Genomic DNA, 57,671 nt, shown 5'->3' on the forward strand with positions numbered 1-57,671 from the left:
CTATCGTTTCTGTATAAAAAGCCTTGTTGATTGGCTTTTTAGCCCGGCTGGTCTAAATTAGACAAAGATAAAGGCTTACGGCATAAAAGCTGGGATAGAATATATTCCTGGTATGATATAATTTATACATGGATGGCTTTAAGAGATAATCACTAGAGCTATCGGGGGTGAAGAGCGTTGCCTCTACTCAGGGAATTACGGCTATCTGCAGCTCAGAAACAAGCGCTTTCCCGGTTAAAAAAAGAATTGACAGAACGCTATCCGGTCACCAAAACCATGATTTTCGGATCAGTGGCCAGGGGAACAGCAGAAAAAGAATCCGACCTGGATGTCCTGGTTCTCACGAAGCGGCCTATGCGGCACAGGGAAAAGCACGAAATTTACGCTGTAGTCACAAAGATTAACCTGGCTTATGACTGCAATATCAGCGCCCTGATTGTTGATGAGCGTTCCTGGGAAACCGGCCTTTATTCCCTTTTACCTATAAAGGAAGAAGTGAACCGGGATGGGGTGGCGTTCTAGATGCAGGAAAACCGGGAAACACTGGCCAAATACTGGATGGATAAAGCCAGGCGCAGTTTAAATACGGCCCGGCGCGAGTTCGAAGAGAAAAATTATGATTTTTGCGCCAACCGTTTGTACTACGCCGCCTTTTATGCAGTAAGCGCTGTATTAATGCTGCAGGGCAAGTATTATAAAAAACACAGCGGCGTTAGGGCGGCGCTTCACCGTGATCTGGTTAAACCCGGGATCATACCCGAAGAATATGGCACGTTATACGACGCTTTGCTCCGGGACCGTGAAGAGATAGATTACATAGCTTTCGTTGAGCCTGACCCGGAGGTAATAAAAGAAGAAATCACTAAGGTTGAGGAATTACTAAACATCCTTGCCGATATTATGGTAACTATAAAGGGCAAGGATCAATAAAGCAAATGAGTGATAAAAAGAGCGTCTTTATATAGCAGGGTGACGTGCCAGGGATATATAGCTATATATAGCTTTTATGGCCAGGCCTATCTCCTTAAACGCTCTAGTTCTTCCCGGCCACGGGATGTTATTTCCCATATACCACGTGGTGAATCAGAGGCCAATAACCCCTCTTCTTTCATTTTATATCGACACCAGTTGGCATTTTTATGCCAGCGGATGTCTTTACCACTGGGAATGGGTTCGAGATCACTTGCCAAAAGTTGATCTTTGACCTTTTCATATACTAATTCGAGCACCTTTTTTCCGGGAGCTTCCCCACCCAGTTCGACTAGCGCTTCGAGAATTGGCAGACGATAAAATGCCTCCGGGGTCGTTTCTGCCCCTCTTTCCCCTGCTGGGAAAGGTGGGGGTAATTCTGGCGTATGAGGTGAAATATTAGCCCCGGCGACTTTTTTACTAAAAAGTACATCCCATTCCTGCCGTAATTTTTGGGCCGTTTTAAGGAAACCGCTGACCCTAATAATTTGCTCTCTTATTTCTTCAACTACTTTATAATCGCCAACATAGGCAGCTTGTCCCAATTTCCTGGGAAGAATATCCAGAATAAGTACATTAATATAGTTTTCTATTTCCTCGAGGAGAAGCTTTACATTAGACATAACATTATTATACTGTTCATCATTATGATACTGTTCCTCAGACACCGGGCATGCCTCCATTTATCTAACCTTTGATGCACTTTATGTCTGGTATGTTTTCCTGGTATTCCTGGTCCATTATATGAAGCTGTTTCCTGATAATGGCACGCATTTTGCAGGCAGGTTTCAGACAGTATTCTTCAAAATCGCTGGTTTCGACCTCTTTTAATAAAAGCACATGAGGGAATAAAAGCTTTAAAAAACCGGTAGCCAGCCTTTTTATAGCCTCACTATCCCTGGTATCAGCCCCTTTGGGTACTTCCAATAAATCATCAACTACGGCGCGGTACCGAATATCATCCCGCAAAGCATGAAGTATCTCTGAAAAGTATTCAACATTAAGCCCCCACCCCTCGGCTTTCATATTTTCGCGCATACGAGGGATATGCCAGCCTTTGATAAAGCCATGGAAACGGTCAATTAACGCAGATTCCTGAAATACTTGCGGCAGCTCGCGGAACATATTTTTATTTTCGTTCATAATTCCCTCGCTAATATTCCCCAGTAAAATGACACCAGCATCTCCTACATCACGGTGATCGCCGACCCTGTATTCACCGCTTTCTAAATATCCTTTCAATGCACCTCGTACTTCTTCCTCATCAGGAAAGCTAATACTCTGGATTTCATCTAAGGCGACATAATCATAGCGACTGACCAGGCCTACAGTACGACGGCTAATATCATAAAATAACCGCGCCCGACTTATGCTACCACCGCTTACCAGCCAGCCATATTTACTTATTTGAGAGAAAAGATAAGATTTACCTGTCCCCTTGGGAGCTAGCTCGATCAGATTTACCCTTTTTTCTACAAAAGGGAGTAACCGGCTGAGCATAATAAGTTTCTCCTGGAAATTAAGAAAACCTAAAGGGTTATAATCAATGGCCATTAGTATCAAATCTATCCACTCAGTAATATCAAATTCCTTCCTTGCTTCCTGGTAAAATTCAAGATCGACTTTGTAAGGCCGGAAAGGTTTAAAATCAACCATAAATACCCTGCCTTCTTCACCTCGCCCGGCTAATCCTTCCCGCCTCCATTCCAGTTCCACAATGCCCCATGTTTCCGTTGATGATAAAAGTGACTCCTTTTCTTCCCTTAAGACTCGATCGGTAATGATTGCTTCATATTTTCTGCTGGGAAATCCAAAATCTGGAAAACTGAATAATCCTTCGCCGGTTTTTACATCAAGCTCTACCCTAACCTTGGCCAAAAACCGAACCCTGCTGCCATCTTTAATCATGTCATTCTTTAATAATTCCCATTGATCACGGCGAGGTAAATACTGCTTTATATATTCATTAACTTCATCCATGTTTACATTTCCTTCTGAATCAGCAAAACGCATTACCAGCCAATCACGTAAAAAAGAAGGTATACCCAGCGATAAAAAGAACTTATTCCTCTGGGCACTTTTATACACCACTATATCACTGAATATGTCCTTTAACTTTTTGACAAAGTTATTATTAATATCTTCTACCAATGTTCAGTTCACCTCACAATCCCATATTTTCGTCTAGCATCAGGCCCTTGATGACCTTAAACCTTATCTCACCCAGGACACCATCCTCATATTCCAAAGCAGCCCTGTGTTCTCCTGTTTTTAAATTCTTGATGGAAATTGACCAGTTACCCGTCACTGTCTGGTTTCCCAAGAAATACATACCTGCAACTTTCAATTTTAAAATTCTAATTGGTTCTGATACCGTAACGATCATTTGTCCCTCACCATAGACATTAAGTTTTATAACCGGAGTCACCAGCTCAAACCCTGGTAATTGTGAAGTTTCTTTAGCTTTCCATATTCTAATTAACGGCACCAGGCATTCTTCCAGGGTGGCTCCCCCGTGTACTTCGCCTATAGCACCCCTGCCACCCTTAAATTTTTCATGAACAGCAGTAATAAGATTGCCATTTTCTACAATCGTAGTGCTGGGGTATTCAGTATCAGTATTACTACTATCTTTTAATTCCGCATAGCGGCCCCACCTATGTACTCTGGCGTCCTCCGGTATCTGAGAGCTGCCACCATAATAAGCAAACCTGGTAAGACCATGATCCGCAGTAATAATAACTTCTGTATACTGCCTTAAAAGCTGTACTGCCCTTTCGACCATGTTCTTAATTATATCTATTTCTTCGCTTAAAAAGCGCGGGAAACGATAGTTATATTTATGGGCGAGATCATCAAGTCGCCGTTCTACATCTTCTTCTTTTTCCCATCCTTTATTTAATTCTGTTGTAGTAGGAAGATAGGCCCTGGAAATGAAAACCTCTATTTTTACATTATCATAACGGTTATTTATTAAACCCCTGATCAGCCCGCACCATTCCAGGCCCATGCCGTCAACCCAGATCGTCTTTATGTCATCTTTACTGTATTTTTCCAGTAGACTACCCTGGGTGGCAAGAGACCATATTTTTTTCTCTTCAGCTGCCTTCCTTGCCATGTCCAAAAGCTCCGCCAGTGGTTTATCAAGTACTCGCGAAGTTACATAATGCCGGAAATAGGTGCTGATAAAATCGTCTTCAAACTGGCAGGGTGTCAGATAATAAGATAGCTCCGGATATGCGATCTCCAGGAAAGGCCACCAGGACTCTTTTGCTATGCCCTTTTGTATTAAATCCTGTACGACCAGAATTACATTTTCCTTTTCCTGCGTAGTTAATCCTGTTAAGGCTTTTATTTTTTCCAGGGGATCATTTAATGCATGGAAAGCCAGCCAGAAAGAGGAGGGCATTTCTTTTAATCTTAATCCTTCCAGGAGTGCCTTCCGTTCTTTGAGCAAATTTTCCTCTAATTTATATTTGAACACGCCGTTGGCAATGTTTTCTTCTATATGGCTGACACTGGTACTATCCTTTAAGGCCAGGTGCAAATATGTTCCTGGCGGTGCTTCAAGTTTGCTCCATAACCACAAAAGCCACTTTTCATTAGCCTCGAAGGTTTCCCAACGAGAATACAACTGCCAGGGATCAAATTTATTAACATTAAAAATACTGGCTGCAAGTTTACTAAATTCCTCTTGCTCTTCCCTTTCCTCGATCAGCCATCGCCACTGATTGTCCTCCCCCCACTCTAGGCAAGCATCTGTTATACCCGACAAATTTCCCCTGGCAAACTCGAAAGCGTTTTTATAAATCCTAACTTCAAAATTGCCTATTATACTGTTTAAATACGGGGCAAGCTGAGAAACCAGGTAGATATCGTCCCGACCACCTTTCTCCCAAACCTGCAAATATCTTTTGATGCCGGCAACAATCTTTCCGGCCTCACTCTTTAAACGAAAGGGAGCCGCCCGAACTTTAACCGCGCCTTCCCCCTTTAATACCCAGGCCGCCGGCAATAAACCCTGGCGGTAACGATCGATTTTTTCCATTTCATTGACGAAGATATCTTCAATCTCTAACAGGGGGATATAAACCCTGCTTTGACCAACATTTTCCAGGACTGCCAGCTCCCTTAAGATGGAACTTGAAGATGGTATTAAACGCAAACATTCAGACAAGGGTAAAATAAGGATTTTCTTTTTACCATTATCCTTTAGCTCTCTGATTAAAGAAGGTAAATAAGGAAACACATCCTGATCCTTGCAGAAAAAAGATAGCTCCAGGGTGGCATCTACTTCCAGCTTTAACCTGTCGATAATATCTTTCCAGGCGCTTAAACCTTTAACCAAGATAAAACGTACCGGGAAACGGGCTGGTTCCCGGACCTCATAACGTAAAACCCTGATGAGATCATCAACATTAGTAAACACAGCCATATTCTCACCCCTTTTTTGAATACTTTATGGCTGTAGTAAAAGATTGCCTACCAGGGGATCCTGAGCCAATTTTTTTAGCAACCCTTTAACCCGCTCCTCAGGCATAGCCTCAATCTTTGTCAGAACATATCTATAAGCCTTATGCTGGTAATAATTCTCCATCCAATTCCTGACAGCATTCTTAACCTCAGGAATACGGTGAGGCCAGGATAATACCTCCTGCCCAAGGGTGCTAAACAGGTGATTCTTTAACTCCTCCACAACGCCGTCTTCTTTAAGCAATTCGTTATACTCCCCGGCTACAGCGGCTATGAATTTCCTCTTTATGAACTGGTGATCTTTTAAAACTGTCAGCCCCTCAGCATGAACTTGCAGGAATTCCAAGGCTTGCTGCAATTCTGCTACGGGTTTTGTTTCCGCCCGATGCACCAGTTCCAGCAAGCGTCTGTAATTCTGGTCATTTAGGACCCAATAAATAGGTATTTTATTTTTCTTACTCCAGGCATCCGGCGATTCACACCCGGTTATTTCTTCCCATTTAGCTTTCAATTCCCGGTATAGTTTACGCCTGCCCAGGGAATCAAGCTGGCTCCGGACGGTACTAAGTATAACGTCGAGATTAGCCTGCTGCCTTAAATCCGGTAAACCATTGTAGATTTCTTCTGCCTCTTGCGGGGTTATTTCCTGGCTGGGACTACTACGTTTAATCCAGGTCATCAGAGCTTCCTTTTGGCAATTGATAGCCTGCCGTACCTCTTCTTTTGTATCTTTAAGCTGTCGAGCCAGCTCCAGCTTGGAGTGATAACCCTTACCACGGCAGGATACCAGTTCTTTTAACTCATGAATAATTCTTTTTGCCGGTTCCGGCGCAGCTTCCTCAATAATACTCAGCGGTAATTTACCGGCTTTTTTTAACCACTCCTGGGAAAAATAATCAACAGCCTCCTCCAGTTGTTTACTCTGAGCGGCACAAAGTTGATTTAAGGCATTAACAAGTTCCAGCTCCGCATATAATTCCGGCAGGCGTTCTTCTACTTTAGCTTTATCCCAGAGCCAGATTTCTTCGTTCATCATGAGTTTGAGCCTGTGCATCAGGGAAGGGAAATCCATCTTTAATTCTTCCATGACTCTTGGCAGGTCAGGTATTTTAGCGGCAATAAAATTATTCATCCCGGCGACAAATTTGCCTTTTTGCAGCATTTCTTTTAAAATCTGTCTCGCCTTGGTTAGGGCTCCCACCACTGCTTTCAATTGTTCCCCGCTTAAATCAGGCGTTCCTGCTGTGGAAACACTTAGGATGGCCTGCAATTCACTTATGGCGTCATTGATAGCACTATCGTTATCTGGAACGGGTGCAGGTATATATAAGAGTGACCAGATGGGGTAACCCATTTTAGTGAAATAATTGCACAGGGCTTTCCTGGCTTCTTCAGGATAGCTGGCCATTTCAGGAAGCAGGTTAAATATTTCTTGAAGGAGTTGACAGAACTGCTCCCCTTCGGGAGAAACCCTGCGAATTTCATATTCCTGGCTGCTTTTCTTCTCTTTCATTGTGTTTTCGATCAGTTCAGCCATTTTATTGGGGTTTAAAGAAAAACAGTTGGGACCGTCGTACCAGTAATACCCCTGTACATAGTCGCGGAGTAATACCCCCATCAGGGTGATAGCGATAGGAGAAGGTAGCAGGCCGTAGGGCGGCGCCTGCAGGCGCTGCCAGATCTCACTCATGTTTACACTCTCTTTCTGCGTGAAGAAATTATCGACTTCCTGCTTAGCCCGGCTTAAAGGGTGTTCTGGGTATCTCTGAAATCCGTCGCCGCTCCAGAAACCCTGTTTCTTAAGTTCATTTACTAGCGAAGTATAAGGTTCATAAGGAGTTTTTATGCCCAAACCGACCTCAGCGCCGACCTTGCCAAACCTTTCATCATAGAGGGTATTGACTACAGATAATTGTTCGGGACCACAGGGATATATCCTTTCCACCAGCATCCTAAAATAGTCTTCGTAACTCGACTGAGCAGTTATCTCCATTACTTGCCCGCCAAAATAGGCCTTATGTTTTACCAGCGTTACAATAGATAACCATCTCTGGACTAAACCCTCGAGCTGCTGGCTGTAAAATTTGGCGTTCTCCATATCGCGCATATCCAGGCAGTACCTCTGGCGGGCTTTCTTATCAATCCAATCCTCCCATCTTTTTAACATAAAGGGGGCCTGGATAACTATATAAGCTGTGCGTTCTGTTTCCTTTGCCAGGGTGGCACTCAGGGTTTCAGCTTCCTGCATCTGTTCTTCTTCCTGGACCACCACCAGCACATTGCCTATTTCATAGGGTTTAAGATCCGGCTGTACCCTCGCCCGTTTGAATTTCAAATCCTTTACAGAAACGATATTCAGTACCTGCCTGCGACGGGCCGCTCCGTGAAGGGTAAAGATCTTCAATAGCTGGCTGCCTATCTCGCCATTGTTGCCAATAACCCTTTCAAAGGGTGAAGTTACCAGAACCTGTTTTTTGAAATCATCCAGTTTCCTTTCGTCAATATTTACCAGAGGAAGGGTATATTCTTCTTCCGAGCCGCTGAACAGGGAATGGATTAACTCCTTAACCCGGAGTTTATGGACAATTTCGTTAAGCCTCTCAGCCACCGGAGTAGCAGTGAAAGTAATTTCTAAATTTGTGCGCAGGGGCCGCAATAACCGACTTCCTTCCGGCATTTGCCGCCATAAAGCGATTAGAAGCATTAACACCTTGAAAACTCTTTGTTCATCTTCATTTTCTATTTGTTCACAGCGGGAACGATAATAGCCGATAATGTCCCGGATACGCTCCGTCAGTTCCGGGTTGTCGTCCCGAAAGAAATAATCCCACAGGATGTCGGCGGTAAACCAGTACCATTCATGCCGGGGATAATTCTTGAGAAAGCAGTTAAACGAGTACTCGTCCTCTTCCTTTAAGAACTTGAAAAGAGTGCGCTGGCTGGAGCTAAACTGCCGGGTGATTGTGGCCAGCAAATATGCAGCATAAGGATGCACGGGAATTAGTCCCTTGAAATCATCCTTACGACCTTCATCACCCAGGAGACGGATGGTTGTTTTTTCTACCCGGCTCCACAGGCTTTCCTTCCTGATGTCCCATTGCCCTTGCACATCCTTTTTTACATCAATAGCATTGGCCATTAACTGGTAAGCGGTCACCGGCGCCATTTCCAAATGAAAGTTATGGAAGCGTTCTAAAAGCTTCTTGCGCGTCTGCTCATCTAGACGCTGAAAATGTTCTGGCGAGCGGTGGGTAATAAGGAAGAGATAAAAAGGAAATTCTCCTGTAGCCTGGGCCAGTTCCTGCAGGGAGGTTACCGCGACATTATGGATAAAGAAATCGGTAAATTCATCCCACATGAAGATAATGCCCGCCAGGTTGTTCTGCTGGATGACCTCTTTTATCCAGTCTTTGACCTTCTGCGGGTTATCCATGACAGTAAAGCCCTCTTCTTCCAGAACCCGGGCCACCCTCTCTATGAGTTCGACGTCGACATTGCCGCCTGCCTGCAGCCTGGCTACAACTTCCTCCGGGGAAGCAAAATCCAGGAATCTTCCCCTGTGTTTGGCGAAAGCCTTGGGCCAGACAAAGGTACTTTGCGGGTCGGACAGTTTTTGTAAAATGGCTTCCTTTATGGTGAAGCCAGCTAACTTCGTATATCCCTTTTGCCTGAGGCTATCTTTAATCGCCTCCTGAATTTAACTTTGCCCCCAGGGGCATCATCCTATTACCTTCCAGGATTTCCGCCTCCCGCAGCCACACCCGCATGGCCTCAAACTGCCGGTTGCCCAGGGTATGCGATTGCCACCAGTTTCCCGGGTCGCGGAAATACTCCTCCAGCCATGCCTTCCTCATGCCAAAATGCTGGTACCTGTTCAAGCCCTTCACGCCGTTACCTCCTCTGCTGATGCTCAGGGAGCGGGCCGCCAGGCAGCCCTTTCCGGTAAAGGAAAGGCAGTTCCCGCAGTGGCTGCATTTTCCAGCGTCGATACGGACAGCATCGGCTATCTGCAGGGCACCGGCGGGGCACTCCACTTCGCACCCCCGGCAGTGGTTACAGCAGGCCGCTTTATTGGCCACGGCCCGCAGGCGGCTCAGGAAAAAGCGGTCCGCCCGGTGGATGCCCTCGATCCTAACGGCCACACCTTTACCGTTTCGCTCCAGCCGGAAAGGGTAGTCAATACCGTTCGCGGCCAGCCGGCCCCGGTCGGGCCCCTCCCGGATTACGGCCCCCAGGGCCTGGGCCCACTCCAGCCATTCTTCCCGCGGCTGGCGGAGGAAAAAGGTTATCCCCCTGTCCTCAATGTTTTCCAGCACCCCGGTGCCACCGTTTTCCAGGCCGCGGCCGCCGGCGCGCCCCTTCCAGCCGCCCTCAGCAACGAATTTTTCCATCTCTCTGGGGCTGATATTCTTTTGGCTGGCATAATCACTGATAATTTTTATAAATTTATCTACATCATTTCGATAAGTTAAATATGATATTGAATCCCACCACCTAGAAGCCATAGGGCAGACGGCACAACCCACCCGGGCCAGGCCGTAACGGTAGGCTTTATTGAAAAAAATATTCCTCTTAAAAAGGTAAAGAAATACTTCCGCCGCGTTCCATTGGACGAGGGGGCTGGCGTTGATCTGGGTGTTATGCTTGCTCCCCTCCGACACGATGTCATAGCGGGAACGGATCTGGCTTTCTTCCCACCTGACGCCGTCAAAGACCAGCACCCGCAGGGAACTCCTGCCAGCCAGCTCCCGCAGCAGCAAGAGGGTAGGGGCTGATTTATGGACGGTACAGCACCAGCGGTGGATGCGGCTGGGCGGGCCAAATTCCCGCCAGGTAGTCCGGGCGTCTTTAGCCGCGCGGGCCGTATAAAAAACAAGGTGGGGCCAGCGCTGCCGGGCCCGCGCCACAGATTCATAAGTGGCGCTTATCTCCATGGTGGTATCGCTAAATACTACCACAAATTCATCGGGCGAGAGAGCCCTCTGCACCAGGTCCAGAAGGACCAGGGAATCCTTGCCACCACTAAAAGCGACAGTTATAGCATCTACCCGGTTCCGGTACTTCTCCAGGGTTGAGCGGATAAACACAATTGCCCGGTGTTCCATCCCCCGCAGCAGGGTACTATTCCTGGCCAGCATCTCTTGAATCGCTACCGGTTCCAGGTGTAAATCTTTTACGTAGAACTCTATTTGCGGGGGTTGGAAAAAACCGCCTCCTTTCGCCTCGCCCACCAGTTCACCCCGGTAAAAGTAACGCCGGCCCGGAGTGGCCCAGAGCAGGGGTTCTTCCTGGCGGGGATAGGACCAATAACGGTCGAATCCCAGCAGATCAAGTTCTTCAAAAAAAACAGGGCGCACTTCCCCCCGCAGGCCGTCCATACTGGGTTCGGTAAGTAAAATGCCGCCCGTTTCTTTATCCCATAAGATGTCATACATGGTTTCCACTCCAACCGGAGTCTCTTCTCTCCCAATTTTGCTATATTTAGTATCCTAACTGGTATTATAGCACATTTTACAATACAGGTACCAAGTTTTAACCCTTCAGCCGCCGTACCGCCGCAGCGATGTCCTTTGCCGTCAGGCCGTATTTGGCCATCAGCTCGTCGGGTTTGCCGGACTCGCCGAAGGTGTCGCGGATGCCGACCATGGCCATGGGGACGGGTTTTTCCGTGGCCAGGACCCCGGCCACGGCGCTGCCCAGGCCGCCGGTGACCGTATGTTCTTCGGCCGTCACCACCGCTCCCGTCCCCGCCGCTTTAAGTACCGCCTCCCGGTCCAGGGGCTTGATGGTGCTCATATTGACGATCATGACGTCTATTCCTTCCGCCGCTAGCTCTTCCGCTGCCTTCAAGGCTTCGTGGACCATGACGCCGCAGGCGATGACGGCCGCATCTTTTCCTTCCTTCAGGATATGGGCGCGGCCGATCTGGAATTGGTAATCTTCACCGTATATCACCGGTACGGCCGGCCGGCCGAGGCGCAGGTATACCGGCCCCTCATGCTCGGCGGCGGCAAAAACGGCCTGCCGGGCTTCCGTAGCGTCGGCCGGGACGATGACCGTCATATTGGGTATGATGCGCATGAGGGCGATGTCTTCGATGGCCTGGTGGGAAGCCCCGTCTTCGCCTACCGTGAGGCCGGCGTGGGTGGCGGCAATCTTAACATTTACCCTGGGGTAGGCTATGCCGTTGCGCACCTGGTCGAAGGCCCGGCCGGTGGCAAAGACGGCAAAGGTGCTGGCGAAGGGAATCTTGCCGCTCAAAGCCAGCCCTGCGGCCGTGCCCATAAGGCTTTGTTCGGCAATGCCCATGTTGAAGAAACGCGTGGGAAATTCTTTGGCGAAGTAGGCCGTCATGGTGGACTTGGACAGGTCGGCGTCTAAAACCACCACCTGTTCGTACTGCCGCCCCAGCTCCACCAGGGCCCTGCCGTAGGCTTCCCGCGTCGCAATCTTGGTCATATATATCTTCCTCCGTAAAATGCTATAAAATAGCGTTCCCTGGTTGATTTGTACTTTGTTCTTTGGGGCTGGAGGATGCAGGCTCCGGGGGGTCTCGGCTGGCAAACTTAGCGCTCTACCTTGCCCGGCGGCGGGGTGGCTAAACGCTGAGTCTCTGAAGCCTCGAACCAAGTCGCCCTCCACCTGTATCCTCCAGCGCTTTGTTCAGCCTGCATTTTCATAGTTCGCCGGCAAGTATTAGCACTGGGGGCAGCGTTATGCCAGCTCGGCCAGGGCTTTTTCTACTTCGTCGGGCTTGGGGGCCTTGCCGTGCCATCCGGCCTCGTTTTCCATGAAGCTAACCCCTTTACCCTTGATGGTTTCGGCGATAATTACCGCCGGTTTGCCCTTCACTTCCCGCGCCCATTCAAAAGCGGCCAGGATCTGGCCGAAATCGTGACCGTCAATGGTCTTTGTTTCCCAGCCAAAGGCGCGGAACTTGTCGCCCACTGGTTCCGGGGACATCACGTCTTCAACGCGGCCGTCGATTTGCAGGTGATTGTGATCGACTATAGCCGTCAGGTTATCCAGGTGATAGTGGGCGGCGGCCATAGCCCCTTCCCAGACCATGCCTTCTTGCAGCTCGCCGTCGCCCAGGAGGACGTAGACGTGGTAATCCCGCCGGTCCAGGCGACCGGCCAGGGCCATGCCGTTGGCTACGGCCAGTCCCTGTCCCAGGGAGCCGGTGGAAACCTCCACACCCGGCAGGGACTTGCGGTCCGGGTGGCCCTGCAGGGGGCTTCCCAGCCGGCGCAGGGTTAAGAGCATGTCTACCGGGAAAAACCCCCTTTCCGCCAGGGCAGCGTAAAGGACCGGGGCGGCATGGCCCTTGGAAAGGACAAACCGGTCCCGCTCCGGCCAGTCCGGCCGGGCCGGGTCCAGGCGCATGACTTTAAAATAGAGGGCCGTCACGATTTCTACCGCCGATAAAGATCCTCCCGGGTGGCCGGAACCGGCGGCGCCTACCATCCTGATAATGTGCTGTCGCAGCCGCCGCGCCGTTGATGTCAACTCCTGATAATCATTAAGCAAAGGCTTTTATCCCTCCTGCGTAGATTGAGGACAGGGAATAACCGGCGGGAAGCGCCAACCGCCGGTTATTCCTGCGGCGCCGTTACCCGCGCCACTGGCGAAATCCTTCCCCCAGGACTTCATGGACATTGCTGACTATGACAAAGGCCTGGGGGTCTATGGCCGCTACCAGGTTTTTCAAGCGGCTGACCTCGGAGCGCTGCACCACTACCAGCAAAACCTCCCGCTCCTTGCCCGTATAAAGGCCGCGGCCAGCAAGCCCGGTTACGCCGCGGTCCAGCTCCTCCATTACCTGCCGGGCTATGGTTTCGGCATGATCGGAAATAATAATCGCCGCCCTGGCATAACCGCCGCCCTCCTGGATGGCATCAATGGCCCGGCTGGTTAAAATCAAAGCCAGGAGGGCATAAAGGGCCAGCTCGACATTAAAGGTGAGGCCCGCCAGGCTGATTACCAGGGCGTCTACCAGGAGCAGCCCCACCCCCGAACTTATATGCAGAAAATGCTTAAAGAGCAGGGCTGCCAGGTCGGTACCGCCGGTGCTCCCGCCGGAGCGAAAAACAATTCCTAGTCCCACACCGCCCATAAGGCCGCCGTAAATGGAGGCCAGCAGGGCATTGGCCGTGGGCGCATGCAGCCGCAGGGCAAGGGCGTCGGTAAAAACAGAAAGCATAATGGTACCGTAGAGGGTCTTGAGGCCGAAGTTCCAGCCCAGGACTTTTAGCCCTGCCAGGAAAAGGGGAATATTGAGACCCAGCATGGTCAGCCCCACGGGCCAGCCAATGACATAATGGAGAACTGTAGCCAGGCCGCTGACGCCGCCGGCGGCAATTTTATTGGGAACCAGGAAAAGCACCAGTCCCAGGGCGGTAATTAAAGCACCAATGGTAATGCCGAGATAGTCAAGCCATTCCTTGCGCCGCAATGGAATTTACCCCCTGGAACGTTATTACTTTTCGCCAGGAAAAGCCATTTTCCTCCCCGGCAACAGCAAATTCGCCTCAACTTACCCCTCTTTGTTTAATCCTCCCAGGTTATAGCCCCGGCCGGGCAGACCTCCTGGCAGCAGCCGCAAAGATCACAGTCAGCTGTTATCCGGAAAAAAGCGGCCGGATCTTCCACGGAACCTTTCACAGCCCCGCCGGCATCCCTTTCCCGGGGACCACTGGTGCTATTATCACGGGGCAGTCCATCTTCCACAATGGCCTGCCGGGGACAAACGACCGTGCAGTCGCCGCAGGCAATGCAGGCATTGGTTATCCTGTAAGGCATGGCAATACCCCCGCTTTTTACCTCCATTGTTCACCTTTATAAAAGACATTATTCAATCACGGCTGTTCTTATATATGGCAATCGGGAGCTATGTATTACCCCACTTTATTTAAAAAGCCCGGGCTGTTACAGCTCCGGGCTTAACTTTTAACCGGCCCGTTCCAGGGCTTCATGGAGAAAGTCTACCAGTAGTTTATGCTCGCCGCCGGTTAAATTTTCGATTTGCTCCTGGAGGTAGCTCAAATAACCGGCCAGCTGCCCGGCCAGTTTCCCCTGGGGCAGCATATTGGCGGCCAGGCCCCAGCCCGTACCCGTTGCCAGGAGCAGGCCGGCTTCCGGTCGCGGCGCTTTCGTAAGGGCGTTACGGACCAGCTGCAGGGCCTTTTCCCCCAGGGATTTCAAATACACCAGCAGGATAGTCAAGATATAAGCGCTGGTAATTACCGGATGGGCCTTGCCGGGCATCTCTTCCAATAATTCCCGCGCTACCCGACCGGCCTCCCGGGGTAAAATGTTGCTTAAGGTTTCCAGCAGCCTGGAACGGACCTGCTGCCAGTCGAGGGCAAAGGTAGGATGAATTTCGGCCAGGTCAGTAGGTACAAACATAATCATGGAACGACCCGGTGTTTTTTCATTGCTATTAACGACATACTGCCGTTCCAGGAAACCTTCCTTCTCCAGCTCCAGCAGGACGTCATAAGCCGTCCATTTGCTGACCTGCAGGTCTTCGGCAACGGTAATATAATGAACTGGCTCCCCGGTTTCCTGGTAGATGGCCTTTATCCTTTCCAGGAACTGGGACCTACGTCTGGTAAGCATAGGCGTCCCTCTCCCATCACTTGCTACCCCCAGCATATCCTTTTATTTACCGGCTGTCAATTCTTTTTCTTCTTCCATCGGATGGCGCTCCCGCCATATTTTATCGGCTACTGCGGCCCAGCGGGCGGCATTGGCGTCCAGGAAGGCGCCTATGGGCCCGCTCAAGACCGTTTCCGCTCCCCGGTGGGTGGGCCTGGCCCCTGTGGTGGCAACGATTTCCCTCAAAGCTCCGGGAACGTCAATTAAGGGGCAGGGGCGCAGTAAATTATCGCTGAAGGGCTGGCGCTGCTGGTAGGCCCGGAAGAGGGGCGACTGGAGCACCTCCATAAAACTCTTCTCTTTGATGTTATCCAGGGAGAAATGGATGAAGGCGCAGGGTTCTACGTCCCCGCTGGCTGTAATGTGGAAGTAGCGGCGGCCGCCGGCGATGCAGCCCAGTGTCAGTTCGCCGTCATTCCAGAAATCGGCCAGCTGCAGGCCTTTGTGATTGCGAATATAGGCCACGCGCTCCACCAGGTAGGCCCGCTGCTCGGGGGTGATCATTAACCCGGGATTGGGTTCCCGGCCGATGGGAATATAATGGAAACTCCAGCCGTAAACAACACCCTTCTCCAGCAGGAAGTCGATAAAGGCATCGCTGGTCACTTCTTCAACGTTTTCCCGGGTAATAGTCAGGGAAACGCCGAAAACCAGGCCCCGTTCCCTTAAGGCGTCCATGGCCTTCATAACCCGGTCAAAGACGCCTCTTCCCCTACGGGCGTCGGTGCGTTCCCGCCAGCCTTCCAGGCTGATGGCCGGCGTGATGTTGCCAACTTCCACCAGGCGATCGGCGACAGCCTCATCAATCAGGGTGCCGTTGGTGTAAAGCATGAAGGCCATATCCGGGTGCCTTGCTGCCAGTTCAAAGAGGTGGGGCCAGCGGAATGGTTCGCCGCCGGACATGGCCATCCAGTAGATGCCCACTTCTTTGCCTTCCCGGCAGAGGCGGTCCACCAGGTCCAGTTCCAGGCTGTCATGGTGGGCATATTCTCCGGCCCAGCAGCCGTGGCAGCGCAGGTTACAGTCGCTGGTAGGATCCAGGAGGATAAAGTTGGGAATATGGACCCCCGTCTCCTTTTCTACCTGCTGCTGGCGGGGGATACCCAGGAGCATAGCGTTGACGAACCAGTTGTAAATGAGGCGCTCCTTGACGTTGGGGTGCAGGTTGAAAAGGCGGTTCACATAGGCATGAATGCTGGGATTTTGCCGGTAAGCCTCCAGGACTTTGGCGATCTGCTGCTTATGTACCTCTTTCCGGGCCAGCATCCGGGCCACCTGCAACAGACGGGGGAAGTTCTCTTCTGGATTTTTTTCCATATAACCAAACGCTTCCCGTAAAACCTTCTCGGCCACATATCTCTTGGCCAGTTCCAGGTTGGCACGCACGGCAGCCATTTTGCAACCTCTCTCCTTTCCTGATATGATTTCCTATAGCAGTACCCAAAAACCTAATTATTATACCCAAAAGACCCAAATTACCCAACTTCATCTTACACCAGGCCTGCCGTGGTGTCAAGGTAAAAGCCCGGCTGCCAAGGCCGGGCTTTTACCTTTTCTGGTGTCGCTGCCAGTGTAAATAAGCGTGGATAAAAGGATCGATCTGGCCATCCATAACCGCCTGGATGTTGCCTGTTTCCACCTCGGTACGGTGATCCTTGACCAGGCTGTAAGGGTGGAAGACGTAGGAACGAATCTGGTTTCCCCAGGCTATCTCCCGCTGTTCACCCCGGATCCGGGCCAGCTCCTCTTCCTGTTCCTGGCGTTTTAGCGCCGCCAGCTTGGCCTGGAGAATTTTCATGGCGCTCAAGCGGTTGGCGTGCTGGGAACGTTCATTCTGGCAGGTAACAACTATGCCTGTGGGCAGGTGGGTAATGCGCACCGCTGAGTCCGTCTTGTTGACGTACTGGCCACCGGCCCCCTGCGAGCGAAAGGTATCGATCTTTAAATCGTCGGGATTAATGATTACTTCCTCATCGGCCGTCACCTCGGGGATAACGTCCACGGAAGCAAAGGAAGTATGCCGGCGGCCGGCGGCGTCAAAGGGGGAAATGCGCACCAGGCGGTGGACGCCCTTTTCAGCCTGGAGGTAGCCATAGGCATACTCGCCTTTAATGAGGATGGTGGCGTTTTTAATCCCGGCCTCTTCTCCTTCCAGGTAATCCAGGAGTTCTACCTGGTAACCGTGATCTTCGGCCCAACGGCTGTACATCCTGAGGAGCATGGCGGCCCAGTCCTGGGATTCGGTGCCCCCGGCACCGGGATGCAGGGAGAGGATGGCATTGTGGCTGTCATAGCGGCCGTTCAAAAGGGTGGCCAGGAGTTCCTTTTCCACCTGGCTTTCTACGGCCGCCACTTCCCCGGCGATCTCTTCCTCCAGGGAAGTATCTTCTTCGGCTACAGCCAGCTGCCAGAGTTCAAGGGCGTCCATATATTTCCTTTCCAGTTCCTGAAACCGGGCCAATTTTTCTTTAAGGAAATTAAGGCGTTTCCCTACGGCCTCGGCCCGTCCCCGGTCTTCCCAGAAGCCGGGGCTGAGCATCTCTTTTTCCAGGCGCTCTATTTCTATCGTTGCTGCTTCCAGGTCAAAGGGAAACCCTCAATTCTTCCAGCCGCCCGGCTAAATCCTCCAGGCGGCCTTTATAGTCCTGTAGCATGGCTGATCACCTCTAGAAAACTATTTTTTGACGGTCTGGCTTTAATTTGGAGCGAGCGACTTGGCCCGAGTGGTAAAGCGGTCGCAGGCTGTACCGGAGAGCGAGGGCGGGGCCGAGGACAGGATGTCCGAGGCCGGCCTCTGAGGCAAGGATGCCGAATAGGCCGGGAACCCCGCCCGAGCCGGAGGCTAAGCCTTAGGCCGCTCCACAAGGGCCACGGAGCGAGCGAAAAAAAGCCAGCCCCTCACTTTCCCGCCCCGCAGCATTTCTTGTACTTTTTGCCGCTGCCGCAGGGGCAGGGGTCGTTGCGCCCCACCTTTTGCTCCCGGCGTACCGGCTGCCGCGGCCCCCCTTCTTCCCCGGTATAGCGGTTTTCCACCACCCGGCGGGGACGTTCGGCTTCCTGCTGGACGACCTTGACCCGGTAGAGATAGCGCACGACGTCTTCCTGGATGGCAGCAATCATGTCGTTAAACATCTGGTAGGCCTCAAACTTGTAGGCTACCAGCGGGTCCTGCTGGCCGTAGGCCCTGAGACCGATGCCGTGGCGCAGCTGGTCCATGGCGTCCAGGTGGTCCATCCACTTGATATCCACTACCCTTAAGAGCACCAGACGCTCGATGGCGCGCAAATTTTCCGGGCCCAGTTCCGCTTCCCGCTGCCGGTAGGCCTCCAGTGCCTTTTCCCTTAAAAAGCCGTAAACTTCTTCCCTGTCCATTTCCCGGATGGCCTGGATTAGGGCTTCCCGGTCGCAGGTGGGTAAAAAGAGCTGCTCGGCGTAGTCCAGCATGCCGGCCAGGTCCCACTCTTCGGGATACTTGCTCTCCCCGGCATAGCGGTCGACGGTACCGTCAACGACGGTGTTAATCATATCTTCAATGGCCGGGCGCAGGTCCGCGCCGGTCAAAACTTCCCGCCGCTGGCGGTAGATAATCTCCCGCTGCTTATTGATGACGTCGTCATACTCCAGGACGTGCTTGCGGATGTCAAAGTTATGGGCCTCCACCTTTTTCTGGGCCTGTTCCAGGGACCGGGACACCAGGGGATGATCAATGGGCGTGGTGTCATCCATCCCCAGCCGGTCGAGAATCCCGGTTAAACTTTCAGAGCCGAAGAGGCGCATCAGGTCGTCTTCCAGGGAAACGTAGAAACGGCTGGAACCGGGATCGCCCTGGCGGCCGGCGCGGCCGCGTAGCTGGTTGTCAATGCGCCGGCTTTCATGGCGCTCGGTACCGATTATATGCAGTCCTCCCAGGGCCACTACCTTTTCTCGCTCGGCTTCCGTCTCCTCCTGGGCCCGGGCCAGGAATTCCCGGTAGGCCCGGCGGGCTTCCTCTACCTCCGGGTTTTCTCCATCCACTTTAAACCAGCTTGCCGCGGCAATCAGTTCCGGGCTGAAACCTGCCTGCCGCATTCTTTCTTTAGCCAGGGCCTCCGGGTTGCCCCCCAGGATAATATCGGTACCGCGGCCGGCCATGTTGGTGGCAATGGTCACCGCGCCCAGCCGGCCGGCCTGGGCTATAATCTCGGCTTCCTTTTCATGGTACTTGGCGTTCAGTACCTGGTGGGGTACACCCCGCTTTTTCAGCATCTCGCTCAGGCGTTCCGATTTTTCGATGGAAATGGTGCCCACCAGCACGGGCTGCCCCTTGGCGTGCCGCTCACAGACCTCGTTTACCACTGCTTCGAATTTGCCCTTCTCCGTGCGGTAAATAACGTCGGGGTAATCCTTGCGGATCATGGGCTTATTGGTGGGGATGACCACCACATCCAGGTTGTAGATCTTCCGGAACTCTTCTTCCTCCGTGGCCGCCGTGCCCGTCATGCCTGCAAGTTTCCGGTACATCCGGAAATAATTCTGGAAGGTAATGGTGGCCAGGGTCTGGGACTCCCGTTCAATTTTGACGCCTTCCTTGGCCTCGATGGCCTGGTGCAGGCCCTCGCTGTAGCGCCGACCGAACATGAGGCGCCCGGTAAACTCGTCGACGATGATAACCTGGCCGTCCTTGACCACGTAGTCCCGGTCCCTCTTCATCAGGGTGTGGGCTTTGAGGGCCTGGTTGACGTGGTGGGAAAGCTCGATGTTGGCGTCGTCGTAGAGGTTGTCTACCCCCAGCATCTCTTCCACCCTGGCCACCCCGGCTTCCGTCAGGGTGGCTACCTTCGCCTTTTCATCCACAGTATAATCTATCCCCGGCCTCAGGCGGGGGATAATCCGGGCCACGGTGTAATACATTTCCGTAGGCTTTTCGGCCATACCAGAAATAATCAGGGGCGTCCGGGCCTCGTCGATTAAAATACTGTCAACCTCATCGACAATGGCATAATTGAGTTCCCGCTGGACCATCTCCTCCGGGTGGAGGGCCATATTATCCCGCAGGTAGTCAAAACCAAACTCGTTGTTGGTGCCGTAAGTTATGTCGGCACCGTAGGCTTCCCGCCTGGCGGCGGCGTCCAGGCCGTGGACAATCAGGCCTACCTTCAGCCCCAGGAAGCGGTAAATACGGCCCATCCATTCGCTGTCCCGGCGGGCCAGGTAGTCGTTAACGGTAACAATATGCACCCCTTGTCCCGTAAGGGCGTTAAGATAGGCGGGCAGGGTGGCCACCAGGGTCTTACCTTCGCCGGTCTTCATCTCGGCAATGCGGCCCTGGTGCAGGACAATTCCTCCCATGAGCTGGACATCAAAATGGCGCTGTCCCAGGACCCGCCGCGAGGCTTCCCTGACCACGGCAAAGGCCTCCGGCAGCAGTTCATCCAGGCCGGCGCCGTTGTCCAGGCGGCGGCGAAACTCGGCCGTTTTGGCCCGCAGGTCGTCGTCCGCCAGGGCCTGGATTTCCGGTTCCAGGGCATTTATGGCCTCAACCTGGCGGCTTAATTTTTTAATATCCCGGGCATTATCGTCAAGCAAATTACGCAATATTCCCAGCATTGCTGAAGTCACCTCAATATAAAAGGAACCATGCCGGTTCCTTTCCGTAAAGGATAAACCTTATCGTTTATATTGTAACACGAATCGTTGCCCGGGGCAATTAAGGTTTACCCCGGGCATGGTAATTTTTATCTTTCTTGCCAGTGTTCAAAGGTAAAGTATTTGATGGCCTTCAGGACGGCCTCGGCGGCGGCCCGGCGTTCATCCCCTTTAATCAGGGATACACCGGCCAGATATTCATATCCTTCCCGTCTAACTAAAACAATAACACACACGGCGGCCCGGCGGTGGGCCACTTCCACCAGCGCCAGGTCCTCCAGGGCCAGTCGCCACTTGCCGAGGCTCGCCTTTTCAACGGCATTCAGGGTGGCTTCTGCCACCAGCCGGAGATGGTGCGACGGGAAGTTGGGGCCGCTGGCAAACCCCTGGTAAACATCTCCATCGGGCCTGCCGCCCAGTTCTACTGTTACCTCTGCTTCCAACCCCCTGGTAAACAAATTTATGCTCACAACGCGCAGGGATATACCTGCGGCCCGGTAGGGGAGCCTTTCTTCAGCCACTTCTCCCGGCATTTCCCGCTCATCTACCTGGACTACACTTATTTTTTTGTGGTCTACGGTAACCCCCAGCTGGATAAGCAGGGCCGACTCCACGTCGCGGACGATTTGCTTGGGGCTACGATTGCTGCCAGCCATAATATGTATTTCACCGATGCTGCCATCGGGAGCCGTTACCAGCCGCGCCCCCAGTACGTCTTTAATCTGGCAAATTACCCTTTCATAAGCAGCAACCTCCGTTACCTGTTTCTCCTCCGCCAAATCACTCACCTGTTCCTGTAATTTCTGGATCTATATTCGCCAGAGAAATAAAATTTCCTGCTAAAAAAGGTAAAAAAAGAGAGATATTGTTCGATTTCGCCCAAAATCTCCCATAATCTCCAGGTTTCTTTTATTATTGTATTAATATTCCGGCTCAATTAGGCCGTAGTTACCATCGCGGCGACGGTAAAGGACGTTAACTTCCTCTGTTTCCGCATTGGAAAAGACAAAAAAGTTATGCCCCAGTAAATTCATTTGCAGGATGGCTTCTTCCACAGCCATGGGTTTGATGGGAAAGCGCTTGGTCCTTATTAATCTCGGTTCGGGAATGGCTTCTTCCGCGTTTTCGGCCGGCATTTCCTTTAAGGTGCCGTTCTTCAATTTCCTGGCCAGTTTTGTTTTATATTTTTCAATCTGCTTTTCCAGCTTTTCTACTACCAGGTCGACAGACCCGTACATGTCACCGGTGACCTCTTCTCCCCGCAGCAGGTAACCGTTTAGGGGAATAGTTACTTCGACAACATGGGCGTCCCTGTTCACCGATAAATTAACCTGGACCTCATCCACTCCTTCCAGGTACCGCTCTATTTTGCCCAGTCTCTTTTCGATATACTGTTTTAAGGAGTCGGTTACCGGGAAATTTTTGCCGCGGATAATGATTTCCATCCTCTACCAAACGCTCCTTTCTATACTTATACATATTATTCCCTTCAGGAAAATAAATTCCTGCATCTGCCCTTAAAATACCAGCAAGGCCCCGGTACAAACCGGGGCCTGGTAGGCTACAGTTTAATCACATTGGCTGCCTGGGGACCACGGGGGCCTTCGACAATGTCAAATTCCACCGTCTCTCCTTCAGCCAGGGTCTTAAAACCTTCACCCTGGATGGCGGAGAAGTGTACGAAGACGTCCTTGCCGTCTTCCTTTTCAATAAAACCGTAACCTTTCTCCGGGCTAAACCACTTAACCTTGCCCAACATCCTTTCAACATTCCTCCTAAAATATTCTCCCTTGAGGCCGGGAGCACCCTCAAGCAATTTCATCTTAACATGGTTATTGTTGACTGTCAAATTATCCTTGACCGCGTTTGCCAATTTTTGGTTGTCGAAAACAGTTTTCGTAAGCCCTTCTGCCGGGCTCTGAAGCTGTGGATAAAGTGGATAACCTTGTTAATAAGTTGTAATCCCTGCCCTGCAACTGTGGATGGAAATGTGGAAGTCCTAAAATTTTGTCGATACCGGTATCCGCAATGGCTATTTTTGGTGAAAATCAGGATAAATTTTCGATCCCCGTTGCCAGGGTAACTACGGCAACGCTGGCAGCACCGGCAGCCATCAGGGCGATGGTACAGGCGGCGGCCGTGGCCCCCGTGGTCAGTACATCATCTACCAGGAGCAGGTTGCGCCCTGTTATTTTAGCCGGCGCCGTTACCCGGAAAGCGCCGGCCAAATTGCGCCACCGCGACCTCCGGGTTAGGTTGACCTGGGGAGCTGTTTCCCGGATTCTGGCCATTACATCTCCATCTACCGGGAGATCCAGTTCCCGTCCCAGGGACAGGGCCAGGAGCCCTGCCTGGTTAAAGGCGCGGGCCCGCAGGCGGGCTCCGGTAAGGGGCACCGGGAGCACCAGGTCGGGACGTACCGGGCCCAGTTCCCTGACGACCACCCCGGCTAAAAGGCGACCCAAAGGTGCGGCCAGGGAACGGCGGCCCTGGTACTTGAAGGCCCAGATCATTTCTTTCATGATTCCGTGGTAGGGGCCCACCGCCCGGGCCTTCCGGAAAGGAGGCAATTCCTCCCGGCAGTGGCGGCAGATGACCTCCTTTGCCAGCAGCAGGAGGCGGCCGCAATAATGACAGGGATGGTATCGCTGCCGCCAGGCCTGGAGCTGGTCCCTGCAGGCGGTGCAAAAGTCACCGCCGGGAGACGGCCGGCCGCACCAGGCACAGGACCGTGGTTTGGGAAAAAGCCAGGAAAAAAGCACAAAGCGCCTCCTATCATGTAGCCTAGACCGACAGGTATCCCCTCCGGCGGGCCAGGTTGTTAAACTCCTGGATCTGGTGGCAAGCCGCAACCATGGCCGGGCTAACCCGCCTGGCCAGAAACCAGACCTGGCCGGCGGGATGGTCCGGTGAACGACCGGCACGGCCGGCCATCTGGACCAGGGTATTGGTGGTAAAAACCATTTCTTCATCGGCGTACAAGACCAGGACATTAAGGCGCGGGATGGTAATTCCCCGCTCCATCACAGTAGTCGCCACCAGCACGGGAAACTCCCCCCGGCGAAAGGCGGCAATTATTTCATCCCGCCGGGGATGGGCGGCATAACAGCCCTGAATCCAGGGCCTTTCAGGGGCCGGTCCCGGCCGCTCCTTTAAGAGCCAGGCGACAACTTCTTCTACCAGTTTAACTGCGGGAACAAAAATAATCATCCGGCTATTTCCCGCCAGGGTCAGGTCCAGGCAACCGGCCAGGCGGCGGGGAAGGGGCCCGGTTCCGGGACGGCTTAAAACCGGTTCCCGTATGATTTCCGGTACCGGCAGGGGATGGCCGTGGGGCCGGGCCGGCAGATAAATTACCTTTACCTGCCTGCGTTTCACCCGGGTAACCAGCCCTGGTGGCGGGGTAGCCGTTAAAAATAACACCTGTCCGCCTTCCCGGCGGGCCCGCGTTACAGCATAATAAAGCATGGGGTCTTCAGAAAGGGGATAAGCATCTACTTCGTCGAGGATTACCAGGTCAAAGCGACGATAAAAGCGCAAGGCTTGATGGGTAGTAGCCAGGATAATGTCGGCCTCGCCGAATTTTCCCGGGCTCCCGCCATAAAGGGCAAGAATACGCAACTCCGGCCAGATGGCCGCAAGGCGTTTCTCTAATTCCCTGATGATCTCCCGGCGAGGACAGGCATAAAGGACGGTCTTCCCAAGGCTCAGGGCAGCAGTAATAGTCCCGCAGGCCACCTCCGTCTTACCGGCACCGCAGGCGGCCCAGAGTAGACACTCTTTTCCCGCACCCTGGAAAACAAATTCTTCTGCTTCCCTGTAGGCATCCGCCTGGGCCCTGGTGAGGGTAAACTGGAGCCGGGGACGGACTTCCCGGCCGGGCTTTATCCCCGGCCACTGCGACGACCAGGAACTGGCATACAGGGGACGGCAGCGGCGGGCCTGGCCCATGGCAAGACAATTTTCGCAGATAAGGCAGTCCCCGCTTCCGCAGGTATTACAGGCAACCTTTAACAACCTGGAGGACTGGCCGCAGCGCCGGCAGCGGGGCTCGCCGTTGGGATCATAACCGACCCCCGGCATGATACTTACCTCCCCCTCCAGGAAAAGCCAGTGTAACAGGTTCTCCAGGGGAGCAGTTACGCCCCTCTTATTTCCCGCCATGGCCAGCTCTATTTCTTCCCGCCAGAGAATGCGGCCGGCCAGGCTTTTTTGTACCAGGGCCAGCTCTGCTTGTGCCGGCGCCGGCAGGGGGGCGGGTAAATAATTAACCGGGATTGACCACGGGGGAAGGCCCAGCTTCAAACGCGCCCTGTTTATCCGGGCTGTAACCTCACGCCACCGGGGTTCCCCTTCTATATGTAGATATCGTTGCAACCATTCCCATAAAAAAGCCGCCGTACCCAGGGGTAGTGGCGGTGTAAGTAAGGTAAAGTGATGGTAGCCGTGCTGCTGCCAGAAAGTACGATCCAGGCCGGGGTTGTGGCTGAGCCCCAACCGCCCCGAGCGGGCGTTCCAGGTCGCGTATACATAACCACGCCAGCAAAAAATGGGGTTATAACTTGCTTCCAACGTTATCTGACCTCCAGGTAATAACCCGAAGCGATTTTTTTAATAAACCCGTCGTAGCCCTTAAAAAATGCCGGTTATAACCTGGCCTCATTTACCCCGCCTTCGTCTTTAAGGAGCTGGTACGAGTACACGCTGTTGCGCCCCCCGGTTTTTGCCTGGTAGAGGGCCAGGTCGGCCCGGGCAACCAGCTCTTCCTTATTAAGCCCGTCTTCAGGCCAAACGGCTATACCGGTACTTACCGTCAGGCGTACAGGTGCCCCTTCTTTCGCCCCTTCTTTATTGAAGCTGTGCCCGGCTATGGCCTGGCGTATCCTTTCCGCTACCTGAAGGGCACCCCGGTATTCGGTGCCGGGCAAGATAATGGCGAATTCTTCGCCGCCAAAACGGGTGACAATGTCCTGTTCCCGGGTATGTTCTTTTAAGATTCCCGCCAGTTCCACCAGCACCTGGTTACCAATCATATGGCCGAAAGAATCATTAATTTCTTTGAAATAATCGATGTCGATCATTAAAATAGCCAGGTGCCGCATCTGGTACTGGGGACTTAACATGCTCTCAAGGTTCTGCTCAAAATAGCGATAATTAAAAAGCCCGGTCAGGTCGTCGGTGACGGCCATAAGTTCAGCTGCCGCCAGCTGGGTGAGGGAGTTTTTATATTCCCGCTGCCAGTGAGCCACCTCGGCCTGCAGGAAAGAAACCTTAAGGGCTTCAGCAAGCGTTTTAAGCCAGGTAAAAAAGCAAAAAGCTATTACCGCAAGCAAGCCGCCCAAGAAGGCCAGGTGACGATCGCTTAATGGCATCTCCTCCTTAATATACCAGTAAACTGCCAGAAAGAAGCCTGCCGCCAGTCCGGAGACGGCAACCTCCTTCTGGCCCAAGTAAAGGGGTACCAGGAGGGGTAAAAGCAATAAAAAAGGGAAATAAAGATCCCATGGCATGTTCCATGTAAACTGCCAGTTGCTTACCAGGAGAAGGTTAACACCTAAGAAAAAGAACTGCTCCCTGCGGTTTCTTAAAAAGTTTCCGGTTACAAGGACCAGGCTGTTGATTATACTCCAGCTTAAGCCCCACCAGACAGCCGGGCCGGGTAGACCTGCAAGGGTTAGAAGCAAACCTCCCGCCATCAGGGTTAAACCCGCCAGCCACCCCTCCCGGCTGTGCCCTTCGCCCATGAACCCGCTCTCCTTAAACTTAACTTAAATTGTATATTTCGCCAAAAGGTTAATTTTTCCTTCCGTGTAATTTATTTTTTTAAGACACGGCAAATCTTTTCCCAAGTAAAGCTAAAATCTTTTTCCCGGCGAATATCTAATAGATAAACCTGCCGGCCGTCGTCTCCAGCCGGAAACCGCCCTACCTCCATGACTTCCTCGTGGCTAAAAATCACCGGAAAAGAGGGATAGGGATAAAAAAATTGGTGCAAGATAGCAACGGAGGCCCGTGCCCGGACGTCGATAATTATTACCAGCTTCCAGGGCACACCGTACCAGAAGCACCACCACCAGAAACGGCGCAAGATACCTTCGAGAAAATTTTCCTGGTTACCCACCAGGAGGGCCAGGGTGGAATAGGTAAAGGTTAATTCTTTTTGCCGCCACCAGAACAAACTGTAGACTAAGACCAGCAACACGACTGTTGCCAGCAAGATTATCGGTGCCTGGTAACCCACGTCGCTCACCCCTGCTCTATTTTATGCGGCAGGGGCAGCCTGGGGTGAAAAGGAGGTGAACTTAATGCCGGCCGCCAGCGACGCCTGCCTGCGCTGCGGCGCTTCTTTAAGCTTAATGGAGCGCTTCGGCCTGGAAAATGCCGTAGAAGTTCCCGGTAAAGGGGCTTTATGTCCCACCTGTTACCGGGAACTTTCGGTCGAGGAATATGACAGGTACTTTAAAGCTTAAGGGCGGAAATTATATCTTCCTGGAGGAGACGGAGGCGCTCGTCAGCGGGTGCCTCCACATATAAACGCAGGAGGGGTTCTGTACCTGAAGGCCTAAGTAAAACCCAGCTGCCGTCGGCCAGGATAAATTTAACACCGTCAACTGCCAGGCAACCCGTCACCGGCACGCCGGCAATCCTGGCCGGGGTAAAATGCGGCAGTTGCCTTAAAACCCGTGCTTTGACATCCGGGGCGACTTCGATGTCCACCCGCCGGCTTACCAGGCGGCCATGGCGCTCTTGTAAATCCGCCAGGATTTTGTTAAGGCTGCGCCCCTGGACGGCCCGCAGCTCGGCGACCAGGGCCGTGGCCAGGATGCCGTCTTTTTCCGGGATGTGGCCGCGGATGCTTAATCCCCCGCTCTCCTCGCCTCCCAGGATACAATCGTGCTGCCTCAGGGCCTCGCCGATATATTTAAATCCCACCGGTGTTTCTATGACTTGCAGGCCTTCGGCCGCGGCCAGGCGGTCCAGGTTGTGGGTGGTAGCAACCGTCCTGGCCACCGCTCCCCGGGACTGCCGGTGGAAAATGAGGTGGGCCAGGACCAGGTAAAGGACTTCATTGGCCGTCAGGTAAGTACCGTCCCCATCGACAACACCGAAACGATCGGCATCACCGTCAAGGGCCAGCCCCAGGTCGGCCCCCGTTGCGCGCACCTGCCATACCAGATCACTTAAACCGCGGCCGCTGGGATCAGGCAGGGAACCGCCGAAAAGGGGGTCCCGGTAGTTATGGATGGTATGTACCTGACAGCCGGCCTGTTGCAGAAATTCATCGAGGTAATCGATCCCCGCACCATACAGGGGGTCAACGACAACTTTTAACCTGGCCTGCTTGATAGCTTCTACATCAACTAAACCCCGGAGGTATTCCAGGTAGTCCTCCCGCGGCTCCAGTTTCTTTACCATACCCCTTTGCCTTGCCTCCGCCAGTTCCATGTGCTTAATCGATCCTCCGGACGTTACAGCCGCTATTTCTTTTTCAATGGCTTCGGTAATCGCCGGTACAGCCGGACCCGCATAATCGGGTATAAACTTGAGGCCGGCATAAGCGGGGGGATTATGGCTGGCCGTAAGCATTAATGCCCCTAAAGTCTCGTATTTCTTGATGGCCCAGGCCGTTACCGGCGTTGGTACGGCCCGGGAAGGCAGGTAAACGGTAAAGCCGTTACCTGTAAGTACTTCGGCTACCGCGGCAGCAAATTCCGGGGCCAGGAAGCGGTTATCATAACCGATTACAACTTCCCCCGGCCCTTGCGTGGCCTGCAGGTAATTGGCGACGGCCTGGGTAACCAGGCGCACATTGGCAAAGGTAAATTCCCCGGCAATAATGGCCCGCCATCCGTCGGTGCCAAATTTGATCACCATTACAACCACCTCCAAAAAACTTTTCCCAGGACGGCCCTGGCCGGCTGGCGCCAGTACTCAGTATAACGTTCGGGATCAATAGGGCCTGTCCTGCTCCTCTTTTTCTTTTTTCACCGGGCTTTCCGGGGCGTCGGTGATGTCTACTGGGCTGACAATGTCGTCTTCTTTTAAATTGACATACAGGGAGCCGTCGCTCCTCAAAACGGCATAGTCAACCTGGCTGATATCCCTGACCCCCTGGGCCTGGAGCTGCCGGATGAGCCATTTTTCATCCAGTTTATTTTGCTCCAGGTTCTGGAACAGGATTTCCCCATCCATTACCAGTTCCGTTGGAATCCCCTCATAACTGGTCGGCAACTGGAGATCGGCCGGCGTCAGGGGGCGTTTCTGGGATTTCAGCAAAACGCTCAGGTCGCCGTCAGGCTCCAGAATAGCAAATTCAACGTCGGCAATATCAAAAACATTTTTTTGTCGCAGCTGCATGGCCAGTTCATCAAAATTATACCGCATTTTTTTCATATTTCCTTCCAGGATTTTGCCGTTATGCACCACTACAGTGGGCTCACCGGAAATAAGCTTGCGGGCCGGGCGGCTGATGAGGGCCACATAACCGGCCAACCATGTCAGGAAGGCAAAAAGGGTGAGGCCCACGAAATGAATCCCCGTCCGGTTGGGATCTATATCGGTAGCCAGCACGGCAGCTATACTGCCAAAGGTGATGCCGTTAATGTATTCAAAAAATGTCAGCTGGCCAATCTGCTGTTTGCCGAGAATCCGGGTGTAGATAAAGATGGCCGCAAAGGCAAGTATAGTCTGGAGAAATACCTCAAGGTACTCCAAGAATTTTCCCCCCAGAACAAGTTAATTTAAAGTAATTCCCGCTTATGGAGATAAAAAAGGAGACCGACGCCGGCAACGATAAAGGCCAGGATTAAAAGCGCCTCAATGAGCAAGTCGTTCATCTATTTTCCCCCATTACTGCAAGACTTCATTTCCGTATTATTTCCCAATAGCCTCCATAAATGCAAAAAAGCCGCGAGTTAAAACTCGCGACCCTTTCGATACCGTTCTTGTGCCCTGCGGCACCGGATCATAGTATATGCAAAGAATTATGCCGGGTCTTAACCCCGGGAAGATGCCCTTTACCAAACACACCCAATTTATTACATCCCACCAGGATTATCACGGCCAGGCCTACCAGGATGAGCATACCCTGGTCCGTAGTCAACCTGGTAAGGAGCACAGCACTGCCCCCCAGGCAGGCATTCACCAGATAGATGATGCTGACGGCCTGGCGCTGGGTTAAACCCTGGGCCAGCAGGCAGTGGTGCAGGTGGCCTTTATCCGGGGCGAAAATAGGCCGGTGGTTGAGATAGCGCCGGATAATGGCCAGGACGGTGTCCAGGATAGGTAAACCCAGGATGACTACCGGGACTAAAAGGGAAACTACCGTCGCGCTCTTGGTCAGGCCAACGACGGCCAGGGCCGCCAGGTTGAAACCCAAAAACATGGAGCCGCTGTCCCCCATAAAAATCCGTGCCGGGTGAAAGTTAAAAGGCAAAAATCCCAGTACACTGGCTGCCAGGGCCAGGGAAAGAAGGGCAACTACCCCTTCCCCGTTAAACCAGGCCACCACGGCAATGGTGACAGCGGCAATAAAGGATGTTCCGGCGGCCAGGCCATCCAGGCCGTCCACCAGGTTCAAGGCATTGGTAACACCTACGAGCCAAAAAATAGTAACGGGTATGGCCAGCTTGCCTAAAATTAAAAGACCGTCAAAGGGGTTGGTGAGAAATTCCACCCGCACGCCGAAGGCTACCACGATGGCCGCGGCAATAATTTGCCCCATCAATTTCAACCTGGGACTTATATTTTTAAGGTCATCGACCAGCCCCACCAGCATGATAAAGGTGCCGCCCAGCAGGAGCCCCAGGTATTTATCCCCGTGGTAACCGAGGAGGGCAAAGGCCCCTAGGAAACCGGCATAGATGGCCACTCCCCCCAGGCGGGGCGTGGGAGTATGGTGAACTTTACGGGCATCGGGTTTATCAACTGCCCCCAAGCGGGGTGCCACCCGGCATAAAAATGGTGTAACTATAAAGCTAATTGCCCCGGCTAGAACTAGGGCCAGGATATTCACCTCAGGTTCCTCCTCTGGAATTAATTCTATTGCGGGCCGGCGTCGTCTCCCGCGCTTCAGGCCCCCGCAATAGAACCTTATTCAATCTTTTCTCCAACAGCAAATAGGAGTTCGCCTTCGGCCGCCAGTTCTTCCCCCACCCAGGCGCGGCCGTAACCTTTACCTACCCTTCCTTTGAGCTTGATAATCTCCGTCTCCAGCCTTAAAACGTCGCCCGGAACCACCTGGCGGCGGAAACGAACCCCGTCCATACCGCCAAAAAGAACAACCCTCCCCTGGAATTCGGGGAGACTTAACAGGGCCACCGCTCCGACCTGGGCCAGGGCTTCCATGATTAACACGCCGGGCATTACCGGCTGCCCGGGAAAATGGCCGCTGAAATACCATTCGTTGCCGCTGACATTTTTTTGTCCCAGCGCCCGTTGTCCTGCCTCCACTGCCAGGATACGGTCAACCAGCAGGAAGGGGTAACGGTGGGGTAATACTTTCTGGATTGCCGCCAGGTCCATAACGTCACTTCGCCTTCAGGTCTATTGATTTAGACGACCTTGATGATCGTATTCGCCGTTTCTCCCTTTATTCCTGCTTATGAATGTGCCCTTTGCAGCCGGCGGCGCAACATAGCGGTGATGATATTAACTTCTTCAATCCTTACCAGAAGTGCCAGGCGCCAGAAGATGAACACCCCGGCGACTATTAATACGGTTATCCGGGCAAATAATCCCGGCAGAGGCAGGGAACCGGCAAAAACATCAAGGCACCTGCCCGCCAGCCAGACAAGCAGTCCCATTATTACCGCAGCCAGGACCGTACGCAGGGCAGAACCCAGAAGGGCAAACACCTTCAGCTCCGGCAGGCGGCGGTGCAATGCCAGGTAAAGCATTAGGGCATAGCAACTGCCGGCCAGGGAATTGGCCAGGGCCAGGCCACCATGTCCCAGGTTAGGCGCCAGCAAGGAACTAAAAATAATATTAATGATTACAGAGCAAAGACCTGTTGTTACCGGGACGGTTACATCCTGGAGGGCATAAAAGGCCCGGGTCAAGATGGGATGCATGGCCTGGGCCAGGAGCCCCAGGGAATAAAATAAAACCGCCACTGCCGTCATGGTGGTTGCCCGGGGATCAAAAGCCCCCCGCTCAAAAACCAGTCGCACCAGGGGCTCCCGGAGGACAATAAGCCCGGCGGCGGCCGGCAAAATGGTAAGGATCACCAGTCCCAGGCCGCGATCAACCAGGCGGGCCATTTCCCGGCGGTCATGACGGGCCGCCTGCTCGGCCAGGGATGGAAAAACGGCTGTGGTAACGCTGGCCACAAAGATACCCAGGGGGAGAGTTACCAGTCTATTGCCAAAGTCCAGGGCCGTAATACTACCCGCTACCAGGTGGGAGGCAAAAAAGCGATTGGTGGCCAGGTATAACTGGCCCACCGCCAGGCTCAAAGATACGGGCAGCAGGTGGCGGCCAATCTGGCGTACTGCCGGGTGATGGGCCAGCAGGTGCCCGGTAAAACGAAAGTCCAGGCGCGGTAAATCGGGAAGCTGGACTGCCATATAGGCGATAAAGCTTAAAACTGTACCTGCCGCCAGTCCGGTGATGCCATAGGCTTGCCCGGCAAGGATTACGGTGGCAATAATCACCACATTGCTCACCGCCGGTGCCAGGGCGGGCGAGGTAAAGATATAACCGGCGTTTAAAATACCGCTGATAAGCATTCCTGTTCCCATAAAAGGTAAAGAGATGAACATGATGCGGGTGAGTTTCACCGCCAGATCATAAACTGGCACCGTAAATCCGGGGGCCAGGACCTGGACCAACCAGGGAGCCAGGACGGTGCCTGCAGCTGCCAGCAGGGTCATGATTAAAAAGGTCCAGTTGCCGACGGCGCTGGCTATTGCCCAGGCCTGGTCGCGGTCGTCCCGGACCAGGTAAGTGGTAATTACAGGCACCATCACCGTGACAAAGGCCATCCCCAGGATGGTCTGGAGAAAGAAAGGAATGGTATAGGCTACCAGGTAGGCGTCGGTAGCCGGGCCGGCACCAAAACGTGCGGCAATACTGGCATCCCGTACAAAACCCAGTACCCGGCTCAGCAGGTTCAATAGCAGGACAAGACTTGCCGCCCTGGCCATGCGAGCCACCGGCGTTCCTGCCGGTGCCCGGGCATATTTGCCGTTGTTATTTGCTGCCATTTTTCTGGCCGTCAGCCACTTGTGGCTCCTTTCTTCAAGTACTCTGCAACCAGGCGGGCGCTATCAAGGGCCCGGGGCCGCAGTTCGGCCGCTGCCGCCCTTAATCTCCGGCCGTATTCTTCCCGGCAAGCCATGGCTTCTTGCACCGCCTCCGTAAGTCCCTGGCAGGTTAACCCGGCCAGCAAACCCGCTGCCGGTTGTTCCACCAGCCGGGCAAAGGCAAGCACCTTAGGATCATAGGGCAGGGCCAGGAAAGGAACCCCCATAACCGCCGCCAGAATCAGGGCGTGGAGCCGCATGCCGATTAAAAATTGCATCCGGCCCATCAAGCCCATAATAGTCGCCAGGTCTAAATTTTCCCTTAAAACAACCGCCGGCTGATGCATCAGGCGTGAAACCTGGCGACAGGCGTCAACATCGGCAGGAAAGTGGAAGGGTAAAAATAAAACCCGCCACCCGGCGGCCACCAGGTCATCGGCCGCCCTGGCCAGGGCCGGCCAGCATTTGCCGGCCCCCGGCCAGGAGCGGACAGAAATACCAACGACAGGAGCAGCCAGGCCCAACTCCTGCCATTTTTCCTGCCCGGGGCGCAAATCCAGGTTCTCTGGCTCCAGGCCCAGCACCGGGTCGGCGGTAACATAGACCGGCGGCCGCCTCACCCCCAGCTCCTCCAGGAGTTGCCGTGACTCGCTATCCCGCAAGGATATAAGCTGGACGTTATTTAAAATCCTCCCGGCCAGCCAGCGGCTAAAGGGCCGCTTTAACGGCCCCAGCCCCTGGGCATAAACAAACACCGGCTTGCGCAATAGCCGGGCCAGAACTACCACTCCCAGGTAGTAAAGGAGGCTGTTCCAGCCCGTCACGTCCTGGAAGAGGCTACCGCCACCGCTTATAACCAGGTCGGCCCGGCGCAAGGCATCGGCTACCGCCGCCAGCTGCCAGCGGTTTACCGCATCAACTTTATAACTCGCTGCTGTTTGCTCCGGGCGGCGGGACAGGACGGTAATTTCCAGGCCGGGCACAAAGGAGCGCAGGGCCTGGACCATGCTATAAAGGACGGCCTCATCCCCGGCATTTTGAAAACCATAATAGCCGGAAATAACTACCCTGGCCACAACCCGTCCCTCCTTAAAGCTGCCCTTCCCAGCTTTACGATTGCAACCAGCAGCACACCAATCAGGAGCCCCAGCCACAGGCCGTTAAAGGTCCGCAATAAGGAAATAAGGAATGGAATGTGAATATGGGAGAAGGTATTAACAAGGGAAATCTGCCCTACCAGGCCCAGAAGCCAGAAAAGAAGATAACGGTGCTGGTAACCCAGACTCAAGCTCAATAGTAAGAAAGGGTAACCGATGAGAAATTCTTTGGTTCGCGGGCGGGCAAGCAGCAAGTTTTCAAGGAACGAGCGCGCCTGCCCTTCAAAGGGTAACAGGCCGACACTTTCATTACCGCTGCGGCTCAGGTAAAGAAACCCGGCGGCAGCCACCGCCACAGCCAGGAGTACCAGCTTTACGGTGAGACCGGCCTCAAGCCATTCCCGCACGGAAGCAACAGACCGCCGCCCCTCCCGGCGGACAATCACGGCCGCTGAAAATAATAGCAGCGGGGCTACAAAGGCAATTTTAACGCCGCTGAACTCATTAATCTTTAAGATAAAGGAATTATCGGCCAAAATGGCAGCAATAAGTAACGCTCCTAAAAAGGAGAGCAGGGCAGTGCGCAAGGTAACACCGACCCCGGCCTTTAGCCCGCGCGGCAGCGGGGACCACGCCGTAAGAACGGCCAAAATAGGGAAAATAACGGCAGCTCCCAGGGCCATTACCTTGCGGGCCAGAAGTACCTGGTAATCCAGCCCTAAGGCCCCCGTCCAGGCTATAAGGCCCAGGATACCTAAAGCTAATCCCGGACGTGGCAAACCAAACTGTGTCATTAAAAGAACCCCGGCGGCCAGGACACCCAGGCCGGTAACGTACAGCCACAGGCGTGAAAAAGGAAAAGGTAAAAAGGGCTTCGCCCGGCCTATAATCAAACCGGCGTCCAGGATTGCTTTTCTCAATTTGCCCACGAAATGAAGGTTATCCTCCAGCCAGTTTGCCGATCCCGGCGCAAATTTTAAGCGGGCAATAAGCAGGCGATTATTCCTTTCCCGGGCGGCCAGTTCCAGGCGCTCTACGGCTGCGGCCGGGGTCAACCCTTTCATTTCATCGGCACTAATGCTGTGTACCCGCAGGGCCTTTTTATCCAGAAGCATGGCCAGCTGGCCGAGACCTTGTTGCGGGAAAAATTCGATCAAGCCCACAGGTACCTGGAGCTGCTCAATCTGGGCAGCCAGGTCGGACAGGTAGGCGGGATAACCGGGGAGATTCCTATCGTTGAAAAGCAGGGCCGCTATACTGTCCTGGTAGGCAAAGAGGGGCCTTAAAGTGGCCGCCAGGGAAGCGGCGTTGGCGCCGTACCACCATTTAACCTGGGGCACGAGCATCAGGCCCAGGTCCCGCGCCATGGCCATTTCCCCTTCCGGGAACCCCAGGCCCAGATCCTCTAAGTCAGTCATAGTGAGGGGAATGCCCAGGGCTATGAAGCCGCTGCCGGCCAGCACCTGCACCCCGCCGCGTATTTTATTTCTTAACTGTAGCTCCAGGCGCTGCGCCAGTTGCCTGTCACCAGTAAAAAGATAGGTATATTCCCGATGAACTTTTTCTCGTTCTGAAGCCGGGAAGGACAAGATAGCCTCCGTACCTGGCCGGACCCAGACCTGCTGCTGGAGAACCTCTATAGTCTGCTCTTTGAATAGTACGGCGTTGACTCCCTGCTGCTGCAAACGGGCGAGGGTTTCCCTGGTAGTCAAACCATTCCACCGGGCTAATTCCTGCACCTGCTGGAAATCAACCGCCAGGGTAACCGTCCGGTTGGCCTCTTCGAGGCGTACGCGGTTTGTAATTATAACCCCAGCGGCCAGGGTGGCGACAATTAGCACCGTCCAGAGGATTGGCTGGTAACGCCAGCGCAACAAAAAAATCCCCTCTTCTCATAAGGCTACAAAATGGATCTATTCGCCACCCGGTGACCGAATCCTCCTTGAGCAACCCGGTAACTTGTGGTTGCAGGAAACTTCAACCCGCCTGTAAGGCGGGTTGAAAAAGCCGTCCCGGTAGGACCCTGCGGCAAAGAAATTTACGCCATAGAACTATCGATAAGGGGCTTTGCAGGCACTAAATACCTGCTGCTTCTTTCCAGGACGGCCAGGATTTCTTTAATCTGCCCTTGTGTTAAGGTGGTGTAACGGCTGTTTTCTTCGCTGGTATCACTATTTTCCACTATCAGCATCCTGGTGCCGGCTGCGGTAAGGACCCAGTGCCACACGCCCTGCCTGACATTATATACCTTCCCCGGTTCCATCCAGGTACAGTAAACCTCCTCCGGTGCCCCGTCGCCTCCGGCAACGATAAGCAGCCCTTCCCCTGCCAGGAGCACAAAGACTTCATCGGTAGATAAGTGCTTTTCGATTTTTCCCAGTTTCTCCGGGCGGAATTCCGGGGCGTCATTCAATAAGGCCACCCGCCAGGTGCCGAAATCGATTACCGGATGGTAGCCCTCCCCCCTCCAGCCTGCTACTTGCAAAAATTTTTCCGGTACAATCATGCCCGTTCCCCTCCCTATGCTTCGCCGGAGCCTTCCAGCGGGTCTTTTATAAAGCCTTGCCACTCTGCCGGTCGAAGAAATGGGCGCGGTTGAGGTTGAAAACTAGGGGCAAGATTTGGCCCGGCCGGGGTAAACTCCCGCCCGCCAGCCTGGACGTCAGCACCTGATCGCCCAGGGTAAAATATACCAGTCCCTCCGCTCCCAGGGGTTCCACAACGTCCGCCCTTACCTGGAGCACCCAGCCCGGGTATTTTTCCCTGAGTACCGGGTCCAGGCTGATATCTTCCGGCCGCAGGCCCATGACCAGCTCACCGTTTGCCGCCTTAAGGTTTTGTGGCAGCAAATCTTCTAACGAAAAATTAAATCCTGTGCCCCGGACTATACCCCGGCCGTTCTCTGCCACCAGGTCCACCGGCAGGAAATTCATTGGTGGCGATCCTATAAAGCCGGCCACAAACATATTAGCCGGATGCTCGTAAAGGCCCATAGGGGTGTCAATCTGCTGGACGATACCCTCGTTCATAACTACAATGCGGTGACCCATGGTCATGGCTTCCGTCTGGTCATGGGTAACATAAATGGTGGTAACGCCCAGGCGTTGCTGTAGCCGCGCCAGTTCCATGCGCATTTGTACGCGCAATTTGGCATCCAGGTTTGACAGGGGCTCATCCATGAGGAAAACCTGGGGTTCCCGGACGATGGCCCGGCCCAGGGCCACGCGCTGGCGCTGGCCGCCGGAAAGGGCCCGGGGCTTGCGTTTTAGCAGGGGTTCTATCCCCAGCATGCCGGCAACCTCCGTCACCCGGCGCCTGATTTCTTCCCGGGGCACGCGCCGCATTTTGAGGCCGAAGGCCAGGTTGTCGTAGACATTCATATGGGGATAAAGGGCGTAGTTCTGGAACACCATGGCTATATCCCGGTCTTTGGCCGGTACATTGTTCACCAGCCGTTCGCCGATATAGATCTCACCTTCGCTGATCTCTTCCAAACCTGCTACCATACGCAGGGTGGTGGACTTGCCGCATCCCGACGGCCCTACCAGGACTATAAACTCACCGTCATTTATCTCCAGGTTAAAATTTTTAACTGCCACCACCTGGCCGTATTTTTTCCACACATTTTTTAACAGCATGCGGGCCATGTCCCGCCCCCCTTTACCACACTGTGAAGCTTTTCCGCGGCAGCCCGGTCCAGGACCACTGTAACGCCGGGATGGAGTTGCAGGAGGGAAGCCGGAACCATGGTAGTCACCGGGCCCTCCAGGGCTGCGGCTACGGCTGCAGCTTTATCCCGGCCACTGGCCAGGAGCAGGATGCGTCTTGCCTTCATAATACTGCCCATACCCATGGATATAGCCTGGCGCGGTACAGCATCAATACTGGCAAAAAAACGGGCATTGGCAAGGATGGTTTCCGGAGCCAGGTCAATCAAATGCGTCCTGGCGTTGAGGGCTGCCCCCGGTTCATTAAAGCCAATATGGCCGTTGCGACCGATCCCTAAGATCTGGAGATCAATCCCCCCTGCCGCCGCAATGGCCGCCTCATAGGCTGCACAGGCCGCCGCCACATCCCCGGGCTGGCCTGGTGGCAGGTGAATATTTTCCCGCCGTATGTTTATATGCCGGAAAAAGTTCTCTTCCATATAGTAATGATAACTATGGGGATCGCTGGATGAAAGACCGTAGTACTCGTCAAGGTTAAAGGTAGTTACCCGGCTAAAATCCAGGCGACCTTCCTGATATAGCTTTACGAGTTCCCGGTAAAGGCCCAGGGGGGTAGCTCCCGTGGCCAGGCCCAGCACTAAATTGGGCTTGCCCTTAAGGACCGCAGTTACCACGCAGGCGCCCAGGCGGCTCATATGCTGGTAATCCCGGGCTACCAGGATCTTCATGGCTGCCACTCCTCCCTAGCGCGCACCAGGGCGGCAAAATTGGCTTCGGGTGTCTGGCGCGGGACCTCACAGCCGGGGCTCAAGAGATAGCCTCGGCCCCCGATCGCCATGCACCGGCGGGCGGCAGCCGCTACCTCTTCAGGAGTGCCCTGGAGTAACACGGCCGATGGATCGATATTGCCCTTTACACATTTATCCCGGAAAACCTTCCGGGCCTCCGCCAGGTCCACCCTCGCATCAATATTGATAATATCAAAATCCATCTCCCCTATGGCTTCAAGGAGATGCTGCGAAGCACCGCAAATATGGTATTTAACCTTGACGCCGGTAGCCTTAAGACCCTGCACCACCCTCTGGGTGCAGGGCAACACCCATTGCCTGTACATGGATAACGAGACCAGGGAAGCTATGGCATCTCCCATTCCTATAATATCGGCCCCGGCCTCTACCTGGGCCCGGCCGAAGGCCACGGCCAGTCCGGCAGTGAAATCCAGGAGCTCCGCTACAAAATCCGGGGCATCGTACAGGTCCATCATGAAGTTGTTCAGGCCCCTTAAGATTGCGGCGCTCTGGAAGGGGGCTTCCACCCAGCCTAGAACAGGAATTTGGCCTCCCGTCTGCTTTTTTAATTCTTGCACGCCGGCGATCTTATCGGCCAGGCGCTCGGCTTTATAAACATCGGGAAGGGCCAGCCCGGCCAGGTCTTTTCTTTCAGGTAAGGCCGGCTTCTTTTCTACCGGAAGATCGTCTGCGGGAAATTCCAGTTCGGCCCCGCAGGCCTGGGCTTCCCGGTAGGCATCGGTATCAGCAGTAACAATGTCATAGCCGAAGTGCTCCACGCAGGCCACCTGGGCCCTGGCCATGGCCCGGTAATCGGTGCAATACCGGCCGTAGGGTACGCCGGCAAACCGGGCGGCAAAGGCCATGACGAAGGGACAGGCGGGCACCTTATCTACCGGCTGAAAAGCAATAGCCGCCATTACGCGCTGGTATGCATTCATCTAACTTAACCTCCCTCTCGGCTAGGAAAGCCTTTACCTCCGCGGCGGTCGGGGCGGCAGCCGCTCCACCCCACCTGGTGGCCGCCAGGGCCCCGCAGGCGCTAGCCCACAGGGCGCATTTTTCCAGCTCCCATCCCCGGGAATAAGCGTTTAAGAAGCCGGCGGCAAAAACATCGCCAGAGCCCACCGCATCTACACTCCTGACGTCGAAGGCCGGCAGGCAGAAAAATTTAGAACCGCTCTGGACAGCCACGCCCTGCCCTCCCCGGGTAATAATGGCCACTTTAACCCTGCTTGCCAGCACGCCGAGGGCTTCCTGCCAGGTTTTCCTGCCCGTAAGGGCGCAGGCTTCGGCCTCATTGGGAAAGAAAAGATCAATTAAGGTTAAAAGCTCCAAAACGCCAGGCCTTAAATGGTCGAAATCAAACCATCCCGTATCCAGGGAGGTGCTCAGCCCGGCCGCCCTGGCCTCCTGCAGTAAAACAAAATAAGCCTTGAGGTTCTCTTCCCAGTTAAAAGCTGATAGATGTAGATGGGTAAATGTTGCCAGTTGCTCTCCTACCGGCGGCAGGGGACGGTAGGCAGCGTTGCTGCCCTGGTAGCTTATGAAAGAACGGTCCGCCTGGGAAGTAATGGCTATACTTAGTCCTGTCCTGGCACCGGGTACGACTTGCAGCAACGACGTATCCACGCCCGCTTCATGCAAGGCCTGGTAAAGGTACTGGCTCAAATAATCATCGCCCCCGTGGCCGTGGAGGCTGACCTGCTCCCCCAGCCTGGCCAGGGCCACCGCCGTATTAGCTGCGCTACCTCCTGCACACAGGCATATATCCGGGACAAAAACTTCTTCCCCGGGCCGGGGAACAGCTTTTAACCCTTTAACGATAAGATCGAGATTGATATCTCCGGTTATTAAAAACCTGGGATTATTTTTTCCCTGCACTTATTTCCCCTCACATCCTGTCCATTAATTTCCCTGGCCACCAGGTCAAAATAGCCACTAAAGTCTTTTTGGCCCTAGATACAGGGCGGCCAGGTGCTTGCGGAACCCTTCAGCATAGCTGCAGCCGCACTGGAAGCCCCGGTAGCGGCCGCTCACGCGGATGAACTCCAGGACATCAAAGCTATCATGGTCCTTTAGCCACTTCACCTGGCTCTGGTGGCACTCCATCATGGCCAGCTTGATTTCCAGAGTTGAGGTTATATCAACATAATCCGTAGGTACAAAGTTTACCCCGGCGTAGGTGTCCATAAAATAAATTTCAGGAACCCGGTTCAAAGCTTGCTGCCCGGTTTCTATATGGGGGACGGTGGCCAGAAAGGAGGCATCGAGGACCAGCCTGTGTACCGCCACATGATCCGGGTGGTAATCCCGGGGGGCATGGGTGATGATAATATCCGGTTTAGCCTCCCGGATGGCCTCCACCATTTTTATTCTCTGACCTGTATAATCGACGCCAGCTTCACCGTCGGGTACGCCCAGGGCTATCACCCCTGCCCCGATCATCCCGGCCGCCGACCGGGCTTCTGCCAGCCGGATCCGGGCCAGCTCTTCCGGTCTTAACTCGAAATGACCTTTGTCGCCGTTACATACATGGCACATGGTAATCCGGTGCCCCTGCCGGGCATACAAGGCCAGGGTCCCTCCGCAGGCAATCTCCAGGTCATCCGGATGGGCGCCGATACCCATAATGCTGTGTTTGTTCTTCATCTCCGCGACCCTCTTCCTGAGTCTTCAATACTGCCCGTATTCCAGGGCTGTTTCGATCATAGCCTCATAATTGCGCCTGGTTTGTTCCTTTAGAGGAACATCTATAGGAGCCGCCGTAGGCATCAGGACAAACCTTCCCGCCGGCATAGCCTCTTCCAGCAGCCGTTTGGTGAGTTCCCGGATCTCGTCTTCAGTACCCGTCTCCAGGTCCTTAAGCTGCATGTTGCCGAAAAGGGTAACCCGGTCCCCTATCCTCCTCTTGGCCTCCGCCATGGTCACATCGCCGCTGGGCGGGGCTTCCACCGGGTCCAGGGCATCCGCTCCCATCTCGGCAAATTCCTCCAGCACCGTCCCCACCCTCCCGTGGGCATGGACACGGCAGTAACAGTTATACCGGTGAATTAAATCGATTAACTGCCGGTCATATTGCACCACGTATTCGCGGAACAATTCCCGGGGCAGGTAGGGCGGGCAGGCCACCTCCGGCCCGTAAATCCGCACCATTGGCCCGGCTCCGTTCTCCAGCAGGTGGCGCAGGTAGTCGTATATGCGCTCGAAGTACATGTCTAACAGGCGTCGCATCAGTTCCCTTTCCTGCAGGGCAAAAATGAGAAAAGCGGAGAAGTCGAAGAGTTCGAAGATGTAAATAAGGGGATCTCCTGTATCGGCCGTAATTATGCCCCTGTCGCCCAATTGCGCCCGGGCCGCCGCCAGGGAACCGGTGTCCGGCCGGTAAGGAACATAGGGGATGCTCATAACCTTGCGTAAATCATCTTCGTTCTTAATAAAATGCTCCACGGTCCAAACCGTGTTTACGCCCTCATCTACCCGTTCTACGGAAGAAATTTCCCCTAAAGGCGTATGGACAATGTACCTGGAAAAATGGCTGGCGCCTTCCTGCCAACATATCTTCTGTACGCCCACGTCCGGTGTAGCCGTTACGAAGCGGCCCAACCCGGCTTCGCCATCGCCTATACGCCGGCCATCGTAGGGGTACCAGAAGTAGATGCAGTCCGTATGCTGCCTGACTATTTCCATCAGCTCATAATAAGAGGGCTGCTGGTTGTACCAGTCGTCTTTCTTCCATCCCTGCAATTCGCAGGTGTTGACCGGTACCCTGTCAGGCAGCTGCCCCTGCAATACCGCCAGTAATCTTTCCCGGGAGTTCATAGTGTTCTTTACCTCCTTTCAGCCCTTGACCGCCCCGGCGGTCAGGCCCTTGATGAACTGGCCGGCCATCAGTAGGTAAAAGGCCAGGGCCGGGATGATGGCAGTAGTCAAGGCGGCAAAAACTGTGGGCCAGTCTGTCTGGAACTGGCCGTAAAAGATGGCCGTCCCCAGGGGGATTGTCTTTAGATGATCAGACTTGATAAATACCAGGGGAAAATAAAAGTCGTTCCATATGGGGATAAAATGATATATGGCTGCCGTGGCCAGGGCCGGCCGCATGAGGGGCAGGTAGACGTGAAGTAAAGCCCGCCAGGAATTGCAGCCATCGATTTCCGCCGCCTCCCCCAGTTCCCGGGGCAATTCAGCAAAGAAACCCGTTAAAATGAAGACGGAAAAGGGAATTCCCATGGCCGTATAGGTTAAAATCAAGGCCAGCAAATTATCGAACAGGTCCAGCTTCAGGAAAAGGCGGAAAAGGTTCAGCACCCCAAGGCGAATGGGGATCATCATCCCCGCCAGGAAATAGAAATACAGGGCCCGGTTGCCGGGGAACTGGAACCTGGCCAGGCCATAAGCTGCCAGGATAGATAACGCCAGTATAAGCCCCAGGGAAACCACGGTCACCAGGATGCTATTGCGGTAGTAAAGGGCGAAGTTATTTAGCTCCCAGACGGTGCGGTATCCTTCCAGGTTGAGCTTTTGCGGCCAGCCGAAGGGGTTGCTCAGGACCTCAAAGTTGGTCTTGAAAGAGGTAGCCACCATAATAAAAAGGGGATAGATAACAACCGCCAGCTGCCATAAAAGGAAGGCGTATAACACTATTTGCAATATGCGCCTGCGCAACATCCACATTCCCCTTTCCCGCCTCAGGCCGAGCGACGCCTGGCCTCCAGCCAGAACCAGCCCATAACTGCCATAGCAATTATGGTAAACATAACGCTGGCAATGGCCGCCCCCAGGCCCATGTCCGGCGGAGCCCCGCTCAAGGAACTAAAGGCAGTGCGGTAAAACAGGGTCCCCAGAACGTCAGTGCTGTAATTTGGACCTGCCAGGGTGCCTTCCATGGCGTATATGACTTCAAAGGAGCTGAAGTTGCCGACCAGGGTCAATATGGTCACCATACCTATTACCGGTACCAGCTGGGGCAAAGTTATGCGCCAGAAAAGGGACCATTCGTTGCAACCATCTATACGCGCCGCCTCATAAATATCTTCGGGTATAGCCTGGATCCCGGCCAGGAACATCATAATGGGCAAACCTATAAACTGCCAGGCATTGACAAAAGCTATGGCCGGCAGGGCCCAGGCTTCATCTCCCAGCCAGGGTTTGGCCAGGAAGTCCAGGTGCATGATGGTAAGAAGCTTATTTACAACACCCCAGCTGGGGTTCAGCAGCAGGGTCCATACAAAGCCCACCATCAATACGGACATGGTAACCGGGGCGAAAAAAACAGTACGAAAGAAATTGCTGAAGCGTATCTTCTGGCTCAAGAGTACGGCAAAGAGGAGGGCCGCCGCGTTTTGCAGTACCATGGTCAGCAGGAAAAATTCTATATTATTCCACAGGGCATTGAAAAAGCGCTCATTAAAGGGCGGCTGGAGGAAAAGCCGCCGGAAATTTTCCAGCCCCACAAAAGTCATGGGCCCTAACCCGCTCCACTTATACATGCTCATGGCCAGGGACCCGAACAGGGGGTAGGCCATAAAAATTGTATAGAAGAGCAGGGCCGGCACGAGATAAACCCACGGTTCCCAGGCTTTTTTCTTAAGCATTCTCTTTTCCCTTTCCTTTAAGGTGCTTCCACCCGTAGGCCTCAGGAAATAGCTGGTGGGCGTTTTAACGCCCACCAGCCCCTTACCTTACTGCTTAAAAGGAGCGTACCAGCCCGCCAGGCCATTCTGGATATTGGCCGCAGCCTCCCGGGGCGAGAGTTCGCCATTTAACAGGCGGGTTATGTTCTCCATGGCCAGGGTATTGGCCGAGGGTTCCTGCTTGCTGATCTGCTCCAGGCTCCAGCCTACCGCGAAGTTCTCTCCCTTTGGTCCGGCAGCATCGATGAATTCCTTGGCCAGCGGGTCAGTAAGCTCCCCTGTATTAATGCTGGCGCAAGGGAACAAGCCAGCCATCAGGTTGCCCGTCAGGACCTGGGCCTTTTCGCCGCCCAGCCAGTTAACGTAGATCATGGCTTCTTTTATGTGTTTGGAATTCTTGTTGACACCAATACCGGCGCCGCCGTTAAAGCCCAGCCAGCGTTTGTCACCTTTCTTAACAACCGGTGAAGTAAAGAGGCCCATCTCCAGGTTGGGGTTCTGGGACTTGAAGAAGCCGATCTCCCAGGAGCCGGCCGGGAAAATGGCCGCTTTCTCCGTCAGGAATAGCTGCTGGGCTTCCGTATACCCTATGGCCTTGTAATCCTTAGGCATATAGTCTTTAAGGCGGGCCAGCTGTTCCAGATAACCTACGAAACCGGGATCCGTAAATTTTTTCTCTCCTTTGAGAAGGGCCTGGTGCCAGTCTTCGCCTCCAAGGAAGTTAACATAATTCGGGTTGGAAATCACCTCGCTTACCACCCAGGCGTCCTTAGTACCCAGGGCCAGGGGAGTTACGCCGTTTTTCTTCAGGGTGTCCAGCAAGGCAAAGAATTCATCCCAGGTTTCGGGTTCCTTCAGGCCGTATTTGTCAAAGATTTTCTTATTATATAGAAAACCATAGGATACATGAATATATGGTAAAGCATAAATTTTACCATCAGGAGTACGGTATACCCGCATCTGGCTGTCCGGGATATTCTTTAAATTAGGGACGTCTTTCTCGCTCAGCTCCACCAGGTTGCCTGATTCAAATAGATTTAGGCCCCGGTCGAAGGGGCGGATGTACATAAGATCAGCCGCAGTATTGGTGCTCAAGGCCATACTGAGCAGGGAATCATACTCCGTGGCCTTGACGGGTTCATATTTAATTTTAATGTTGGGATATTCTTTATTAAATTCTTCGTTAAGCTTTTTAAAAGCCTCGATTTCCTCGACGCGCCAGCTGGCCAGGCGCAACTCTACGTCCTGCTCTTTATCGCCGGAGCCACCCTGGGGAGCCTGCCCGGTTTGCTTTTGGCCCCCGCACCCCGCCAGCATTGCCAGGCCTAAGACGGCTGCCAGAAACACCAGCAGGTTCTTTCTTTTTCGCATCTTTTTAAGCCTCCTCATTGCGCTTTAATTTTGCTCTTGCCGTGGATTTTACCCGCGGTCTTTAACCTTCCTTCCGACTTTCTTGACCTGCTTTTTCTCGAAGCTTATCTGCCGAGCATCCCCCCTTTACGTATTTATTTTTTTATCCTGAGCCCCATCGAGCAAATTATCATATACATAATCCAGCGCCACGGCAAAGGTACCCAGAAGACCCGTCTTCTCCCCCAGGGAAGAATAAACTATCTCCGGCGGGCTGCACGCTATGGTAGCCAGGGTTTCCTTGAATTTGTTTAAAAAGATTTCCCCGGCGGCCAGCACCTCGCCCCCGATAACTATAAGTTCTAGGTCCAGCACCTGTTGCAGGTTGGCTACCGCCAGGCCCACCCACCGGGCCATTTCCTCAAGCAAGCAGCAGGCATCCTCATCCTGGAGGCCCGCTGCCTGGCATACCAGGCGGAAGTCCACCCGTCCCTTATTACCGCGGGACAGGCCCAGCAGCAGCCCCGGCTTGCCTGCCGCTACAATCTCCCTGGCCCGCTCTACCACCGCAGCGGTAGAAGCAATAGTTTCCAGGTGACCGTACCTGCGGAAAACCGGGTCCAGGGCTTCCTTCCCCAGGGCCATAAAGCCTATCTCGCCGGCAGCGCCGTGACAGCCCTCCAACAACTGGCCGTTCAAGATAATGCCCGCGCCAATGCCAAGGCCGACGCTAATATAAGCCAGGTTACTGGCACCGCGACCTTTACCCCGCCAGAATTCCCCCAGCGCCGCCGTATTAACATCGTTTTTCACCAGCACAGGAGAATTGAAGTACCCCCGGAGCACTTCTACAGGTTTCAACCTTTCCCAGTCAAAGGAACGTGCCACCATCTTTACCAGGCCTGAAGCCGGATCATAAATGCCAGGTACGGCCAGGGCGATGGCCGCCAGCAGGTGCGGATCCAGGCCGTTTTCCCGGCACATTGCCAGGATAGTTTCCGCTACCCTTTTCAGGACCACCTCCCCCGCATCGCCGGGTTCAAAGGTAAGGGAACCTTCCGCCATCAGATCACCGTTCAGGTTGCCCAGGGCCAGACCCACTTCCTGCTTGCCCAGATCAACTCCCGCCACATAGCGGTAACCGGGATTAAGGGCTAGCATTATAGGGCGACGGCCACCACTGGAATCTCCCGTACCCGTTTCTTGTAAAATTCCCTTGTTAATGAGCTGCTCGATAATAAGGGATACCGTGGGAGCGCTCAGCCCCAGCTGCCGCGCTACTTCAGCCCTGGACAGGCTTCCGGCTTCACGTATAGCATCAATAATCAGGCGGGCGTTTAATTCGCGTAATAATTTGGGGGTACCGGTAATGACCATAAATGTTGCTCCTTGACAGCCCCGCCCCGTAAATGCCCAATACTTCTCCTTAATCAGTTGCTTTTAAGGCTTCCGGGGGCCAGGACTGGAAGTTCAACGCAAAGGAACTTTATTTATAAACTTAATTATTTATGCCCTAGATATCTTTATTTAATTTATTTATTAAGTTTCTACATGAAACATTAGAATCCTGCTGGTTGTCAAGGAAAAGTAAATTTTTTAAGATTAGATTTTCAAGAGGTGATATTCAACTTCACACCGGGCAGGCATCTTGACAAATCCATTTTCCTGGCGTATAAACAAAACTAGATCTATATACAGATAAGCGGAGGTGGTAAAAATGCCAGTCTACGAATACAAATGTGCCAAATGCGGTATTTTTGAACAGGAACAGCGCATTACCGCCCCTCCCCTGGAGAAATGCCCTACCTGCGGGGGGCCAGTACACAGGGTAATCGGCCATAATATTAGCGTAATCTACAAGGCCGGCGGTTTCTATACCACCGAAAACCGCAGCCAGGAATATAAAGATAAGGCTAAAGAAGAAAGCAAGGCCAGCTAAAAAGGAAGGGCCGCTCCTTTATAAAGGCAGCGGCCCTTCCCCTTGGTGGCCGTAACAATAGTTTATGGTAGAGAGCAATCTGGATTATTTTAACATATACTGGCAGCATAGGAGGTGTTTTCCTTGCCGCCAGTATACCCCCTCAATACCGATGAGGTTGAACTCCACGTAGCTAATGCCGTCATCCGGTTAACCCGCCGCCTGGCTTACGACCTGCCCCATGAAGTATCTGCCTATATCCCCAGGGCCGAAATCCGACGCCGCCAGTACGAAAACGGCCAGCTGGCCTGGGAAGAAGAGGTAATTTTAAACAGCCTGACCGTCGTCCATTCCCCCCAGCGGCCACCCACCGGCGAAAGGCCACCGGCAGCCGGTTCCAGCTCCGGGGCACCTGTAACCCCTTCCTCAAAAAGCCCCCGCAAAGGTGGTACGGCCTCTGTCCGCTTAAGTTACACTTAATAATGCATCTTGGAAAATCGCCGGCCCCGGAAAACTGTCGGTTGACAGCAGCAATAACAGTAGAATTAAAAAAAGCATGAAAGGGTCCCGCCCTCTTGGATTATCCTCTTTATCACCCTTTTTTTCAGCTCGAGCTGCCTGCACTGCCATTTTATGCTCCTGGCGTAAACCCTGCAATTTTTCCCGGACTCGCCGGGACTGTTCGCTTGCCAGGATATCCAGCAAGGTTTCGGCCACTTCGGTGCATTGAAGGGCCCGGCTGTTCATATAGGGCTTCAGGCTCTGGATAACGGCCAGGAGATTGGGGTCGACAATTTTATCGGCCATCTTGTTCCCTCCCATTTGGCTTTAAAGAGAAAAGCATTCCTCTATAGTTAAAAATATGCAACCAAAACAACGTTGGTGCAGCGCTTGATCCACTAACTGCAGCATATATTAAAGGGAAGGATTTGTGGAGGTGGCCCCGGTGGAAAAAATTAATTTCCTGGAAATGGCGCTACAATTGCTAACCCCCCAGCAACAACATTCCCTTAGTTTCAATGAACTGGCCGGACTCCTGGCTCTGGTCGATCTTCTTGGCATCTTAAATCTCTTGCAAGATAATGTCGCCGTACCGGCCAGGGCCGGAACCGGCAATGCCGTCCAGGAGGCTTTAAATGCCGTCCTGGGCCAGGGAAGCGGTGGCAGTGTCAAACCACCTGCCGACCTGATTAGCCTGCTGGGTAAAAACCCGGCTTTACTTACCACCCTCATGAATATGCTGATGAGTGCCAGGGAAAGCAAGGGCGCTAAAGAGAAAGAAGCCGGGGAAACAGCTCCCGCTCAGCAGAATACCCCGCTTCTGCAAAGTCGCGGTAACCTTCCCCGCAATACCTAAAAGAGCGCTATAAAGCGCTCTTTTTACGTATAAGGTCCTGGCAACCCATGCACACTAAAGGTGGAATAAGGAAACAAGGAGGAAAATCTATGTATTTTTTCCACCGCCGTTTAATCATACCGGTTCTCCTGGTTGTCATCTTAATCAGTGCCGCCCTGTGGCAATTTTATCGTCAGGGGCATAATCCCGGAGCCCTCCCCACCCAGGCCGGGGTGCCGGTTGCAGTCGGAGATGAAATTAACCTCTTGGCACGTTTAATTGCTGCTGAAGCCGGCAATGAACCTTACGAGGGACAGGTGGCCGTTGGCGCCGTAGTCCTGAACCGGGTACGCAGTCCCCTTTTTCCCTCCACCATCAGCGGTGTGATTTATGAGCCCTGGGCTTTTGAAAGCGTAGCCAACGGCCTTATCTGGCGGGTCACCAACCTGGCTTTACCTGCTGCGGCTGCCGCTGATGCCTTGAACGGCTGGGATCCCACCTACGGCGCTCTTTTCTTCTGGAACCCGTCCAAGCCCGTCAGTCCCTGGATCTGGACCAGATCTATCATTACCCAGATCGGGGCCCATGTCTTTGCCCGTTAAATCCCGAAAGGATGGTGTTATAATTGAAACGCAGGCTTACCACCATTCTCCTTACCCTGGCCCTCTTACTGGCCGTAGGCTGGGGTTTGTGGGAAAGGACCAATCGTTTAACCCTGGCCAATGCCGTGGAGGCCGGCGGCCAGCGAGACTTCTACAACCTCCTTAGTTACGTAGAGCAGGCCCAGGTAAGTATGGGAAAATCCCTGGCCAGCAGTTCCCCCCGCCAGCAGGCCGTTCACCTGACGGAAGCCTGGAACCAGGCGGCTGCCGCCCAGCTGTCCTTGAGCCAGCTGCCCACCCCGGGCATAAAGCCCATCAATACCAGTAAATTCCTGTCCCAGACCAGCGACTACAGCAACTACCTGGCGCAAAAACTGGCCCGGGGGGAGGAGATAACTCCCCAGGAAAGGGAACAACTGGTCAGGCTGCGGGATGAAATGAAGCGCCTGGCGGCCGATCTCCGCCAGGCGGAAAGCCAGGTAGCCAGCAAAAACTTACGCTGGAGCAGTTTTTACAGCGTCCAGATGCCGCAGCCTCTAAAGACCATCGCCCGGCTGGCCGTTCCCGCCGAGGCCCGGCCAGGGCCCCTGGATGGGTTTGTTAATGCCGACCGGCGCCTGCAAACCCTGCCCAGCCTGAATTACGATGGTCCCTTTTCCGATCACCTGGAAAAGCCTCGCCCCCTGGGTCTCAAGGGAAGCGAAATCGCCCAAGCTGAAGCTGAACGCCGGGCCCAGGCCTTCGCCAACGACGCCAGCGGCAGCAACTATCGCGTCCAGGCCACCCGGACCAGTAACGGGCTCCTGCCCACCTTTGCCCTTAACTTAATCGACAACCGGCGCGCCAATGTAACGGTGCATATTGATGTCAGCAAGCAAGGCGGGGAAATCATCTCCCTCCTCAATACCCGGCCGGTCGGTAGCCCCACCCTCGACGCAGCCAAAGCCCTCGAGCGGGCCAGAGCTTTCCTGGAGGCCCACGGCTTTGCCAATATGCAACCCACGTATACCGTACGCACTGGTAATAGCCAGGTGATTACCTTTGCCGCCAAAGAAGGCGACGTTATCCTTTACCCCGATCAGGTGAAGGTCAAGGTAGCCCTGGACAACGGGGAAATTACCGGCTGGGATGCGACGCCCTATTATATGGCCCATTACGACCGCCAGTTGCCTGAACCGAAATTAACCCCGGCTGAAGCCCGGGCCAAAATAAGCCCCGGCCTTAAGGTCGAAGGCGTACGGCTGGCCCTGATACCTTTGCCCGGGGGTATAGAGAGGCTAACCTATGAAGTTAAAACCAAGCTTGATGATACCTATTACCTCTCATATATCAATGCCGTCACCGGTGAAGAAGAGAAAGTGCTGCAAATTATTGACGTGCCCGGCGGCCAGCTGACCATGTAACGGGAATTTAATTCCCGCCAGACGGCGCGCCTTTACCGGCCGGGGCTAGAATTCTATCTCCAGCTGCTCTAAAACGTTCTGGATGCGGTTGCCTACAGTAGTCTGATCTGAGCCGGCAAAAAGGAGACCAACAGCGTAATTTTCCTTATCCAGGATCAGGGAACCGCTGTCCCCCGGCTGGGCGAGGGGGCCGGTAACGAACTGGTCGCTGAACATACCGGTCAGTCCCTCTTCCAGGACTACCTTGACGGTAGCCTGGAGGACTTTAATGGTGGAGCGGGTGATGCCGCTGGAACGCCCGCTCTTTACTACTTCCATTCCCAGTTCGGGCTCGCGGACGCCCTTCACCGGTCCCAGGTCCAGAATTTCCGGCTGGATAACGTCTTTACTGACCGGCCGGGCGACGGCACAGTCGACAATATTGGCGGCCGCCGTCAGCTTATTTAACCTGACCTGGTAATCGGGCCTTACCAGGTGCACCAGGCGGTTGAGGATTGCCTGGAAACGCAGGGCCCGGCTGCAGGTAACCTCCTGGACCACAGGATAAATAGGCGCAAAGCGCTCCAGGTAACCGATTACCTGGTCCCTGGTGCCGCCGTCATAGGGGCCGGGCTGGAAGATGGGGTCACCGATACTGGCCCGGCCGTCGCGGCCATTGGTAATGTTGGCCAGGACATGGTTATTGGAAAGGATAAGGGGTTCTCCCGTCCGCCGGTCTTTCACCACCGCCCCGAAAGTGCCGGCGGTTATTTTATAATGGCCGATGCTCATCCCCGGCCGCGCCGGTCGCTGGTAATCGGTACGGCCCAGGAGACGCAGTTCCCCTACCTCCAGGACATCGGTGTCCGCTTCATCCAGTACCCGGGGTACCCTGGCCTTCTGCTGTAATCTGGCAGCCGGTAATTTCTCCTTAACCAGGACTACTACTGCCGGCTTCCTGGTCATTTCGCCCCGGACACTTTTAAATCCCATCCCAACGCCCACGACGTTAGGCAAATTTAAAAGGTCCTCCCGGTACCTTGATAATGCTTTTTCCACCCTATGCATGGACACCACTCCCCAAAGGTGCCGATTTTAATTTACAATATGCTTGCATCCCCGGAGTGGTGTCACGGCCCTTTAAGTAACCCTCATTTGTTGTATAATACTAGTGAGAGACAACCTTTGCCAGGGGAGGCGTTGCCGTCTTGCAGCCGGTCATCTATCTTGATAACAGCGCCACCACACCCGTCCTGCCTGAAGTTGCCAAGGTAATACAAAAAACATTGGTGGAAAATTACGGTAATCCCTCTTCCCTCCACGGCCTGGGTATTGCCGCTGAAAAAGCCCTAGCCCACGCCCGCCGTCAGGTAGCCGGCCTGATCGGCGCCCGGACGGATGAAATTTACTTTACCTCCGGCGGCACCGAAGCCAACAACTGGGCTATATGGGGGGTAAGCCGCGCCCGTCAACGCCAGGGAAGGCACATCATCACCACATCAGTGGAACATCCCTCCCTGCTGGCAGCCTGCCGGCGGTTGGAGGCCGAAGGTTTCCAGGTTGCATACCTGCCGGTGGACAAACGTGGTATCATCAGCCCGGCTGACCTCGAAAGTGCCCTGCGGGATGATACCATCCTGGTTAGCATCATGAGCGTTAACAACGAGACGGGCGCCTTGCAGCCCCTTGAAGAAATTGCCCGCCTGGTCCACGGTAAAAGCCGGGCCGTCCTCCACGTCGATCATGTGCAGGGGTACGGCAAAATCCCCCTTCACTGCCGGAAGCACGGCATTGACCTTTTATCCCTAAGTGCCCATAAAATCCACGGGCCTAAAGGTACCGGTGCTTTATATATTAAGGAAGGATTGCGCCTGGAGCCGCTCCTTGTGGGCGGCGAACAGGAAGCAGGCCTGCGTGCGGGGACGGAAAATACGGCAGGCATCGTCGCCTTTGGCCTGGCCGCCGAACTTGCCGCCACCTATATGAAGGAACGGGTGGCCAGGTTGCGGGCAATAAAAATCGAGCTGGCCACAAAACTCTTGGAAGCCATTCCCGGTACGCAGATTAACGGTCCCCCTCCGGAGGAAGGCGCCCCCCATATCTTGAACGTCTCCTTTCCCGGCGTCCGGGCGGAAGTCCTGGTCCACATGCTGGAGCAAAGGGGCATCTACGTCTCCACCGGCTCGGCCTGCCATTCCCGCAGGCAGGAGGCCAGCCACGTCCTGAAAGCCCTGGGCCTGGAACGCTGGCGCCTCGAGGGAGCCATCCGCATCAGCCTGGGAGCCTTGAACCGGCCGGAAGAGGTGGCACCTGCTGTGGAAGCCTTTAAAGAATGCGTGCACGAGCTGTGGTCATTATAGATTGGGCTGGCGGGTAGAAGCAGAAGGCGCTTTGGTTTGAAGCAAAGAACAAAACCGGCAAAGCCGAAGGCTACGGCGCGACGCTGGCAGTCTGATTTAAAGAAGTCTATTTGGGGAGGATTGACATGTATACATCCCTACTGGTGCGATATGGTGAGATCAGCCTCAAGGGTAACAACCGCCCCTACTTTGAAGATAAACTCATGGATAATATACGCAGGGCCCTGGCCGGCCTGACGCCCCGTAAAATGCGCAAGACCTTCGGCCGCATCTTCATCGACCTCCATGACGACCTGCAAGCCGTAACCGCGCGCCTACAGCGCGTCTTCGGCATCGTCTCCATGAGCCCGGTGGTCGCAGTTCCCCTGGAACTGGAAGCCATAAAAAAAGCCGCCCTGGCCGTTTTAAAGGATTCCCCGGGCACCACCTTCAAGGTCCAGGCCCAGCGGCCCAACAAACGCTTCCCCCTCACCTCGCCGGAGATCAACCGGGAAGTGGGTGCCTATCTCCTGACCCACAGCCAGGGCCAGCAGGTGGACGTCCACCACCCCGACCGGATTATCCATGTAGAAATCCGCGACGAAGGAGCCTACGTATATTCCCGCACTATTCCCGGACCCGGCGGCCTGCCCGTGGGTGTTACCGGCCGGGGGCTGCTATTGATTTCCGGCGGCATCGACAGCCCGGTGGCCGGTTACATGGGTATGAAACGGGGCCTGGAACTGACGGGCCTCCATTTCCACAGCTTCCCCTTTACCAGCGAGCGGTCCAAGGAAAAGGTCATCGACCTCTGCCGGGTCCTGGCTACTTATTGCGGGCCTTTTCGCCTGGTGGTAGCTCCCTTTACCAGTATTCAAAAGGCCATCCGCCAGCACTGCCCGGAGGAATTCTACGTCACCATTATGCGGAGGATGATGTTCCGCATTGCCGGGGCGGTGGCCGGGAAGGAAAATGCCCTGGCCCTCCTCACGGGAGAAAGCCTGGGCCAGGTGGCCAGCCAGACCCTGCAGAGCATGGCCGTCATCAACAGGGTAGTCGACCTGCCGGTTTTAAGGCCCCTGGTAGCCTGGGACAAGAGCGAGATCATCGAGGTAGCCCGTCGCATCGGTACCTACGACATCTCCATCCGCCCCTACGAAGACTGCTGTACCCTCTTTGTCCCCAAACACCCGGCCACCAAACCGCCCCTGGCCCGGGTGGAGGCGGCCGAAAAGAACCTGGCTACAGAAGCCCTTTTAGCTGAGTGCCTGGAAAAGCTGGAAACCATCGTGGTTGAAGCCGAAAGTGCCGGAATATAAGCCGATCTACACGATACCTGACCAAAAATACCAAAGAGCCGGGTATAGCATTCATTTAAAGCGTACCCGGAAAAGGTGAAGATGTGACTCTATTTTGGGGGTATACCTTTGCGGGTCCTGTTAACCACCCTCAACGCCAAGTACATCCACGTCAACCTGGCCCTGCGCTACCTGCGCGCCTGCTGCCGTGACCTGCCCCATACCTTTATCCTGGATGAATTCACCATTAACGACCGGCCGGACCATATCGCCGCCGCCATCTACCGCTACCGGCCCGACCTGGCGGCCTTTTCCTGCTATATCTGGAACATCGAACCCACCGTGACCGTGATCCAGTTCCTCAAAACCGTCCGACCGGATCTCCCTATCCTCTGCGGCGGCCCGGAGGTTTCCTTTGATGTGGAGGACTTCCTGGCCCGGCGCCCGGAAGTTGATATGGTAATCACCGGCGAGGGCGAAATCCCCTTCCGCGCCCTTATGGAACACCTGGCCGGGCAACAACACCTCCCGGCAGGGAAGCGGGAGGAACCCCAAGCCGCCCCCATAACCGGGCCGGCCTCAGGGGGGGCTGCCGGCCCCGTACCCGACCCGGCAACCATCCCCGGACTGGCCTGGCGGCGGGGCAAGGAGATTGTCGTCAACTCGCCGGCGCCGCTCCCGCGCAACCTGGACACCATACCCTTCCCCTACCAGGAAGACCTTCCCGGCGGTGGACGCGACTTGCGGCAGCGGACCATCTATTACGAAACCTCCCGCGGCTGCCCCTTCGCCTGCGGCTTCTGCCTCTCATCCACTACGGAAGGCCTGCGCTACTTTTCCCTGGAACGCGTAAAAAGTGACCTGGAACTCCTCCTCAAGGCCGGCGTCCGGGAGATCAAGTTTGTCGACCGCACCTTCAACGCCCATAAAAAAAGGGCCCTTACCATCTGGGAGTTCCTCATTTCCCGCGGGCCCCGCACCCGTTTTTATTTTGAAATCGCCGGCGACCGCCTGGACGACGAGATGCTGGCCTTTCTCCGCCAGGTGCCGCCGGGCCTGTTTCAGTTCGAAATCGGCGTCCAGACCATCGATGCCAGGGTAAACGCCCGCTGCGACCGCCGCCAGGACTGGGAACGCCTGGCGGCCAATGTCCGCCGCCTGCAGGAAAGGGGAAACATCCGCCTGCACCTGGACCTCATCGCCGGCCTGCCCGGGGAAACTTATGCCGGCGTGGGCAAAAGTTTCGACGCCGTAGCGGCATTAAAGCCCCACGAGATCCAGCTCGGCTTCCTGAAACTCCTGAAAGGTACTAACTTACGTGCCCGGGCCAGGGAATTCGGCTACCTCTTCCTTGACCGCCCACCCTACGAGGTCATGGCCAGCAGCGCCATCTCTTATAACGAAATGCTCTGCCTTCACAACGTGGAATCTTTACTTCACTATTACGGCAACAGCCACCTGGCCGACCATGCCCTTAATTACCTGGTGCAGGAGGCCTTTGGCGGCAGCCATTTTGCCTGTTACAAGGCCCTGGCCGCCTGGTGGTCGGGACAGAACCTCTTCCGCCGCGGTCACAGCCAGCGGGACCTTTTTAACTACCTGGCTGCCTTTGCCGCCGGCCTGGCGTTCCCCTTCCACCCCCTCACCGCAACCCGGCTGGAGCGCTTCTACCAGCTCCTCAAATTCGACTTCCTCTGCCGCGACCGCAGCAGGAATTACCCGGCCTGGATGCCACCCTCGCCGCTGACCGGGGTAGATCGTTCAAACTACATGGCGCAGGTAACCACTCTCCGGTTCATAGAAAAATATATGCCGGGGCTCATGAAGGAAACCCCGGCAAACTTACGGCGCCACGGCTTTATCGAACTCTTCCCCTGCCACCCGGAGAGACCGCAGCACGACGAAGCTACCCTAGTATTTTTTTACTACGGTCCCCCGGGAAGCGAGACAAGGGTATATTATTTACCCTTTATTGAAAACGAGCCGCAAATTTTTTAAATCAAGTATCGCGCCTGCTTGCATGAGTAAATCAAGGCAAAATTAAGGTTATCCTTCCCTGTCGTTATTCACCTGGCTGTGGAAAATATCTTCCAGGCTCATTTCCCCTTCCCCTACCTTGACCCGGCTCACCACCCGGGTCACGCCCCGGGCTTTAGCTGCCGCCTTCCGGGCCGCTTCCACCTCGGCCTGGTCATCGGTGCGGCCCTGCAAAACCACCGTACCGTGGCCATCGACGCTTTTGGGGCCGATATGGCGCAGGTTAACGCGCGGGTCTAAGTCCAGTTCCTCATTGACTTCCATGGTTACGTCCTCGTCCCTGATGGCTCCGTCGGTACTGACGGCCACGGTATTGGCTACACCTTTTATTCCAGGGACCTGCCGTATCAGCCTTTCAGCCCTTTCCTTCTCCTTTAGGGTATCCACTATCCCCTGGAGCTGGACCTCGCCCCCAACCACGTCGGCGTTGAGGCCGTAACCGCGCAGGTCCTTATCCTCGCGTAAAACCTGCCGCACCTTTTCCCGTAATATTTTATCGTCGGCCATAATCATTCCCCCTCGCAGCTGCTACTACTATTATGCCCCGGCAACAGGGGGTTATAGGGGCTATCAGGGCATCAGTTCTTCTTTAAAAAGCTGCCCGCAGGCCGCTGGCGGTACCTTGCTTCGTTGTTACTTGTAACGGTAGTTGCCAGGGTCAGGTTGCAGGTCACCTGTAGATAAAAAAACACCCCCGGTAAGGGTTACCCTTTGCCGGGGGGATTTTTAGCTTCATACCGCCTTCTCCAGGACAATCTTGCCGTCCCGGGCCAGGGCCCGGACCCTATCGCCGGGGGCGATTTTCCCGGCCAGCATCTCGTCGGAAAGCTGGTCTTCGATAAGGGTCTGGATGGCACGCCGCAAAGGCCGGGCGCCGAAAGCCTCATCAAAACCTTCTTTAACAAGTATCTCTTTGGCTTCGTCGGTCACTTCCACCGCAAGCTTATTATCCTCTAAGCGGCGGTTGAGGTCGGCCAGCATCAGATCGACGATCTTCCTGATGTCGTCCCTGGAGAGGGCATGGAAAACGATCAGCTCGTCGATGCGGTTCAGAAACTCCGGACGGAAGGTCCGCCGCAGCTCTTCCATAATGTGCTTCTTCATCTTGTCGTAAGATTCGGCCGCCACTTCACTGGTGGAAGCCTTGAAACCCAGGCTCTCCCGCTTGATGGTACCGGCGCCGATATTGGAAGTCATGATAATCACCGTGTTGCGGAAATCCACGGTGCGGCCTTTGGCGTCCGTTAGTCG

At 54.2% G+C, this 57,671-nt stretch carries 53 protein-coding genes (1 of these 53 running past the window's edge); 11 read left to right on the plus strand and 42 right to left on the minus strand.

Annotation, left to right across the window (positions count from 1 at the left end; genetic code table 11):
• Positions 1 to 177: 177 nt before the first annotated feature.
• Both NWF31_RS12205 and NWF31_RS12210 read left to right on the plus strand, forming a co-directional pair.
• On the plus strand, positions 178 to 522 hold the full coding sequence (locus tag NWF31_RS12205) for a nucleotidyltransferase family protein (RefSeq protein WP_258360784.1): 345 nt from the start codon (positions 178 to 180) through the stop codon (positions 520 to 522).
• Positions 523 to 930: a HEPN domain-containing protein gene (locus NWF31_RS12210; protein WP_258360785.1), complete on the plus strand. Its 408-nt coding sequence runs from the start codon at positions 523 to 525 to the stop codon at positions 928 to 930.
• An 86-nt stretch (positions 931 to 1,016) separates the two neighbouring features.
• On the opposite strand, the gene NWF31_RS12215 is transcribed toward NWF31_RS12210, so the two are convergent.
• The 20 genes from NWF31_RS12215 to NWF31_RS12310 form a co-directional block, all read right to left on the minus strand.
• Complete coding sequence (locus tag NWF31_RS12215) at positions 1,017 to 1,637, minus strand: winged helix-turn-helix domain-containing protein (RefSeq protein WP_258360786.1); 621 nt, start codon at positions 1,635 to 1,637, stop codon at positions 1,017 to 1,019.
• A gap of 19 nt (positions 1,638 to 1,656) precedes the next feature.
• Complete coding sequence (gene brxL, locus NWF31_RS12220) at positions 1,657 to 3,120, minus strand: BREX system Lon protease-like protein BrxL (protein ID WP_258360787.1); 1,464 nt, start codon at positions 3,118 to 3,120, stop codon at positions 1,657 to 1,659.
• A 13-nt stretch (positions 3,121 to 3,133) separates the two neighbouring features.
• Entirely contained in the window at positions 3,134 to 5,404 is a 2,271-nt protein-coding gene (gene pglZ, locus NWF31_RS12225; protein ID WP_258360788.1) for a BREX-4 system phosphatase PglZ, read from the minus strand.
• A 24-nt stretch (positions 5,405 to 5,428) separates the two neighbouring features.
• Entirely contained in the window at positions 5,429 to 8,911 is a 3,483-nt protein-coding gene (locus tag NWF31_RS12230; RefSeq protein ID WP_258360789.1) for a hypothetical protein, read from the minus strand.
• Positions 8,912 to 9,122: 211 nt separating this feature from the next.
• Entirely contained in the window at positions 9,123 to 10,877 is a 1,755-nt protein-coding gene (locus tag NWF31_RS12235) for a phosphoadenosine phosphosulfate reductase domain-containing protein (protein ID WP_258360790.1), read from the minus strand.
• A 97-nt stretch (positions 10,878 to 10,974) separates the two neighbouring features.
• Entirely contained in the window at positions 10,975 to 11,901 is a 927-nt protein-coding gene (locus NWF31_RS12240; RefSeq protein ID WP_258360791.1) for a transketolase family protein, read from the minus strand.
• Positions 11,902 to 12,156: 255 nt separating this feature from the next.
• Positions 12,157 to 12,972, minus strand: coding sequence for a transketolase (locus NWF31_RS12245; protein WP_258360792.1), 816 nt, complete (start codon positions 12,970 to 12,972; stop codon positions 12,157 to 12,159).
• Between the two features lie 82 nt (positions 12,973 to 13,054).
• On the minus strand, positions 13,055 to 13,897 hold the full coding sequence (locus NWF31_RS12250; RefSeq protein WP_258360793.1) for a YitT family protein: 843 nt from the start codon (positions 13,895 to 13,897) through the stop codon (positions 13,055 to 13,057).
• 95 nt (positions 13,898 to 13,992) lie between these two features.
• On the minus strand, positions 13,993 to 14,244 hold the full coding sequence (locus NWF31_RS12255) for a 4Fe-4S dicluster domain-containing protein (protein ID WP_258360794.1): 252 nt from the start codon (positions 14,242 to 14,244) through the stop codon (positions 13,993 to 13,995).
• A gap of 147 nt (positions 14,245 to 14,391) precedes the next feature.
• Positions 14,392 to 15,063, minus strand: a complete 672-nt coding sequence (locus tag NWF31_RS12260) for a LexA family transcriptional regulator (protein ID WP_258360795.1) — start codon at positions 15,061 to 15,063, stop codon at positions 14,392 to 14,394.
• A gap of 42 nt (positions 15,064 to 15,105) precedes the next feature.
• Complete coding sequence (locus NWF31_RS12265) at positions 15,106 to 16,497, minus strand: radical SAM/SPASM domain-containing protein (protein WP_258360796.1); 1,392 nt, start codon at positions 16,495 to 16,497, stop codon at positions 15,106 to 15,108.
• Positions 16,498 to 16,648: 151 nt separating this feature from the next.
• Positions 16,649 to 17,756 (minus strand): peptide chain release factor 2 gene (prfB, locus tag NWF31_RS12270; protein WP_258360797.1). Its coding sequence is split into 2 segments (ribosomal slippage): positions 16,649 to 17,686 and positions 17,688 to 17,756, totalling 1,107 coding nucleotides; the frame shifts between segments, so codons are not numbered across the junction.
• A 244-nt stretch (positions 17,757 to 18,000) separates the two neighbouring features.
• Positions 18,001 to 20,688: a preprotein translocase subunit SecA gene (gene secA, locus NWF31_RS12275; protein ID WP_258360798.1), complete on the minus strand. Its 2,688-nt coding sequence runs from the start codon at positions 20,686 to 20,688 to the stop codon at positions 18,001 to 18,003.
• Between the two features lie 128 nt (positions 20,689 to 20,816).
• Positions 20,817 to 21,506: a hypothetical protein gene (locus NWF31_RS12280; RefSeq protein WP_258360799.1), complete on the minus strand. Its 690-nt coding sequence runs from the start codon at positions 21,504 to 21,506 to the stop codon at positions 20,817 to 20,819.
• Positions 21,507 to 21,647: 141 nt separating this feature from the next.
• A complete protein-coding gene (hpf, locus tag NWF31_RS12285) occupies positions 21,648 to 22,172 on the minus strand; it encodes a ribosome hibernation-promoting factor, HPF/YfiA family (protein WP_258360800.1) in 525 nt (174 codons plus the stop codon).
• Between the two features lie 116 nt (positions 22,173 to 22,288).
• A complete protein-coding gene (locus tag NWF31_RS12290) occupies positions 22,289 to 22,486 on the minus strand; it encodes a cold shock domain-containing protein (RefSeq protein WP_258360801.1) in 198 nt (65 codons plus the stop codon).
• Positions 22,487 to 22,775: 289 nt separating this feature from the next.
• Complete coding sequence (locus tag NWF31_RS12295; RefSeq protein WP_258360802.1) at positions 22,776 to 23,489, minus strand: ComFC family protein; 714 nt, start codon at positions 23,487 to 23,489, stop codon at positions 22,776 to 22,778.
• A 22-nt stretch (positions 23,490 to 23,511) separates the two neighbouring features.
• Complete coding sequence (locus tag NWF31_RS12300) at positions 23,512 to 25,299, minus strand: helicase-related protein (RefSeq protein ID WP_258360803.1); 1,788 nt, start codon at positions 25,297 to 25,299, stop codon at positions 23,512 to 23,514.
• Between the two features lie 74 nt (positions 25,300 to 25,373).
• On the minus strand, positions 25,374 to 26,471 hold the full coding sequence (locus tag NWF31_RS12305; RefSeq protein WP_258360804.1) for a GGDEF domain-containing protein: 1,098 nt from the start codon (positions 26,469 to 26,471) through the stop codon (positions 25,374 to 25,376).
• Positions 26,472 to 26,542: 71 nt separating this feature from the next.
• Entirely contained in the window at positions 26,543 to 26,968 is a 426-nt protein-coding gene (locus NWF31_RS12310) for a hypothetical protein (RefSeq protein ID WP_258360805.1), read from the minus strand.
• A 64-nt stretch (positions 26,969 to 27,032) separates the two neighbouring features.
• Between NWF31_RS12310 and NWF31_RS12315 the strand changes: the two genes are divergently transcribed.
• Positions 27,033 to 27,197: a hypothetical protein gene (locus tag NWF31_RS12315; protein WP_258360806.1), complete on the plus strand. Its 165-nt coding sequence runs from the start codon at positions 27,033 to 27,035 to the stop codon at positions 27,195 to 27,197.
• On the opposite strand, the gene NWF31_RS12320 is transcribed toward NWF31_RS12315, so the two are convergent.
• The 18 genes from NWF31_RS12320 to NWF31_RS12405 form a co-directional block, all read right to left on the minus strand.
• Positions 27,187 to 28,602 carry a phosphoglucomutase/phosphomannomutase family protein gene (locus NWF31_RS12320; protein ID WP_258360807.1) on the minus strand — a complete coding sequence of 472 codons (1,416 nt, stop codon included), beginning with the start codon at positions 28,600 to 28,602 and terminating at the stop codon, positions 27,187 to 27,189. The two genes, NWF31_RS12315 and NWF31_RS12320, sit on opposite strands and share 11 nt — an antisense overlap.
• A gap of 75 nt (positions 28,603 to 28,677) precedes the next feature.
• The gene (locus tag NWF31_RS12325) at positions 28,678 to 29,442 is read right to left on the minus strand and encodes a DUF421 domain-containing protein (RefSeq protein ID WP_258360808.1); all 765 of its coding nucleotides are present in this window, start codon (positions 29,440 to 29,442) and stop codon (positions 28,678 to 28,680) included.
• A gap of 250 nt (positions 29,443 to 29,692) precedes the next feature.
• Complete coding sequence (locus NWF31_RS12330) at positions 29,693 to 30,742, minus strand: glycosyltransferase family 4 protein (protein ID WP_258360809.1); 1,050 nt, start codon at positions 30,740 to 30,742, stop codon at positions 29,693 to 29,695.
• Between the two features lie 77 nt (positions 30,743 to 30,819).
• Entirely contained in the window at positions 30,820 to 31,251 is a 432-nt protein-coding gene (gene fabZ / locus NWF31_RS12335) for a 3-hydroxyacyl-ACP dehydratase FabZ (protein ID WP_258360810.1), read from the minus strand.
• A 77-nt stretch (positions 31,252 to 31,328) separates the two neighbouring features.
• The gene (murJ, locus tag NWF31_RS12340; protein WP_258360811.1) at positions 31,329 to 32,933 is read right to left on the minus strand and encodes a murein biosynthesis integral membrane protein MurJ; all 1,605 of its coding nucleotides are present in this window, start codon (positions 32,931 to 32,933) and stop codon (positions 31,329 to 31,331) included.
• Between the two features lie 11 nt (positions 32,934 to 32,944).
• Positions 32,945 to 34,048, minus strand: coding sequence for a polysaccharide pyruvyl transferase CsaB (csaB, locus tag NWF31_RS12345; protein ID WP_258360812.1), 1,104 nt, complete (start codon positions 34,046 to 34,048; stop codon positions 32,945 to 32,947).
• Complete coding sequence (locus NWF31_RS12350; RefSeq protein WP_258360813.1) at positions 34,036 to 35,946, minus strand: DUF5693 family protein; 1,911 nt, start codon at positions 35,944 to 35,946, stop codon at positions 34,036 to 34,038. Before NWF31_RS12350 ends, csaB begins: the two co-directional genes overlap by 13 nt.
• A gap of 161 nt (positions 35,947 to 36,107) precedes the next feature.
• On the minus strand, positions 36,108 to 36,575 hold the full coding sequence (locus tag NWF31_RS12355; RefSeq protein ID WP_258360814.1) for a hypothetical protein: 468 nt from the start codon (positions 36,573 to 36,575) through the stop codon (positions 36,108 to 36,110).
• A gap of 46 nt (positions 36,576 to 36,621) precedes the next feature.
• Positions 36,622 to 37,716, minus strand: coding sequence for an ABC transporter ATP-binding protein (locus NWF31_RS12360; protein WP_258360815.1), 1,095 nt, complete (start codon positions 37,714 to 37,716; stop codon positions 36,622 to 36,624).
• The gene (nagB, locus tag NWF31_RS12365; protein WP_258360816.1) at positions 37,698 to 38,465 is read right to left on the minus strand and encodes a glucosamine-6-phosphate deaminase; all 768 of its coding nucleotides are present in this window, start codon (positions 38,463 to 38,465) and stop codon (positions 37,698 to 37,700) included. Before nagB ends, NWF31_RS12360 begins: the two co-directional genes overlap by 19 nt.
• Positions 38,462 to 39,466, minus strand: coding sequence for a uroporphyrinogen decarboxylase family protein (locus tag NWF31_RS12370; RefSeq protein WP_258360817.1), 1,005 nt, complete (start codon positions 39,464 to 39,466; stop codon positions 38,462 to 38,464). The genes nagB and NWF31_RS12370 overlap by 4 nt, the downstream gene beginning before the upstream one ends.
• A complete protein-coding gene (locus tag NWF31_RS12375; RefSeq protein WP_258360818.1) occupies positions 39,414 to 40,409 on the minus strand; it encodes a carbohydrate kinase family protein in 996 nt (331 codons plus the stop codon). Before NWF31_RS12375 ends, NWF31_RS12370 begins: the two co-directional genes overlap by 53 nt.
• A gap of 57 nt (positions 40,410 to 40,466) precedes the next feature.
• On the minus strand, positions 40,467 to 41,177 hold the full coding sequence (locus tag NWF31_RS12380; RefSeq protein WP_258360819.1) for a PIG-L deacetylase family protein: 711 nt from the start codon (positions 41,175 to 41,177) through the stop codon (positions 40,467 to 40,469).
• 24 nt (positions 41,178 to 41,201) lie between these two features.
• Complete coding sequence (locus NWF31_RS12385; protein WP_258360820.1) at positions 41,202 to 42,347, minus strand: uroporphyrinogen decarboxylase family protein; 1,146 nt, start codon at positions 42,345 to 42,347, stop codon at positions 41,202 to 41,204.
• An 18-nt stretch (positions 42,348 to 42,365) separates the two neighbouring features.
• On the minus strand, positions 42,366 to 43,193 hold the full coding sequence (locus NWF31_RS12390; RefSeq protein WP_258360821.1) for a carbohydrate ABC transporter permease: 828 nt from the start codon (positions 43,191 to 43,193) through the stop codon (positions 42,366 to 42,368).
• Positions 43,194 to 43,213: 20 nt separating this feature from the next.
• Positions 43,214 to 44,119: a carbohydrate ABC transporter permease gene (locus NWF31_RS12395; RefSeq protein ID WP_258360822.1), complete on the minus strand. Its 906-nt coding sequence runs from the start codon at positions 44,117 to 44,119 to the stop codon at positions 43,214 to 43,216.
• 87 nt (positions 44,120 to 44,206) lie between these two features.
• Positions 44,207 to 45,529, minus strand: a complete 1,323-nt coding sequence (locus tag NWF31_RS12400) for an ABC transporter substrate-binding protein (RefSeq protein ID WP_258360823.1) — start codon at positions 45,527 to 45,529, stop codon at positions 44,207 to 44,209.
• A gap of 126 nt (positions 45,530 to 45,655) precedes the next feature.
• Positions 45,656 to 46,885 carry an ROK family transcriptional regulator gene (locus NWF31_RS12405; RefSeq protein WP_258360824.1) on the minus strand — a complete coding sequence of 410 codons (1,230 nt, stop codon included), beginning with the start codon at positions 46,883 to 46,885 and terminating at the stop codon, positions 45,656 to 45,658.
• A 340-nt stretch (positions 46,886 to 47,225) separates the two neighbouring features.
• Here NWF31_RS12405 and NWF31_RS12410 point away from each other — a divergent pair, with 340 nt between their 5' ends.
• Both NWF31_RS12410 and NWF31_RS12415 read left to right on the plus strand, forming a co-directional pair.
• Positions 47,226 to 47,447 (plus strand): FmdB family zinc ribbon protein, encoded by a 222-nt coding sequence (locus NWF31_RS12410; protein WP_258360825.1) that lies wholly within the window; start codon positions 47,226 to 47,228, stop codon positions 47,445 to 47,447.
• A gap of 123 nt (positions 47,448 to 47,570) precedes the next feature.
• Positions 47,571 to 47,906, plus strand: a complete 336-nt coding sequence (locus NWF31_RS12415) for a hypothetical protein (protein WP_258360826.1) — start codon at positions 47,571 to 47,573, stop codon at positions 47,904 to 47,906.
• On the opposite strand, the gene NWF31_RS12420 is transcribed toward NWF31_RS12415, so the two are convergent.
• The gene (locus NWF31_RS12420) at positions 47,892 to 48,233 is read right to left on the minus strand and encodes a hypothetical protein (RefSeq protein ID WP_258360827.1); all 342 of its coding nucleotides are present in this window, start codon (positions 48,231 to 48,233) and stop codon (positions 47,892 to 47,894) included. The genes NWF31_RS12415 and NWF31_RS12420 overlap by 15 nt on opposite strands.
• Before the next feature lie 139 nt (positions 48,234 to 48,372).
• On the opposite strand from NWF31_RS12420, the gene NWF31_RS12425 reads away from it, so the two are divergent.
• From NWF31_RS12425 to ypeB, 3 genes are all read left to right on the plus strand, one after another.
• The gene (locus tag NWF31_RS12425) at positions 48,373 to 48,783 is read left to right on the plus strand and encodes a hypothetical protein (RefSeq protein WP_258360828.1); all 411 of its coding nucleotides are present in this window, start codon (positions 48,373 to 48,375) and stop codon (positions 48,781 to 48,783) included.
• 89 nt (positions 48,784 to 48,872) lie between these two features.
• Positions 48,873 to 49,364, plus strand: a complete 492-nt coding sequence (locus NWF31_RS12430; protein ID WP_258360829.1) for a cell wall hydrolase — start codon at positions 48,873 to 48,875, stop codon at positions 49,362 to 49,364.
• Between the two features lie 23 nt (positions 49,365 to 49,387).
• Positions 49,388 to 50,767 carry a germination protein YpeB gene (gene ypeB / locus NWF31_RS12435; protein WP_258360830.1) on the plus strand — a complete coding sequence of 460 codons (1,380 nt, stop codon included), beginning with the start codon at positions 49,388 to 49,390 and terminating at the stop codon, positions 50,765 to 50,767.
• A 45-nt stretch (positions 50,768 to 50,812) separates the two neighbouring features.
• Here ypeB and NWF31_RS12440 read toward each other — a convergent pair whose 3' ends face one another.
• Positions 50,813 to 51,763, minus strand: a complete 951-nt coding sequence (locus tag NWF31_RS12440; protein ID WP_258360831.1) for a S1 family peptidase — start codon at positions 51,761 to 51,763, stop codon at positions 50,813 to 50,815.
• A 191-nt stretch (positions 51,764 to 51,954) separates the two neighbouring features.
• Here NWF31_RS12440 and NWF31_RS12445 point away from each other — a divergent pair, with 191 nt between their 5' ends.
• The 3 genes from NWF31_RS12445 (at position 51,955) to NWF31_RS12455 (ending at position 56,381) form a co-directional block, all read left to right on the plus strand.
• Complete coding sequence (locus NWF31_RS12445) at positions 51,955 to 53,106, plus strand: cysteine desulfurase family protein (protein WP_258360832.1); 1,152 nt, start codon at positions 51,955 to 51,957, stop codon at positions 53,104 to 53,106.
• A 125-nt stretch (positions 53,107 to 53,231) separates the two neighbouring features.
• Positions 53,232 to 54,404 (plus strand): tRNA uracil 4-sulfurtransferase ThiI, encoded by a 1,173-nt coding sequence (gene thiI / locus NWF31_RS12450; RefSeq protein WP_258360833.1) that lies wholly within the window; start codon positions 53,232 to 53,234, stop codon positions 54,402 to 54,404.
• Between the two features lie 108 nt (positions 54,405 to 54,512).
• The gene (locus tag NWF31_RS12455; RefSeq protein WP_258360834.1) at positions 54,513 to 56,381 is read left to right on the plus strand and encodes a B12-binding domain-containing radical SAM protein; all 1,869 of its coding nucleotides are present in this window, start codon (positions 54,513 to 54,515) and stop codon (positions 56,379 to 56,381) included.
• A gap of 48 nt (positions 56,382 to 56,429) precedes the next feature.
• Here the strand turns inward: NWF31_RS12455 and NWF31_RS12460 are convergent, their stop codons facing one another.
• Positions 56,430 to 56,927 (minus strand): BON domain-containing protein, encoded by a 498-nt coding sequence (locus NWF31_RS12460; protein WP_258360835.1) that lies wholly within the window; start codon positions 56,925 to 56,927, stop codon positions 56,430 to 56,432.
• A gap of 225 nt (positions 56,928 to 57,152) precedes the next feature.
• A protein-coding gene (locus tag NWF31_RS12465) for an ATP-dependent Clp protease ATP-binding subunit (RefSeq protein ID WP_258360836.1) crosses the window boundary here: on the minus strand, positions 57,153 to 57,671 show its end. Its footprint extends 2,007 nt past the window's final position; only the last 519 of its 2,526 coding nucleotides appear in the window; its start codon lies off the right edge, out of view; its stop codon occupies positions 57,153 to 57,155.

Origin of the sequence: Neomoorella sulfitireducens, assembly GCF_024733845.1 — a bacterium.
Classification (GTDB): domain Bacteria; phylum Bacillota; class DSM-521; order Neomoorellales; family Neomoorellaceae; genus Neomoorella; species Neomoorella sulfitireducens.

What these genes read in the sequence shown, in the direction of transcription:
- NWF31_RS12235 (WP_258360790.1), bottom strand. Translation starts at nt 10,877, where the DNA reads ATGTATGACATCTTATGGGATAAAGAAACGGGCGGCATTTTACTTACC.
- NWF31_RS12385 (WP_258360820.1), bottom strand. Translation starts at nt 42,347, where the DNA reads ATGAACTCCCGGGAAAGATTACTGGCGGTATTGCAGGGGCAGCTGCCT.
- murJ (WP_258360811.1), bottom strand. Translation starts at nt 32,933, where the DNA reads ATGGCAGCAAATAACAACGGCAAATATGCCCGGGCACCGGCAGGAACG.
- NWF31_RS12360 (WP_258360815.1), bottom strand. Translation starts at nt 37,716, where the DNA reads ATGGCCCGCATGCTGTTAAAAAATGTGTGGAAAAAATACGGCCAGGTG.
- NWF31_RS12395 (WP_258360822.1), bottom strand. Translation starts at nt 44,119, where the DNA reads ATGCTTAAGAAAAAAGCCTGGGAACCGTGGGTTTATCTCGTGCCGGCC.
- thiI (WP_258360833.1), top strand. Translation starts at nt 53,232, where the DNA reads ATGTATACATCCCTACTGGTGCGATATGGTGAGATCAGCCTCAAGGGT.
- hpf (WP_258360800.1), bottom strand. Translation starts at nt 22,172, where the DNA reads ATGGAAATCATTATCCGCGGCAAAAATTTCCCGGTAACCGACTCCTTA.
- NWF31_RS12390 (WP_258360821.1), bottom strand. Translation starts at nt 43,193, where the DNA reads ATGTTGCGCAGGCGCATATTGCAAATAGTGTTATACGCCTTCCTTTTA.
- nagB (WP_258360816.1), bottom strand. Translation starts at nt 38,465, where the DNA reads ATGAAGATCCTGGTAGCCCGGGATTACCAGCATATGAGCCGCCTGGGC.
- NWF31_RS12305 (WP_258360804.1), bottom strand. Translation starts at nt 26,471, where the DNA reads ATGGGCGAAGGGCACAGCCGGGAGGGGTGGCTGGCGGGTTTAACCCTG.
- secA (WP_258360798.1), bottom strand. Translation starts at nt 20,688, where the DNA reads ATGCTGGGAATATTGCGTAATTTGCTTGACGATAATGCCCGGGATATT.
- NWF31_RS12320 (WP_258360807.1), bottom strand. Translation starts at nt 28,602, where the DNA reads ATGGTGATCAAATTTGGCACCGACGGATGGCGGGCCATTATTGCCGGG.
- NWF31_RS12400 (WP_258360823.1), bottom strand. Translation starts at nt 45,529, where the DNA reads ATGCGAAAAAGAAAGAACCTGCTGGTGTTTCTGGCAGCCGTCTTAGGC.
- NWF31_RS12210 (WP_258360785.1), top strand. Translation starts at nt 523, where the DNA reads ATGCAGGAAAACCGGGAAACACTGGCCAAATACTGGATGGATAAAGCC.
- fabZ (WP_258360810.1), bottom strand. Translation starts at nt 31,251, where the DNA reads ATGGACCTGGCGGCAATCCAGAAAGTATTACCCCACCGTTACCCCTTC.
- NWF31_RS12405 (WP_258360824.1), bottom strand. Translation starts at nt 46,885, where the DNA reads ATGGTCATTACCGGTACCCCCAAATTATTACGCGAATTAAACGCCCGC.
- NWF31_RS12265 (WP_258360796.1), bottom strand. Translation starts at nt 16,497, where the DNA reads ATGGCTGCCGTGCGTGCCAACCTGGAACTGGCCAAGAGATATGTGGCC.
- NWF31_RS12315 (WP_258360806.1), top strand. Translation starts at nt 27,033, where the DNA reads ATGCCGGCCGCCAGCGACGCCTGCCTGCGCTGCGGCGCTTCTTTAAGC.
- NWF31_RS12290 (WP_258360801.1), bottom strand. Translation starts at nt 22,486, where the DNA reads ATGTTGGGCAAGGTTAAGTGGTTTAGCCCGGAGAAAGGTTACGGTTTT.
- NWF31_RS12420 (WP_258360827.1), bottom strand. Translation starts at nt 48,233, where the DNA reads ATGGCCGATAAAATTGTCGACCCCAATCTCCTGGCCGTTATCCAGAGC.
- NWF31_RS12240 (WP_258360791.1), bottom strand. Translation starts at nt 11,901, where the DNA reads ATGACCAAGATTGCGACGCGGGAAGCCTACGGCAGGGCCCTGGTGGAG.
- NWF31_RS12355 (WP_258360814.1), bottom strand. Translation starts at nt 36,575, where the DNA reads ATGATTGTACCGGAAAAATTTTTGCAAGTAGCAGGCTGGAGGGGGGAG.
- NWF31_RS12430 (WP_258360829.1), top strand. Translation starts at nt 48,873, where the DNA reads ATGTATTTTTTCCACCGCCGTTTAATCATACCGGTTCTCCTGGTTGTC.
- NWF31_RS12410 (WP_258360825.1), top strand. Translation starts at nt 47,226, where the DNA reads ATGCCAGTCTACGAATACAAATGTGCCAAATGCGGTATTTTTGAACAG.
- NWF31_RS12255 (WP_258360794.1), bottom strand. Translation starts at nt 14,244, where the DNA reads ATGCCTTACAGGATAACCAATGCCTGCATTGCCTGCGGCGACTGCACG.
- NWF31_RS12460 (WP_258360835.1), bottom strand. Translation starts at nt 56,927, where the DNA reads ATGGCCGACGATAAAATATTACGGGAAAAGGTGCGGCAGGTTTTACGC.
- NWF31_RS12380 (WP_258360819.1), bottom strand. Translation starts at nt 41,177, where the DNA reads ATGAAGAACAAACACAGCATTATGGGTATCGGCGCCCATCCGGATGAC.
- NWF31_RS12370 (WP_258360817.1), bottom strand. Translation starts at nt 39,466, where the DNA reads ATGAATGCATACCAGCGCGTAATGGCGGCTATTGCTTTTCAGCCGGTA.
- pglZ (WP_258360788.1), bottom strand. Translation starts at nt 5,404, where the DNA reads ATGGCTGTGTTTACTAATGTTGATGATCTCATCAGGGTTTTACGTTAT.
- NWF31_RS12260 (WP_258360795.1), bottom strand. Translation starts at nt 15,063, where the DNA reads ATGCTTACCAGACGTAGGTCCCAGTTCCTGGAAAGGATAAAGGCCATC.